At 39.6% G+C, this 57,671-nt stretch carries 52 protein-coding genes (2 of these 52 only partly in view); 22 read left to right on the top strand and 30 right to left on the bottom strand.

Going from position 1 to position 57,671, the window contains the following annotated elements:
- A protein-coding gene (locus R2S10_RS13650) for a DNA recombination protein RmuC (RefSeq protein WP_316840977.1) crosses the window boundary here: on the top strand, positions 1-1,162 show its 3' portion. Its footprint begins 161 nt before the window's first position; the window shows 1,162 of its 1,323 coding nt (coding positions 162-1,323); its start codon lies off the left edge, out of view; its stop codon occupies positions 1,160-1,162.
- Here R2S10_RS13650 and thiL read toward each other — a convergent pair.
- The gene (gene thiL, locus R2S10_RS13645; protein WP_316840976.1) at positions 1,157-2,197 is read right to left on the bottom strand and encodes a thiamine-phosphate kinase; all 1,041 of its coding nucleotides are present in this window, start codon (positions 2,195-2,197) and stop codon (positions 1,157-1,159) included. The two genes, R2S10_RS13650 and thiL, sit on opposite strands and share 6 nt — an antisense overlap.
- Before the next feature lie 93 nt (positions 2,198-2,290).
- A complete protein-coding gene (nadA, locus tag R2S10_RS13640) occupies positions 2,291-3,283 on the bottom strand; it encodes a quinolinate synthase NadA (protein ID WP_316840975.1) in 993 nt (330 codons plus the stop codon).
- A gap of 400 nt (positions 3,284-3,683) precedes the next feature.
- On the opposite strand from nadA, the gene nadB reads away from it, so the two are divergent.
- A complete protein-coding gene (nadB, locus tag R2S10_RS13635) occupies positions 3,684-5,270 on the top strand; it encodes an L-aspartate oxidase (protein WP_316840974.1) in 1,587 nt (528 codons plus the stop codon).
- 3 nt (positions 5,271-5,273) lie between these two features.
- A complete protein-coding gene (locus R2S10_RS13630; protein ID WP_316840973.1) occupies positions 5,274-5,783 on the top strand; it encodes a gamma carbonic anhydrase family protein in 510 nt (169 codons plus the stop codon).
- Positions 5,784-5,827: 44 nt separating this feature from the next.
- Here the strand turns inward: R2S10_RS13630 and R2S10_RS13625 are convergent, their stop codons facing one another.
- The 5 genes from R2S10_RS13625 to R2S10_RS13605 form a co-directional block, all read right to left on the bottom strand.
- Entirely contained in the window at positions 5,828-7,456 is a 1,629-nt protein-coding gene (locus R2S10_RS13625) for an Ig-like domain-containing protein (RefSeq protein ID WP_316840972.1), read from the bottom strand.
- 143 nt (positions 7,457-7,599) lie between these two features.
- Positions 7,600-9,462, bottom strand: coding sequence for a tRNA uridine-5-carboxymethylaminomethyl(34) synthesis enzyme MnmG (mnmG, locus tag R2S10_RS13620; protein WP_316840971.1), 1,863 nt, complete (start codon positions 9,460-9,462; stop codon positions 7,600-7,602).
- 1,546 nt (positions 9,463-11,008) lie between these two features.
- The gene (locus R2S10_RS13615; RefSeq protein WP_316840970.1) at positions 11,009-12,871 is read right to left on the bottom strand and encodes an ABC-F family ATP-binding cassette domain-containing protein; all 1,863 of its coding nucleotides are present in this window, start codon (positions 12,869-12,871) and stop codon (positions 11,009-11,011) included.
- 596 nt (positions 12,872-13,467) lie between these two features.
- Positions 13,468-13,914, bottom strand: a complete 447-nt coding sequence (gene ybeY, locus R2S10_RS13610) for an rRNA maturation RNase YbeY (protein ID WP_316840969.1) — start codon at positions 13,912-13,914, stop codon at positions 13,468-13,470.
- Positions 13,915-13,926: 12 nt separating this feature from the next.
- Complete coding sequence (locus R2S10_RS13605; RefSeq protein WP_316840968.1) at positions 13,927-17,244, bottom strand: DUF4175 family protein; 3,318 nt, start codon at positions 17,242-17,244, stop codon at positions 13,927-13,929.
- A gap of 193 nt (positions 17,245-17,437) precedes the next feature.
- Here R2S10_RS13605 and R2S10_RS13600 point away from each other — a divergent pair, with 193 nt between their 5' ends.
- Positions 17,438-18,166 (top strand): glycerophosphodiester phosphodiesterase, encoded by a 729-nt coding sequence (locus R2S10_RS13600; RefSeq protein ID WP_316840967.1) that lies wholly within the window; start codon positions 17,438-17,440, stop codon positions 18,164-18,166.
- 65 nt (positions 18,167-18,231) lie between these two features.
- On the opposite strand, the gene R2S10_RS13595 is transcribed toward R2S10_RS13600, so the two are convergent.
- The 3 genes from R2S10_RS13595 to R2S10_RS13585 form a co-directional block, all read right to left on the bottom strand.
- Positions 18,232-18,423: a cold-shock protein gene (locus R2S10_RS13595; RefSeq protein ID WP_037441187.1), complete on the bottom strand. Its 192-nt coding sequence runs from the start codon at positions 18,421-18,423 to the stop codon at positions 18,232-18,234.
- Positions 18,424-18,519: 96 nt separating this feature from the next.
- Positions 18,520-19,458 carry a hypothetical protein gene (locus R2S10_RS13590; RefSeq protein ID WP_316840966.1) on the bottom strand — a complete coding sequence of 313 codons (939 nt, stop codon included), beginning with the start codon at positions 19,456-19,458 and terminating at the stop codon, positions 18,520-18,522.
- Positions 19,459-19,517: 59 nt separating this feature from the next.
- Entirely contained in the window at positions 19,518-20,768 is a 1,251-nt protein-coding gene (locus R2S10_RS13585; protein WP_316840965.1) for an aspartyl protease family protein, read from the bottom strand.
- A 248-nt stretch (positions 20,769-21,016) separates the two neighbouring features.
- Here R2S10_RS13585 and R2S10_RS13580 point away from each other — a divergent pair, with 248 nt between their 5' ends.
- Complete coding sequence (locus tag R2S10_RS13580) at positions 21,017-21,529, top strand: histidine phosphatase family protein (protein WP_316840964.1); 513 nt, start codon at positions 21,017-21,019, stop codon at positions 21,527-21,529.
- On the opposite strand, the gene R2S10_RS13575 is transcribed toward R2S10_RS13580, so the two are convergent.
- From R2S10_RS13575 to R2S10_RS13560, 4 genes are all read right to left on the bottom strand, one after another.
- Positions 21,524-22,210, bottom strand: coding sequence for a M15 family metallopeptidase (locus R2S10_RS13575; RefSeq protein ID WP_316840963.1), 687 nt, complete (start codon positions 22,208-22,210; stop codon positions 21,524-21,526). The genes R2S10_RS13580 and R2S10_RS13575 overlap by 6 nt on opposite strands.
- Before the next feature lie 3 nt (positions 22,211-22,213).
- Positions 22,214-23,440 (bottom strand): alanine dehydrogenase, encoded by a 1,227-nt coding sequence (locus R2S10_RS13570; protein ID WP_316840962.1) that lies wholly within the window; start codon positions 23,438-23,440, stop codon positions 22,214-22,216.
- 62 nt (positions 23,441-23,502) lie between these two features.
- Positions 23,503-23,919 (bottom strand): tRNA (adenosine(37)-N6)-threonylcarbamoyltransferase complex ATPase subunit type 1 TsaE, encoded by a 417-nt coding sequence (gene tsaE, locus R2S10_RS13565; RefSeq protein WP_316840961.1) that lies wholly within the window; start codon positions 23,917-23,919, stop codon positions 23,503-23,505.
- A 366-nt stretch (positions 23,920-24,285) separates the two neighbouring features.
- Positions 24,286-25,842, bottom strand: a complete 1,557-nt coding sequence (locus R2S10_RS13560) for a bifunctional response regulator/alkaline phosphatase family protein (protein WP_316840960.1) — start codon at positions 25,840-25,842, stop codon at positions 24,286-24,288.
- Between the two features lie 106 nt (positions 25,843-25,948).
- Between R2S10_RS13560 and R2S10_RS13555 the strand changes: the two genes are divergently transcribed.
- The 6 genes from R2S10_RS13555 (at position 25,949) to R2S10_RS13530 (ending at position 32,090) form a co-directional block, all read left to right on the top strand.
- Positions 25,949-27,172: an HD domain-containing protein gene (locus tag R2S10_RS13555; protein ID WP_316840959.1), complete on the top strand. Its 1,224-nt coding sequence runs from the start codon at positions 25,949-25,951 to the stop codon at positions 27,170-27,172.
- A 105-nt stretch (positions 27,173-27,277) separates the two neighbouring features.
- Positions 27,278-28,351, top strand: a complete 1,074-nt coding sequence (lpxD, locus tag R2S10_RS13550; RefSeq protein WP_316840958.1) for a UDP-3-O-(3-hydroxymyristoyl)glucosamine N-acyltransferase — start codon at positions 27,278-27,280, stop codon at positions 28,349-28,351.
- A complete protein-coding gene (locus R2S10_RS13545; RefSeq protein ID WP_316840957.1) occupies positions 28,351-29,763 on the top strand; it encodes a bifunctional UDP-3-O-[3-hydroxymyristoyl] N-acetylglucosamine deacetylase/3-hydroxyacyl-ACP dehydratase in 1,413 nt (470 codons plus the stop codon). Before lpxD ends, R2S10_RS13545 begins: the two co-directional genes overlap by 1 nt.
- The gene (gene lpxA / locus R2S10_RS13540; protein ID WP_062546374.1) at positions 29,760-30,545 is read left to right on the top strand and encodes an acyl-ACP--UDP-N-acetylglucosamine O-acyltransferase; all 786 of its coding nucleotides are present in this window, start codon (positions 29,760-29,762) and stop codon (positions 30,543-30,545) included. Before R2S10_RS13545 ends, lpxA begins: the two co-directional genes overlap by 4 nt.
- Positions 30,546-30,554: 9 nt before the next feature.
- Entirely contained in the window at positions 30,555-31,169 is a 615-nt protein-coding gene (locus R2S10_RS13535) for an ABC transporter ATP-binding protein (RefSeq protein ID WP_316840956.1), read from the top strand.
- A gap of 348 nt (positions 31,170-31,517) precedes the next feature.
- A complete protein-coding gene (locus R2S10_RS13530; protein ID WP_316840955.1) occupies positions 31,518-32,090 on the top strand; it encodes a 5-formyltetrahydrofolate cyclo-ligase in 573 nt (190 codons plus the stop codon).
- On the opposite strand, the gene R2S10_RS13525 is transcribed toward R2S10_RS13530, so the two are convergent.
- The 4 genes from R2S10_RS13525 to R2S10_RS13510 are packed head-to-tail and all read right to left on the bottom strand — an operon-like array spanning position 32,082 to position 35,836.
- On the bottom strand, positions 32,082-33,059 hold the full coding sequence (locus R2S10_RS13525) for a formimidoylglutamase (RefSeq protein WP_316840954.1): 978 nt from the start codon (positions 33,057-33,059) through the stop codon (positions 32,082-32,084). The genes R2S10_RS13530 and R2S10_RS13525 overlap by 9 nt on opposite strands.
- Positions 33,059-34,303, bottom strand: coding sequence for an imidazolonepropionase (gene hutI, locus R2S10_RS13520; RefSeq protein ID WP_316840953.1), 1,245 nt, complete (start codon positions 34,301-34,303; stop codon positions 33,059-33,061). The genes R2S10_RS13525 and hutI overlap by 1 nt, the downstream gene beginning before the upstream one ends.
- Before the next feature lie 3 nt (positions 34,304-34,306).
- Positions 34,307-35,077, bottom strand: coding sequence for an exodeoxyribonuclease III (locus R2S10_RS13515; protein ID WP_316840952.1), 771 nt, complete (start codon positions 35,075-35,077; stop codon positions 34,307-34,309).
- Between the two features lie 39 nt (positions 35,078-35,116).
- Complete coding sequence (locus R2S10_RS13510) at positions 35,117-35,836, bottom strand: peptidylprolyl isomerase (RefSeq protein WP_316840951.1); 720 nt, start codon at positions 35,834-35,836, stop codon at positions 35,117-35,119.
- 94 nt (positions 35,837-35,930) lie between these two features.
- Here R2S10_RS13510 and R2S10_RS13505 point away from each other — a divergent pair, with 94 nt between their 5' ends.
- The 5 genes from R2S10_RS13505 (at position 35,931) to ygiD (ending at position 39,427) form a co-directional block, all read left to right on the top strand.
- Positions 35,931-36,329 carry an HYC_CC_PP family protein gene (locus tag R2S10_RS13505; protein WP_316840950.1) on the top strand — a complete coding sequence of 133 codons (399 nt, stop codon included), beginning with the start codon at positions 35,931-35,933 and terminating at the stop codon, positions 36,327-36,329.
- 105 nt (positions 36,330-36,434) lie between these two features.
- Positions 36,435-36,971 carry a heavy-metal-associated domain-containing protein gene (locus R2S10_RS13500; RefSeq protein WP_316840949.1) on the top strand — a complete coding sequence of 179 codons (537 nt, stop codon included), beginning with the start codon at positions 36,435-36,437 and terminating at the stop codon, positions 36,969-36,971.
- A gap of 9 nt (positions 36,972-36,980) precedes the next feature.
- A complete protein-coding gene (locus R2S10_RS13495) occupies positions 36,981-37,793 on the top strand; it encodes a hypothetical protein (protein ID WP_316840948.1) in 813 nt (270 codons plus the stop codon).
- Between the two features lie 83 nt (positions 37,794-37,876).
- Complete coding sequence (locus R2S10_RS13490) at positions 37,877-38,449, top strand: YceI family protein (RefSeq protein ID WP_316840947.1); 573 nt, start codon at positions 37,877-37,879, stop codon at positions 38,447-38,449.
- Between the two features lie 150 nt (positions 38,450-38,599).
- Entirely contained in the window at positions 38,600-39,427 is an 828-nt protein-coding gene (gene ygiD, locus R2S10_RS13485; RefSeq protein ID WP_410478975.1) for a 4,5-DOPA dioxygenase extradiol, read from the top strand.
- Between the two features lie 35 nt (positions 39,428-39,462).
- Here ygiD and R2S10_RS13480 read toward each other — a convergent pair whose 3' ends face one another.
- Positions 39,463-40,863, bottom strand: coding sequence for an aldehyde dehydrogenase family protein (locus R2S10_RS13480; protein ID WP_316840945.1), 1,401 nt, complete (start codon positions 40,861-40,863; stop codon positions 39,463-39,465).
- A gap of 186 nt (positions 40,864-41,049) precedes the next feature.
- On the opposite strand from R2S10_RS13480, the gene R2S10_RS13475 reads away from it, so the two are divergent.
- The 4 genes from R2S10_RS13475 (at position 41,050) to R2S10_RS13460 (ending at position 46,012) form a co-directional block, all read left to right on the top strand.
- Entirely contained in the window at positions 41,050-42,264 is a 1,215-nt protein-coding gene (locus R2S10_RS13475) for a hypothetical protein (RefSeq protein WP_316840944.1), read from the top strand.
- Between the two features lie 29 nt (positions 42,265-42,293).
- The gene (locus R2S10_RS13470; RefSeq protein WP_316840943.1) at positions 42,294-44,660 is read left to right on the top strand and encodes a S9 family peptidase; all 2,367 of its coding nucleotides are present in this window, start codon (positions 42,294-42,296) and stop codon (positions 44,658-44,660) included.
- Between the two features lie 145 nt (positions 44,661-44,805).
- Positions 44,806-45,351, top strand: a complete 546-nt coding sequence (locus R2S10_RS13465) for a peroxiredoxin (RefSeq protein WP_062546387.1) — start codon at positions 44,806-44,808, stop codon at positions 45,349-45,351.
- A 76-nt stretch (positions 45,352-45,427) separates the two neighbouring features.
- Complete coding sequence (locus R2S10_RS13460) at positions 45,428-46,012, top strand: carboxymuconolactone decarboxylase family protein (RefSeq protein ID WP_316840942.1); 585 nt, start codon at positions 45,428-45,430, stop codon at positions 46,010-46,012.
- 312 nt (positions 46,013-46,324) lie between these two features.
- On the opposite strand, the gene R2S10_RS13455 is transcribed toward R2S10_RS13460, so the two are convergent.
- The 5 genes from R2S10_RS13455 to R2S10_RS13435 form a co-directional block, all read right to left on the bottom strand.
- Positions 46,325-48,916, bottom strand: coding sequence for a phosphoenolpyruvate carboxylase (locus tag R2S10_RS13455; RefSeq protein ID WP_316840941.1), 2,592 nt, complete (start codon positions 48,914-48,916; stop codon positions 46,325-46,327).
- Positions 48,917-49,154: 238 nt separating this feature from the next.
- Positions 49,155-50,702, bottom strand: coding sequence for a DHA2 family efflux MFS transporter permease subunit (locus R2S10_RS13450; protein ID WP_316840940.1), 1,548 nt, complete (start codon positions 50,700-50,702; stop codon positions 49,155-49,157).
- 4 nt (positions 50,703-50,706) lie between these two features.
- Positions 50,707-51,750, bottom strand: coding sequence for an HlyD family secretion protein (locus R2S10_RS13445; protein ID WP_316840939.1), 1,044 nt, complete (start codon positions 51,748-51,750; stop codon positions 50,707-50,709).
- Positions 51,751-51,771: 21 nt separating this feature from the next.
- Complete coding sequence (locus R2S10_RS13440; protein ID WP_316840938.1) at positions 51,772-53,085, bottom strand: TolC family protein; 1,314 nt, start codon at positions 53,083-53,085, stop codon at positions 51,772-51,774.
- Complete coding sequence (locus R2S10_RS13435; protein ID WP_316840937.1) at positions 53,075-53,749, bottom strand: TetR/AcrR family transcriptional regulator; 675 nt, start codon at positions 53,747-53,749, stop codon at positions 53,075-53,077. Before R2S10_RS13435 ends, R2S10_RS13440 begins: the two co-directional genes overlap by 11 nt.
- Positions 53,750-53,882: 133 nt before the next feature.
- Here R2S10_RS13435 and R2S10_RS13430 point away from each other — a divergent pair, with 133 nt between their 5' ends.
- Entirely contained in the window at positions 53,883-54,065 is a 183-nt protein-coding gene (locus R2S10_RS13430; RefSeq protein ID WP_316840936.1) for a hypothetical protein, read from the top strand.
- Between the two features lie 24 nt (positions 54,066-54,089).
- On the top strand, positions 54,090-54,644 hold the full coding sequence (locus R2S10_RS13425; RefSeq protein ID WP_316840935.1) for a DUF2911 domain-containing protein: 555 nt from the start codon (positions 54,090-54,092) through the stop codon (positions 54,642-54,644).
- Between the two features lie 133 nt (positions 54,645-54,777).
- Here R2S10_RS13425 and R2S10_RS13420 read toward each other — a convergent pair whose 3' ends face one another.
- The 6 genes from R2S10_RS13420 to R2S10_RS13395 all read right to left on the bottom strand — a co-directional run.
- Positions 54,778-55,263: a hypothetical protein gene (locus R2S10_RS13420; protein WP_316840934.1), complete on the bottom strand. Its 486-nt coding sequence runs from the start codon at positions 55,261-55,263 to the stop codon at positions 54,778-54,780.
- Entirely contained in the window at positions 55,260-55,841 is a 582-nt protein-coding gene (locus tag R2S10_RS13415) for a sigma-70 family RNA polymerase sigma factor (RefSeq protein WP_316840933.1), read from the bottom strand. Before R2S10_RS13415 ends, R2S10_RS13420 begins: the two co-directional genes overlap by 4 nt.
- 64 nt (positions 55,842-55,905) lie before the next feature.
- Complete coding sequence (locus R2S10_RS13410) at positions 55,906-56,262, bottom strand: DUF6249 domain-containing protein (RefSeq protein WP_316840932.1); 357 nt, start codon at positions 56,260-56,262, stop codon at positions 55,906-55,908.
- A 194-nt stretch (positions 56,263-56,456) separates the two neighbouring features.
- On the bottom strand, positions 56,457-56,882 hold the full coding sequence (locus tag R2S10_RS13405; RefSeq protein ID WP_316840931.1) for a hotdog fold thioesterase: 426 nt from the start codon (positions 56,880-56,882) through the stop codon (positions 56,457-56,459).
- Positions 56,882-57,388 (bottom strand): DinB family protein, encoded by a 507-nt coding sequence (locus tag R2S10_RS13400; RefSeq protein WP_316840930.1) that lies wholly within the window; start codon positions 57,386-57,388, stop codon positions 56,882-56,884. Before R2S10_RS13400 ends, R2S10_RS13405 begins: the two co-directional genes overlap by 1 nt.
- Positions 57,366-57,671, bottom strand: partial view of a HAMP domain-containing sensor histidine kinase gene (locus tag R2S10_RS13395; RefSeq protein ID WP_316840929.1) — the end only. The gene runs 912 nt beyond the window's last position; the window shows 306 of its 1,218 coding nt (coding positions 913-1,218); its start codon lies beyond the right edge, outside the window; the stop codon is at positions 57,366-57,368. Before R2S10_RS13395 ends, R2S10_RS13400 begins: the two co-directional genes overlap by 23 nt.

Raw genomic sequence — 57,671 nt, 5'->3', positions numbered from 1 at the left:
ACTTGAAGATGAATTGAATGACCTACGTAATAATTTCCTAATAGAACGGGGTAAAGTCATCAAATTCGAAGAAACGTTAGTGGCACAAAGGGAAAAGCAAGCTGAGCAGGAATTATATATTGCTGATCTTCAACAACGCTTTAAATTAGAATTTGAAAATATTGCTAATAAGGTTCTCGAAGAAAAAACAGCTAAATTTACAGAACAAAATAGAACCAACCTGGACCTCATACTAAAACCATTCAAAGAAAACATAAAATCCTTTGAAGAAAAAGTAGAGAAAGTATATAAGTCGGAATCCGATGAACGCAACATTCTTAAAGGTGTCATTTCCCAGTTAATGGATCAAAGCAAGCAAATCCAGGAAGATGCAAATAACCTGACTAAAGCACTTAAAGGAGACTCAAAAAAACAAGGAAACTGGGGTGAAGTAATTCTGGAAAGAGTGCTGGAACGTTCTGGACTTATCAAAGATAGGGAGTACAGGATCCAGGCTAATTTAAGCGCTGCTGAAGGCAATAGGATGCAGCCAGACGTCATCATTGACCTTCCTGATGATAAACATGTAGTTGTCGATTCTAAGGTCTCCCTGGTCGCTTACGATCGACTGGTTAATGCAGAGAATGATATAGAAAGAGAAAACTACCTAAAACAACATATTTTATCCATCAAAAACCATATTCAGGGATTATCGGGCAAGAATTACCACGACTTGTACCAGATTAATTCACCTGATTTTGTCTTGCTTTTTGTTCCCATAGAATCTTCCTTTGGCATTGCAGTTCAGCAAGATGCAGAGTTATTCAACTATGCCTGGGATAGAAAGGTCGTTCTGGTAAGTCCCTCAACTTTATTAGCAACTTTACGTACTATTGCAAGTATTTGGAAACAAGAAAGACAAAACAGAAATGTCTTGGAAATTGCTAGGTTAAGTGGCAGTATGTACGATAAATTTGTTGGTTTCTTAACAGATATGGAAAGTATAGGGAGAAATATAAGACAAAGTCAGGATGCTTATGATAAAGCCCTGAATAAGCTTTCAACAGGAACAGGAAATCTAGCCAGTACTTCAGAGAAAATCAAAAAATTAGGTGCCAAAGCTACAAAGCAAATTGACACCAAATTTTTAGATCCATTAGTCGTAGAAGAGGACGCCTTATAATTTGAAAGCATTCCACCCCTGTGCTTTCAATTCATGAACCACATTAGATTTAGAAATCATTTTACAACCAGAATTTTTATCAGTGATATGGCCTATAACACTGATGTCTACATCATTTTTTAACTTAGTATAATCTGCTTGTTTGATGGTAAACAGCAATTCATAATCCTCACCACCATTTAACGCACATACGGTTGGATCCAAGCCCAATTCCCGTGCAGTTTCATAAGTCATCGGGTCAATAGGAATCTTTTCTTCGTATAAAGTACAACCTTTTTCAGACTGCTCACAAATGTGCATAATTTCCGAAGCAAGTCCATCAGAAACATCGATCATTGAGGTAGGAGTAATTTCCATTTGTGCCAGTAAATCGATAATGTCTCTTCTTCCTTCCGGCTTCAACTGACGCTCAATAATATAGTGCTTTCCTTCCAGATCAGGTTGAATATTAGGGTTTTCCAAAAATATTTGTTTTTCTCTTTCTAGAATTTGCAAACCGACATAAGCACCCCCCAAATCTCCGGACACACATAACAGATCACCTTCCTGTGCACCATTTCTGTACACTACATCTTTTTTATCTGCATAACCAATACTGGTAATACTGATTACCAAACCTTGTTTGCTGGAAGAAGTATCACCTCCAATCAGGTCAATATTGAATTTATTACAGGCTAATTCAATGCCTTTGTATATTTCTTCTACTGCTTCTAAGGGAAATTTACTCGAAATACCAATAGAAACTGTAATTTGAGTAGCAATACCATTCATGGCATAAATATCACTCAAATTTACTTGAACAGCTTTAAAACCTAAGTGCATTAAGGGTACATATGCCAAGTCAAAATGAATACCTTCTAACAATAAATCTGTAGAAATTAACACTTCTTTATCTGGAAAATTCAACACTGCAGCATCATCTCCAACTCCCTTAATACTACTTTCATGCCTTATCTTAAAGTTATCAGTAAGGTGTTTTATCAGACCGAATTCTCCAAGTTCTCCGATGTCGGTACGCTCTTTATTCTCAAACATATATCCTATTTATATAGATTTTTAATTTTTAAATACTCATTATTTTCCTCATACAATCTTTTCAAATCATAAGAAAAACCACTTTTTTAATATTTATAAACCCAATGCTGCGGAAATTTCCAGCATTCTTTCAATTGGTTTACGAGCTTGCATAATAATATCCGCAGGAACAGTCACTTCAGGGCTTCCATTCTTTAAGCATAAATAGAGTTTTTCCAAAGTATTTCTTTTCATATAAGGACAATCATTACAGGCACAGTTATTATTTGGTGGTGCAGGAATAAAGGTTTTTTTCGGATTTGCTTTCTCCATCTGGTGGATAATTCCGCTTTCCGTAGCTACAATAAACTCCTGAGCATCACTATTGGTACTATATTTTAATAATCCAGTGGTCGATCCAATGTAATCTGCCATTTCCAGCACTGCCTCTTCACATTCTGGATGCGCAATAAATTTCGCATTCGGGTGACGAGCTTTCAATTTTGTAATTTTTTCTCTCGAAAAAATTTCATGAACCATACAGGCTCCGTTCCAAAGCACTAGATCCCTACCCGTTTTTTTAGCTACCCAGGCACCTAAATTTTTGTCGGGACCAAAAATGATCTTTGTATCCTTAGGAAGACTTTCTACTATTTGTACCGCATTCGTAGAAGTGCAAACAATATCACTCAAAGCCTTCAATTCTGCTGTACAATTCACATAAGTAATTACTACATGTTCCGGGTACTTCTCTTTAAATTTTTTAAACAGGTGTGGCGGACAACTGTCGGCCAACGAGCAACCTGCTTTCAAATCCGGTAACAAAACTTTTTTCTCAGGAGAAAGAATCTTGGCCGTTTCTGCCATAAAATGCACTCCAGCAAACACAATCACCTCAGCATCAGTCCTTGCCGCTTCTTGTGATAGCCCTAAACTATCTCCAATATAGTCAGCAATATCCTGAATATCAGGCTCTTGATAGTAGTGCGCCAGCACTATTGCATTTTTCTCTTTTTTTAGTTTTTCGATTTCCACGAAAAGATCAAGTGTAGGATCAATCTTTTCTTCGACAAAACCTTTTCTATTTAATTCCTCAAATGTATCCATTTTCAACAGTTCAATAAATTATAATTATTTAATATAGATAGACTTCTATTGTTTATTAGTGTGTTAATAACGTTTGTAAATTATTTTTTTTTAGGAGATTATTTGACTTATTCATAAGTTATCCACAAAAAAGTTGAATTTTTAAACCAAATATCTGCTGATTTACAGTATTTTATTTTTCTCCTTCAAAACTTATCCATAGTAATATGTGTATTGTTAGTTTGTGTGTAAAAAGTGGATAACCTCCGCAAAGTTGCTCAAAAATAACTGAAAATATTGTGGCAAATTCCCTTTTTAGCTTAGCTTTAAACATTCAAAAATATTTGTTCTATTTGTTTAGACAAGAAATTAACAATTATATCAACGTTGTTAACAAAGTAAGGGAAGTAGCTTAATTTCAATGAGAAAAGTAGATTTTTTAGTAATAGGGTCGGGTATAGCGGGTTTAAGCTTTGCATTAAAAGCAGCTCAGCATGGTAAGGTTTTAATCGTTACAAAATCAAACGAAGATGAGTCAAATACAAAATATGCGCAGGGTGGAGTAGCAGTTGTTGTGGATAAAGATGATTCGTTTGAAAAACATATTGAAGATACAATAATTGCAGGAGATGGTCTGTGTGACAGAGAGATAGTAGAAATTGTAGTGAAAGAAGGGCCTCAGCGAATTCAGGAGATTATAGATTATGGGATCAATTTTGATAAAAATCACACCGGTGTTTATGATTTAGCAAAAGAAGGTGGACACTCAGAAAACCGTGTTTTACACTATAAAGATGTCACCGGATATGAAATTGAAAGCGTCTTATTAAAGCAGATTCATCAGAATAAAAACATAGAGATATTAACACATTACTTCTGTTTGGAGTTAATTACTCAGCATCATTTGGGTGAACATGTGGATAAGAGTTCTGAAGATATCCACTGTTACGGCATATATGCCTTTAACACAGAGCGTAACGATGTGGAAAAGATACTAGCTAATGTGACTATCCTTGCTTCGGGTGGAGCTGGCCATGTTTATAGTAGCACAACAAATCCTGTAATCGCTACAGGTGACGGAATGGCAATGGTTTACAGAGCAAAAGGGAAAGTCAGGAATATGGAATTTATTCAGTTCCATCCAACAGCTTTGTATCATCCTGGAGAATATCCTGCTTTTTTGATCTCTGAAGCAGTTCGTGGTTACGGTGGTGTACTTAGAAGGAAAAATGGAGAAGAGTTCATGTATGAGTATGATCCAAGAGGATCTCTTGCTTCCAGAGATATTGTAGCTCGTGCGATTGATTCTGAAATGAAAAAATCTGGAGAAGACTTTGTCTATCTTGATATCACCAATCGTAAAAAAAGTGATATTTTAGCTCATTTCCCGAACATTTACGCGAAGTGTCTATCTATAGGTATAGACATGACGAAGGATTTAATACCGGTTACGCCTGCAGCTCATTATATGTGCGGCGGAATTTTGGTTGATGAATATGGTCGTTCTTCTATAAAAAACTTATATGCTTGTGGAGAATGTTCGTCAACTGGTTTACATGGCGCCAATCGTTTGGCCTCAAATTCCTTATTGGAAGCACCTGTATTTGCACATCGTATATATGAAGATGCTATAGCTACTTTCAAAAATGTTGTGATTCCTGATCACATCCCTGAATGGGATGACCATGGTGTAAAACAATCTGATGAAGATATATTAGTCACACATAATCTACGAGAAACTCAGAAATTAATGAGCGATTATGTAGGTATTGTACGTTCAGATTTCAGATTAGATAGGGCAATGAGGCGTTTGTTTTTGCTCCATGAAGAAACGGAAGCCTTTTATAAAGCCAATAAAGTATCCGTGAAACTTTGTGAATTGCGCAATGTGATCCAAGTTGCCTTTATGATTATTAAGTCTGCAAAAGCCAGAAAAGAGAGTAGGGGTTTACACTATACTACCGATTATCCAGTACACTCAGAACAATTAACCGATACAATTTTTTAGATTATGCCAGTTATATTACCAGTTAAAGATAAGCACCCTCAATGGGCAGAAAATTGTTTTATTGCGCCAAATGCGACGATTGTTGGCGACGTAATGATGGGTAGTAATTGTTCTGTCTGGTTTAATGCTGTGATCCGTGGTGATGTTAATAGCATCACAATTGGCAATGATAGTAACATCCAAGATGGGGCAGTTATACATGCTACCTATTTAAAAGCAGCCACTGTGATTGGAAACAGGGTTTCTGTTGGGCACAATGCAATTGTTCATGGCTGTATCTTAAAAGATCATATTCTCATCGGTATGGGTGCTATTGTGATGGATAACGCAGTAGTCGAAGATTATTGTATTATTGCAGCAGGAGCCGTTGTATTGGAAAATACACATTGTGAAACAGGCTATATCTATGCGGGGACACCTGCTAAAAAAGTAAAGCCCATTACAGAAGTGCAACGGGCTTTACTAAATAAATTACCAGACAATTACATTATGTATGCCGACTGGTTTAAATAATAGCAACAATCTGTTGTTAACAGGCCGATACTGTTTTTAATTACTTATTCTTTTGGAATCGTAATGGTTTCATTTCTTTCCCAAAGGGCTCGGATTGAGAGTTCTTTGGGTTCATTCCAAATTTTTTCCGGCTGTGTGCCTTCTGCCACATTTCCCGTATCCCATTTCTGATTTTTATTGGTGTCGTAAGTAATCCTGGTGAAGTATTTACCTGACTTATAATTGTTAAATCTTACTATCGTATCTTTAGTAATTACCATGGTATTCACTGGGTTTTTGTTCGCGTCAATTACTTCTACGATATAACTTTTGTCTTTTTCCGGAACAATTAGTTTTAGAATTAACGTACCATAATCATCCTTACTTCCTAATTTGAAATCTTTTGTAAATTCTTTATTTTTTGTATTAAATATTCCGGTAAATGCCCCGGCCTCAAATTTCATTTCATAAGATTTTTTAACACGCCATGGATACTTTATATAATAGGATAAAAAGTCAGCGCTATCTTTTTCAATGGTAAAGTTTGTCCTTTTTACAGAGTCTTCTAACAATTGAATTTTACTGATATCAGTACTTAAAATTGGGAAATTGAAAGCTAGCTTAAATGGTTTATTAGGATTTAGACTACGATCCTCCAAATTGTCCGTAGCGGTTAAAGCTCTGGTATAGGTTTCTTTTTTTCCTCTGTTCAGCGTAGTTGTTTGCAATAATTTTCCGTTTTCTTTGATGCTGATTTTTGTAGAATCAAAACTTAAATCTGTCAACCACATTTTTAAGGAGTCATTGTTTTTGCTCAACTTCAAATATTTCGTAGCATCAAGAGCCGCCGGATTTACAACGTTGACTTCTGGTTTTTGTAGCTTTTGGTTAAATGCAAAACTGATGCTTCCATCTGCATTGATACGTTTATCTACCACTCGGAATACTGATGCATTCTCCTTGAATATTTGAATATTTACAGAATCCAGGTTTTTCTTTAATACGATAGGTTCTTTTATATAACCGATTTCATCTGTGCTTTGTTGGTAGATTTTATCTCCGCCTTTTTCTTTTAGAGCGTAAACTTTGTAAGTACCTTCTCTTAAATTGTTCAGGCTATAATGACCACTGCTGTCTGTTAAAGCATAAATTGCTGGCCTGCTTTTTCCAAATAAAGTATCTCTTTCCAAAGGAAGGATAAATGCGACCGCTTCAATTTCTGGTTCGCCGGTGATGGAATTGCTGACCTTACCTTTTATGCTCAGGGAATCCAACTTTGGACCTGTCGAAAATACATAAGAGAAATTCTTTAGGACGTTATTTTCGTTAATATCTGCAATCAGCTTCCCGAAGTTCAATGTATAGGTCGTGTTTTTTTCAAGGCTGTCTGGAAACGTTATTTCCAATAGCTTCTTCTTCACTTTTAGTATTGGGGCAGTTTTTAATTCCGGAGAAATGGAGAATTCTTTACCCTCATTCTGAAGTTTGAAATATTCATCAAATTCCAAGATGATCTTTTTTTCTTTAAAGTTTGTCGTGAAGTTTTTAGGCTCCATACTCAATACCTTCGGGGCTTCAGTATCTCTAGGTCCACCTTGAGGTTGCTGAATGCTTGCACAGCTATAAATCACTGAAGAGAGGAGTAGGAGGGATGCAAAAAGCCTGAAGTTCGATATAATGCTATTTTTGGCCATTTATATGCGCTGTGTTAAGTTTATTACTCTTTTTAATAGTTACCATTAAAAAAATTTAAAAGACGCTTAAAACTCATTTAAATTAGTCAGTTAAAATAATGAAAAACATAATCCTAACTGACTTAATATCAATGTATTGTGTTTTACTTGCTCATGTGGACCATTAAAACTGAGATGTCAGAGGGCGAAACGCCAGAAATCCTAGAAGCCTGACCCAAGGTACGGGGTTTGATCTTCAATAACTTTTCTCTGGCCTCTTTAGATAAAGATCCCAATTGCGCATAATCAAAATCTGGGTTGATATCTTTATCTTCCATCTTCTGCATTTTGTTTACAATTTCCTGTTCTTTCTCAAAATAGCTTTCATACTTTATTTTGATCTCTGCTTGTTCTATGGTCTCTTTATCGAACGCAGTTAAGTAATCTCTAAATGGTGTACTGATCTCTCGAATGTCTTCTATGCCCACTTGTGGTCTGCCAAGTAGACTTACTATTTTTACATTTTGAGTCAGGATACTGGTTCCCAATTCTTCCAGCTTTTCGTTCGCTTCTGCCATGTCGATACTTTGCTTTTTAGCGTAGGCAACTATAGCATCAGAGTTGGCTACCTTCTGTTTAACCAGGTCTAATCGTTCGTCGCTAATCAAGCCCAACTGATGACCAATAGGAGAGAGACGGATGTCTGCATTATCCTGGCGAAGCAACAAGCGATGTTCTGCTCTGGAAGTAAACATACGGTAAGGTTCGTCAGTTCCTTTAGTAACTAGATCATCAATTAATACACCGATATAAGACTCAGAACGTTTCATAATTAACTCATGCAAATCGTTTACTTTTTGATGTGCATTGATTCCTGCAATGAAGCCCTGGCTAGCGGCTTCTTCATATCCTGTTGTACCGTTGATTTGACCTGCAAAAAATAAATTGCTGATCATTTTAGTTTCTAAGGTTAACGAAAGCTGGGTAGGTGGAAAATAATCATATTCTATCGCGTAACCAGGACGGAACATTTTGGCATTTTCAAATCCTGGGATTTTAATAAGCGCTCTATATTGTACATCTTCTGGTAGAGACGTAGAGAAACCATTTACATAAATCTCACAAGTATGGGTTCCTTCTGGTTCTACAAAAATTTGATGTCTTTCTCTTTCTGCAAAGCGATTAATTTTGTCTTCAATAGACGGACAATACCTTGGACCTAGACCTTTAATTCTGCCGGTAAACATCGGAGATTTTTCGAATCCTTCTTTCAAGGTTTCATGAACTTCTGCATTAGTATAGGTAATCCAGCAGCAGCGTTGTTCTGTTGGGCGTTCTACATTGGTATATGAAAAACGACCAGGATTTTCGTCTCCCCATTGCTCCTCCATTAAGGAATAGTTTAGAGATCTTCCGTCTATGCGGGGTGGGGTGCCGGTTTTCATTCGACCTGCTTCAAAGCCCAGTTCTGTCAATTGTTCGGTAAGTCCGGTAGCAGCTCTTTCTGCAGTTCTGCCTCCGCCAAATTTCTTCTCTCCAATATGAATCAATCCATTTAAGAAAGTTCCATTAGTCAATACAACTGACTTTCCTTTGATCTCAATTCCTAAAGAAGTTTTAACGCCAACAACGGTATTGTTTTTAATAACCAGGCTAGCCACCATGTCTTGCCAGAAGTCAACATTTGGCGTACGCTCTAAAGCTAGTCTCCATTCTTCTGCAAATCTCTTTCTATCATTTTGCGCTCTTGGACTCCACATTGCCGGACCTTTTGAAAGGTTGAGCATTCTAAATTGTAGTGTAGTCTTATCACTGATGATTCCAGAGTATCCACCCATTGCATCAATTTCTCTTACGATCTGACCTTTTGCTACACCACCCATCGCTGGGTTACAACTCATCTGTGCAATGGTTTCCATATTCATGGTGATCAGCAAGACTGAAGATCCCAGATTGGCAGCGGCGGCGGCGGCTTCACAACCGGCGTGTCCGGCACCAACTACTATAACATCGTATTCTTTAAACATTACCTGTGTTTTTATATCGCTTAAAATTTGTTTCACGTGGAACGCAATATATGCCCGCTGTTAAGCGCGAATGTTTCACGTGAAACAATAGGTTAAAATTAATCATTTAATAGTGGAGACTTGCTAATTCGTTCTCCTTTTATTCTTACTTTTTTTGCTCAACCTCTTTTATCCATTGGAAGGGAGCTAGTCTTCTATATTGTTTGGACGGTGGTTTTACTTTTTTAATTACTAGAAAACACTTGGTTTTCAAACTACAACAGGGTTTACCTTAATTGGATAATCTATTTAAAGCATCACTTTAAATAGTGACTGCTTTAATATTTTCTTTTAGCCATGGATTCTTATGTTCCACAGTGTGTTTTTTGTGCCCATATCTAGAAATCCATTAAAGATCTTGCTTGATTCAATGAGATCTAATACATGAAACGGAGGCTAAAGCCATTGGGTTTTCTATTAAACTAGGCAATGCTCTTTTTATTTTTACATAGAGTTAGCTCATTTCCTTAAGGACATAAATTCCATGGAGACTAATCTTATGAGGACTCCTCAGCACTGATTCCTTTTAGCAATGTGGTATAGGTCTCAGGCGAAACAATGGAGTTAATTGAAAATGAAATGCTGACAGTTTTATGTAGTAATTGCATTTTTGGTTCATCAACCTTAAGCATGAAAAAGTTCGCAGAGGCTGATAAGATGGAAAGAACCAGTCCTGCTTATTCCAATAAAACCCAACAGTAATTCTAAAATATCTGATTTCAAAGATTACTAGTTCAGCTAATGTCTTTTCTATACTTCGTCTTAAATTTATCTGGCTACATTTACTGGTAGGATAAATTTGGTTCCGATATGCCGAAGAATAGGAGCTAGATTATTCAATAATTAAGCTGGTATTAAATAGCAATATTCAATTCATTATTGGAATAGAATCACTGTGTTTTAGTTTAAATTAGTGCGCTTTTTTGTCTGTTCTTAAAATATCGACGTAATTAAATATAACATTCAATACTCAAATGATCAAGCCTCAGCTTTTCTGTAGCGGACAAAATCTGTTGTTTTTATAAGAAAATCACCAGACCCGAATTTCTGAATGATTGGCGTTTTTTATTCAAAATTCCAAATTTCCATAGACGGTCCTACCATTCAACTACACTTTATTTATAATAAGACTGCAAGCTTAAATACCGGTTTCCCTACTTGAATGGTAAAGGAAAAGATGCTTTGGTGTTTGTGTTTATATCCAAAATTTAAGGGTAAAACAACGCTATTGGTTCCAAAGGAAAACATGAAACTGTTTTATTCCTGGTCTTAAACAAACGGAAAAACCACTGCTGTTATTTAGCTATTAAAAATGAGAAAGAACATTTTGTCGTTTTTGAAAGCAACAGAAGGGAAGGGCCTCAACCAATCCAACCTGAATGATTTCTGTGTTATAATCCTAACTCGATTGAAATCGATTAGGAATTAAATCCTCATGAAGAGGGGGTATTTGATCCATCACCCCCACCTGTAAATCTAATGACCAGGTGGGGGTAATTGGGATAGCTTATAACTCAGATAATGTTAACCAGCGTTCAGTAATCTTTTCTAATTCCTGATTTAAGCCTTCAATAGTTTTGGAAACTTCCTGTATTTTGGTGTAATCAGCACTGTCGATAGTTAGTAGAGAATTGCTCAAGTCATGGATTTTCCCCTCCAGTTCAGAGATCTTCGCTTCTGAATCTTCCAGTTCTTTTTGCTCCTTAAAAGACAATTTTTTTGCAGGTGTTGCTACCGTATTTTGAACTGGTTGCTCCTTTGCTTTTGCAGGCGCTTTCTCTTTTGGTGTCTCTAAGCTGATTCTATATTCAGAGTAGTTACCGTTGTAAATTCCTACTTCTCCATTACCTTCCATGATGAACAATTGCTCACTCATCTTGTCCAATAAATACCTATCGTGAGAAACCAGGATTAGTACACCAGGAAAGTTTTCTAAGAACTCCTCCAGTACATTTAAAGTATCAATGTCCAGGTCGTTTGTAGGCTCATCCAGAATCAAGAAATTAGGATTTTGCATCAACACCTTCATCAAGTGTAATCGTTTCTTTTCACCACCACTTAGCTTTTCGACCATCCCATGTTGTTTCTTGGGAGGGAAGAGGAATAAGGTCAGCAGTTGAGAAGCAGAGATCGTTTGACCATCGGCCATCTTGATATATTCTGCATCAGATTTTACGATATCAATTACCCTTTCTTTTTCATTGAATGCCAAACCACCTTGCTTATAGTAGCCATAAACTGTCGTTTCACCAGTACTCACTTTTCCTTTTTCAGGCGTTAAGAAACCGGTGATGATATTCAATAAAGTTGATTTTCCGGTACCATTCTTACCTGCAAGGCCAATGCGGTCTGCACGTTTAAAAGTATAGCTGAAATCATTAATGATTGGTTTGCCATCAAATGACTGACCGATATGGTCCAGTTCCAGGATTTTATTCCCTTGACGTGCCATTTTAACATTCAAAGTAACACTTTGATTATCAGACCTTTGCTTGGTCTTGCTTTCCAGATCATAAAAAGCATCAATACGAGACTGAGACTTCGTAGTACGGGCAGCAGGCATTCTTCTCATCCATTCCAGTTCCTTTTTTAAAAGGTTCTTGTTTTTCTGAAAAGTACTCTCATCAGCCATTTCACGCTCAGATTTCTTTTCTAGGAAGTAAGCGTAATTACCATTATAATTGTAAATTTTCCCTCTGTCTAGCTCTACAATAGTATTACAAACGTTGTCCAAAAAGTACCTATCGTGTGTAACTAATAATATAGTTTTGTTTCCGGAAGTCAATAGTTTCTCCAGCCATTCAATAGTATCAATATCCAAATGATTGGTTGGCTCATCTAGCACATAGATTTCTGGATCCTCTATCAGAAGCTTTGCAAGGGCAAGACGCTTTTTCTGCCCACCAGATAGGGTAGAGATCTGTTGTTGCAAATGAGTGATGCCCATGCGGCTTAAAATCGTTTTAATCTCATGCTCGTATTCCCAGGCATTGTGTTCGCTTAATTCTTCATATAAGCGATTCAATGTTTTTTCGTCCGGGTTTGGATCTTCAATCAGTTCCTCATATTCTTTGATCAGTTGCTGCTGTTTGTTTTCTGTAGAGAAAATGAAATCACTAATGGAGTGACCATCTGGAAAAGAAGGCTCCTGATCAAGGAATCCTATTTTAACAGATTTATTCTTAACGATTTTACCTTCCAAAGGATTAAATCTTTCGGCAAGTAATTTCAGTAGGGTGCTTTTTCCTGCACCGTTTATACCAACCAACGCAACGCGTTGTCCAGGTTGAATCCCCAGGGTCAAATTTTTAAATAGCCATTCATCATGGTAAGCATGGCCTAAGTTTTCGGCTGCAATTAGTGTACTCAAAGTCTGTGTTTAACGATATTTTATATATGAAATTATTGCAAAAGTAAGCAATAATTCTTAGGTATATAGTTGAGCCTTTTGAAGATGTATGTATTTGCCCCTTTAAAAATTAGCCAATTGAAGCTAAAAGAATCCGGATCCTAAGCAGATTAGGGCAAGCGCTTTCCTCGGCTAACAATTAAAAACAGTAAAAAAAAGAGGCTTTCTTGCGCTTAGATCTTGGAAAGTTGGAGGATTCTAGACAAAAGGGTACCAGTCATTGAACAGCGGCATACTTGTGGAAATGTAGACCTAAATAAGAATAAAAACGGAAAATCTGTGCGAACTATTTTCTGGTATGGGTTAAAGACACCCCTCGTTCTGCAGGTTTTAATCCGAATTTTGTTCCGGTGAGGATCACGATGGCGATACTGCCAATCAGTAATTTTTTTAGTGTATTTTTCATGGTTTCCTGGTTTTAGGCTTGCGTAAATCTTTCAGAGATAAGACGCATTTGCCAGACAAACGTTTCAATAAATTGACGTTCATTAGACCATCTGTCTTTAAATTCCGACCAACGGACGGATACTACCTATGAACACCAAATCATAAAACGACTATAAAGCAGATTCCATCGTTTTGAATAACTCAAGAGACTCATCTTCTTTTTCCGTCATCAATGTTTTTGCCGCTTTTCCCTTGTCTTTATATCCTAAAAGGTGCAATGTGCCGTGGGCCATCACACGGTACAATTCCTCGGCTACGGTATGCTTAAATGTTTTCGCATTTTCTTGAATACGCTCCAGACTGATAAAGATATCCCCAACAATCATTTTAAGCTCTTCTGAGTTATCAAAAGTAATAACGTCGGTATAGGTGTCATGATTAAGGTATTCTTGGTTTATACGCAGTAAATATTCGTCTGAACACAAAATAAAGTTCAACTCCTGTAATAAATAACCTTCTTTTTCAATTATAGCCTTGATCCAGGCCTTAAGTATGGTTTTCTTTTTAAGGGTATAACTAAGGTCTTCGGTGAAAAAATGAACTGCAGGTTTTGCCATTTGGATATAGAATTATTGGGCCAAATTTAGCAATTTAAAATATTCCGCAATTTTATTTTTGTAATAGTAGTTTAGGCTAGGAGGTAATTTTTGAATCCATTCCGTCTCATTTGTTTGATTTTTTCGGAACTTATCCAGCATCTGCTGATAAGAAGGAGGCAAGTCTTTTCCGGTTTTACTTTCTCTTTTTGAATCCTGATCCTGTTCTCTTTGTGCATCATTGGCATCCAGAAGCTTCGTAAGCAGGTCTTTTTGTCGGTTGAGTGTTTCCTGTTCCAGACGCTTATTCACCAGATCGTTTTCTGTGGCCTTCATGTCTTTGATCATTTGATTCAGATTCCCTAACCCAGATTTACCATCTTTATTCTCCTCTCTATTGATCTTTTGCAAAGCTTCTCGAATCATTTGCTGTTGTTGCGCCATTTTAGCAAACTCTTCAGACATCTGGCCTTTTGGAACATTGCCTTTATTCCCCGTTTTTTGTAGCTGATCTTTCGTTTTCTGCATGCTGTTGTTGAGCTGCTGTTGCATTTGTTGCAACTGTTTCATGCTTTGTTTCTGTTTCCCTTTTCCGCCACCACTGGAATTTTTCATCATCTTTTGGAGCTGTTCTAAAGCTTCATTAAGCATTAATGATAAATTATTGATGGAAGTCATGGTGTACTGCTGGTTTTTATTTGCGGCAGCAGTATTCCTTTCGCCAAGATTATCCAGACTCTTATCCATATTGAAATTGATCTTTTGCAGCTCTTCATTCACGGTACTCTCAATTTGAGGAACCCTTTTGCTCAATGAAAACAGGCTATCCGCGATGGTCTTCATGTTGTCCTTGATCAGCCTCTGTTGCTGCACATTGTAGGTGTAAAGTGGATCATTGCTACTCAATTTCTTCAAATTAAGCATCACTTTTTCCTGATCAAAAGATGTTTTCAAGAGATTTTCCAATAGCTGACGCAGTTCCTGAACATTTAGGTTGTTCTCCATTTCCGATGATTGCTGTTGCATATCATCCATCTTTTTTGCCATCTGTTCTAGCTGTTCCGCAGCTTTTTTCTGGTTTTCAGCAGCCTTCTTACGGTCATTTTTATCCAGGTTCTCCTTACTCTCTTTTTGCTGTTGCTGAATGTCTTTAGCCTCTTTTTCCGGGTTTTCGAAAGGATTTGGCCGTTCCAGCTGGTCATTTTTTTCCTGTAGACTCTTTAATTCCTTACGAATGTCATCAAAGGTCGAACGTTGTTCTTCCTGTAGCTGTTTCAAATCTCCTGCTGATTTTTTTTGATCCTTACTTTGCTCAGAAAGGGCTTTTTGATCTTTGGAGAGCTGTTTGATCCGGTCAATATTGCTTTGTAGGTTTTGTTCAAATTCGAGCTGTTTATAAAGCTCCAGAATACGATCCAGCTCATTCTTTAAAGATTTATTGTCCAGTTGCATTTTAGAGAGTTCCTGTTGCGTTTGGTCTTTATTATTTTGATCCATTAAGCTTTGCAACTTCTCCAATAAGGCTTTGGTTTTATCGTCAAGCACATTTTTAAACAACTCATCGATTTTCTTTTGTTTTTCCAAGAGTTCTTCTTTTACCGCAGCATTCTCTTCTTTATCAAAATTGTTCTTTTCATTCAGCTGTTTGAGTGATTTAACCGTTTCTTCCAACTGTTTCTGCTTGTCTAGCAGCTGTTGAATCTGTTTCTTATCATCGAAGTTCAAGGTTTTTTTGTCTAATAATGCGGCCCCCAGCTTTTTACTTTCTTTTTCTACTGCGCTAGCCAGTTTAATGGCCTCATCCATTTTCTGTTTGACCGCCAGACTACCCTGATTAATTTTTTTTGTTACTTGTTGAATCGAAGGAAGTTCATACGTTTTTATCTGGGATTTAGTCGTTTTTGGACCATTTACGCCATCATTATCTGATACTTCAAAGTAATATTCTAGCTGTTGTCCGGGTTTAATCCCTGCCCGATTCAGGTCCCAGAAAAAGAAGAAAGCATTTTCCAACTGGGTCTTTTTAACTGGGATTGACTGGCTGACTTTATTTTTCATCTGGCCATTTTCTCTGACTATATAGTTGAATTTCACTGAGCTGAACCCATGGTCGTCTGTAATTTTACCGTTGAAATAGAGCGCCTTACTACTTAAAGAATCGGGCGATTCGGCTATAGAAATATTTGGATATTCATCTGCAATAATGCCAATTTGATGCACTAAAGAGTCGGTACTTCCTGCAAAAGCACTGTTTTTTGGACTCAGACGGTATTCGCCGCTCTTGCGTAACGTGCTTTTAAAAGTGAAAATGTTGTTTTTAGACCGAAGCAACTGCTCCTTTTTGTCCAATGTAAAAACCAGCTGATCGCTATTTGCGGCAGTTAACTTCCAGGTGACCGTGGTTCCATCAGGTAATAATAAATCGCCGGCATTAGTGATGGTTTCGTCCTTTTTACCCAAATAGCCTGGATAATGAAGATCGGCAGTCATGGCTACAATTGCTGGTCGCGCTTTCACTTCAATCACATAAGGCAGGGAGTTAAATCCCCCTGCAGCAAAACGAATCTCTTTATTCTTCTGAAGATTTTTGAAAGTGTATTGAAAATGAGTAGGGTCTTTTTTTTCAAGCTTATAGGTATTCAGTCCATCATAAATATAAACCTCCTGAGGAATTTCATTTCCACTGAGTTTAAGCTTTAAAGTCAGGTCATCTCCCTGAGCGCAAATTAATTTTTCATTGAGCAATTCAAAATTAAAGGGGGCTTGTGGCAGAATTTCCCGGTTGTATTGAACAAAACTGCTGGTTCCTTCTTTTAGTATGGAGGGGGCAATAATGGCGATCAAAATGATAATACTTAAGGGGAACAGGGAATAACGCAGGTATTTTCTATTGTCATTCAGACGGATTGCACTGCTAAAAGGAATTGGCTTCAGGTCATTTATCTTTTGATCAATTCCGGCCATAATGAGCTCATTATGTGCTGGATTTTTATCTGCCAGCGCCTTTAATTGCAGCGTATTTAGCAACTTGTCTTTTACATTGAAAAAATGATCACCAATTAGTGATGCTGCCTCCTCAATACTTAGGTTCTTACTCAGTTTGAAATAAGAAAGGGCAGGTTTGACAATCCATATGCCAATGGCAATGATGGAAAATGTGATAGAACTAAAAAACAACAGCGTTTTAATGGAAACTCCAGGCTGCGTATAATACACCAGTAGGAAAACGACCAGGTACAAGGCTAGCAGGAAAGTTGCGGCATAAATGCTGCCTCGCAACAGTTTATTCAGGTAAAACTTTTGCGTAAATTCATTAACTTTTGAAATTAAAAGTTCGTAATTGCTGTTCATGAATTAGCTTGATGAAGCTTAAAGGTAGAGAATGAATCTTGGTTTTGATAGAATTAAAGATATAATAGTATTAAATTAACCTTGTGATCCCGTCTTTTGTAGCATTATATAAACCAATAGCATCATGACCAGTTCAATTTATGCCATAGCGATGGTAGCCCTATGTACAACAATCGGAATAAAAGCCCCTCTGATGGAAAATAAGATAACATGGAATAAAAACCCAGTGATTGCGCATCGTGGCGCCTGGAAGAAAAAGGGCTTGCCTGAAAACTCCATTGCTTCCTTAAAAGAAGCGATAAAGTTGGGCTGTTATGGTGCTGAATTTGATGTCCATATGACTATGGACAGCATTTTGGTGGTCAATCATGACCCTGACTTCCTGGGGATACCAATTGCGACATCAACTTATACGCAGTTGTTGGAAAAAAAGCTGAGTAATGGAGAAAGTATTCCTACTCTGGAGGCTTATTTAAAAGTCGGAAAGACGCAAAAAGGGACAAAGCTGATCCTGGAATTGAAACCGACAAAAAACCGCGCAGAATGGGACCTTCAAATGACCAGGAAAGCGGTGGCTATGGTACAACAAACTGGTGCAACCGCCTGGGTAGATTACATTAGTTTCAGTTACGCGATTGGGGAAGAAGTACTGGCTTTGCAACCAAATGCAAGAGTGGCTTACCTCAATGGGGATGCGACTTTAGAAAAGCTAAAAGCATCGGGTTTTGATGGGGCAGATTATCATTTCTCCGTCTATAAAAATGGCGACTGGTTTACAAAATCCAAAGCCCTTGGTTTGACCTTGAATGCATGGACGGTGAACACCCTGGAAGACATGAACTGGCTACTGGATCAGGACATCGAATTCATCACCACTAATGAACCTGAACGCTTATTTGAACTCCTTAAAACGAGAAAATAAAGACCCTTTATAACAAAAAAGCATCGCGATTGCTCGCGATGCTGTACAATTATGTTTTTAATAATCTAGATTACTTTAACATTAATCGCATTCAACCCTTTTTTACCGCTTTCAACATCGTATTCAACTTTGTCGTTTTCACGAATTTCATCGATAAGGCCTGTTGAATGTACAAAAATTTCGCTATCTCCGTTAGCCGGAACGATGAATCCGAAACCTTTAGTTACATTAAAAAATTTTACTGTTCCTTCTTGCATTGTATTATTTATTAATAAATTAAGTGTGCAATATACGGAATATATTTAATAATACACAGACCCTTCATTTTTTGATAAATGCAAATTTTAAGCGCTTTAACCCGTGTTTTTTTTACCTGAGATCCTCAGGTTTACCTCGCTGGAGTGTGGGATGCCCAGGGTCGTTCCTGGCTTGATCTTAAGTAGGTTTTGAAGGTAAACATTGATAATGGCCTCCAGTGTTTTTTTCCTTGGTTCATAATTTTCCGGGTCAGAAACACGGAACTTGCCTAGATACATTTTGCCCTTGGCATCAACGATTGCACTAAAATCATAGCCGAAGTCTTCATAAGCCTTGAAAATGTCTATTCTGTATTCTGGAAAGAGGTAATCATAAGCCTCCGTTTTGCCATTGATTCGATCTACGACACTCAACTTTTCAACCTTAATCATATCGCTCAAAGATTGAAAAACGACAGGTTGACGTCCTGCAAAAGCCAGCTTAACATCCGCAGGTTTTTGATTGGAGGCTGCAGTCAATTTCTGGATATACAAAGTATCCGCTTTCGTTGGTTTTTGTAAGGCTTCCGGTGTTGTTTTAAGGACATTTTGAATGTAATCTTCCGAATAATAGGTGATGTTCACATCCGACCGAATATCTTTTGCAATTTCCCTTTTTGTCACTTGTAAACGTTGCATCAGGACGCTATCCTTACTGATCTTTTTAATTCTAAACCATTCTTTTGCGAAGTTATAGACATCACCATGGTCATATTGAAGGAAAAACGTCTGCATTCTTTTTTTTTGCGGACTATAAGCCATGATAGAATCATTGGACTTAAACTGAATGATCCAGCTAGGTTCTTGTTGGAAACCCATTTCATTAAAAGATAAACCGGTACTGAAACGGCGCTTTACCTCATGGTACTTAATGCCTTTTATCGTGTCAAAAGACAATTCCCTCGCACGATTTCTTCTTTCTTGATTGGATTCGGCGTTACAGCTCAGAAAAATACTAATGGCAACTAATACGGTATAAACGAGCTTTTTGGACATGCTTGAAAATAATGGTCTTGGATTAAATCTGGAGACAAAGTTATAAGAATCAACAGATTTTATATTCTTTGTTTAAGTTTAATGACCCGAATGCGAAGGTCGCCTTTCCTCAGAATGGTTACAATGACAGTTTTATCGTCTCCGTCTCGGAAAACCTTGTTCATCTCTGTTAAGGAATAATTGCTGGCTGGGACGAAATTCAAGTACACAATTTCATCATCTGCTTCTAATCCGCCTTCTTCTGCTGGTGAATTGGGCTCTATTCTACCAATAAAAAAACGCTTGTGCTGGTTGTCTTCCATGAAAATCTCCATTCCAGCCATATCATGTTGAAATGGGCGTTTAAAATTCCCGTTTTTTCTCAAATACATCGCCCCATCTTCGTAATCCATAGTAATGTCAAAACGGCTGAGAATATCCGCACCCAGGTTTCCATTTCGATCATTGACCAATACTTTTGCTGCAACTTCCTCGTATTTTGGATAAGAACTGAGTACGTTTTTCAGTTCAAAAGAGCCAACCTTTATCGAGGGAAGTCTGCCGATATGACCACTGATTGGGCCACCTAATCCAACGCCCAGATTGGCTAAAATGGAAACAGGGGGTAGAGGAAAGGGATTTTTATTTAGAATTTCCAGTGAGATCGCATGACTGGCACCATTGTCTACCAGCACTTTTAAGATTAAAGTGCCAAGCTCCGGTGATTCAATTTGTATTTTTGTATAGGGTTTGTCGTTGATCATTTCTAAAGGAATCCGTTCTCCTTTGATTTTTTTACCATGAGAGGGCAGGTAGAAAATGATTCTTTTAGCAGAGTATTTCAGTTCTACAATGAAACTTTTGAAGAAATGATAGCCCAATAGCCCATGAACAGGCATTCCTACAAAACTTGACAGTCGAAATAAATCCTCTTTTAATAAGGCTGTAGGGACGTGATCCATGCTGGCTTTACCAACGCGGGCATGAATCGAACTGGAAACATACGCTTCAATTTCGTTTCCTTTACCTAAACCTGCGATTTTTATCGTACGTAAATCCTTAATCTTTAAACTGTCGGTAATACTTGGATCAGAAATGATCATCGGACCAACACCAGTGTCTAAAATGAAGTTAAATGGTCCTTTTTCATTAATTAAAACCGGAATAATGATCAGATTTTTCACCAGAATCATATTGATGGCATCTTTCTTTCTGTTATTTGAAAACTCAAAATTCTGGGCATAGCCCACGTTTATGGTCAGCGCGACAATAGAGAGTAGCAGCAGGGATTTTACCCGTATGAATTTTATCGTGTATGCAACGCATTTCATAAAACTAATTTAATAAATTAGTACATAGGATGAATTGAATTAAGGATAAATACAAAGTTTATTTTTTTAATAAAGTCAACGGGTTAAAGTAAGCTCCATAAATGGGCAAAAAACCAGGACATCTGTTTGATTAATAGCTGTATTTTTATCCGTTTTAAAAAAGAAATAACTGTTGCAGCCAGATGGAAGCCTGATTAATGATTTGGTTGCATCATTACTTAAATATCGGAAGATTTATAACCACTTATATGATCAAAATGAAACGCTTGTTATTTTTATTCCTGCTATTGGTCGCTAGTTATGGTCTGCAGGCTCAAACTACAAAGATCTGGATAGTCAGACACGGGGAAAAGAACCTGGAAAACCCAGAAGATAAAGATCCGCCTTTAAGCTCGGCAGGTGAAACGCGGGCAATTGAATTGGCCAAATACCTGAAGGGAAATAAAATGGCGGCCTTATTCAGTACCGATTACAAAAGAACCAGAGGAACATTAGCTCCTTTGGCTGCTGCACAGCATTTACCTTTGCAATTGTATAAATCTACGGCCTACAAAGCGCTCGCAGATACTATTTTAAATAACTATAAAGGGAAAAATATCGTCATTTGTGGGCATTCCAACCGGCTTTTAGGAATTATTTCGGCCTTTAATGGCTCCAGTACTTTAAAAGAGATTACGGAGGATGAATACAGCCATATCTTTCTGATAGAGATCAAGGGCGATCGTGTCAAGCTAAAAGAAGGACATTACGGCAAATTATAATTTTTCAAAGGGGATATCCAATAAATCATAGTTTCTATAGTCTTGAAAATCAAAATGCCACCACTCATTTGATAATACCCGAAAACCATGGTCCTGCATAACCTGAATCAATAGGTTCCGGTTTTTTAGAATGGCGACTGGGAGCAGCTTATAATTGGCTGCTGCCAGTGGCGAAAAGCTATCATACGGAGTGGGCATTTCCAGCTCTTTCCCGCTTTTGGTTTCTATGAGGGTAAGGTCTATTGCGCAGCCCCTGTTGTGTCTGGAACCTACATTTGGATGGGCCACAAAGCTCTTGTTGCTGGCTTTGTGGTACAGCATTTTTGTGGCCGTATATGGTCGGTAAGCGTCGTATATTTTTAGAGCATAGCCCTTTTTGTTCAGGACTGCCTGTACCTTTTTCAGTTGCGTTACTACCGGTCTTCTTGCAAAAGCGCGGGCTTGTTTATAAACTGCAAGCTTCATAAAGTTGTTCCTGGTCGCATATCGAATATCTAGCAAGATACCAGGGATTTCTTTTTTAAGCTCCAGTAACTCCTGATTTGGATGACGCTGATAAGCTTGCTGGTAGGCTGCAAAACTGCTGACTACCTTTATTGGTTTTCGAATTGTTTTCTTTTCAGGAAGCTGCTCTTGAAAAAAGAACGAAATCCACAAAAACATAGCAATGGATTGGATCATCTATTATTGATTGGAAACCACTAGCAGTTCAATATCCTTATAGGGGAGGTTAAACATGCTGGCCAGGTCTTTATTAGTGAGGTGTCCCTGATATATATATAATGCTTCTCTAATTCCGGGTTTACTCCAAATCACACCGGTAAGGCCACCGAGGTCGCCGAGGTCGAGCAAGATTGGTGCAAAAATATTGGTGAGTGCATATGAGGCAGTTCTTGGAACACGTGATGCAATATTTGGAACACAGTAGTGAATGACCTCATGTTTTCTAAATACCGGATTGCTATGGTTCGTCACTTCTGAAGTTTCGAAGCAACCGCCCTGGTCAATGCTCACATCAATCACCACTGAGTTCGGTTTCATTCGCATTACCATCTCCTCCATGACAATACAAGGGCTTCTGCCGTGATTTGCCCGAATGGCGCCGATTACGACATCACAGGTTGTAATTGCCTTGCTCAGAACGATAGGTTGCATCACAGAAGTGAAGACCCTGCTCCCTAAGTTATTTTGAAGCCTTCTAAGGCGATAGAGTGAGCTATCGAACACTTTTACTTCCGCGCCTAGAGATAGTGCCGTACGCGCGGCGTATTCTCCGACCGTTCCAGCCCCTAAAATGACAATTTCGGTTGGAGGGACTCCGGTAAAGCCGCCAAGCATCAAACCTTTGCCTCCGGTTGCGGAACTCAAATATTCTGCAGCGATAAATATGGACGTTGCACCAACGATTTCGCTCATTGCCCTCACCACACTTAAAATCCCACCTTCATCTCGAAGATTTTCAAAACAGAGGGCGTTGATCTTTTTATTCAATAATGCTTTCAGGTAATTTTCTTTTAGTCCACCCATTTGAAGTGCAGAGATTAGCGTTTGCCCTTTGTGCATCATCGCGATCTCTTCCAATGTTGGGGGTGCTATCTTGACCAGAATATCGGCCTCAAACACACTTTTCTTATGAAATGAAATGGTAGCACCCTGTTCACTATAGTCGTTGTCGGAGAAATTAGCTCCAATTCCTGCACCACTTTCAATAATCACCCGATGGCCGTTATTGATTAATAATGCAACAGATAATGGTGTCAGTGCGATCCTGTTCTCTTGAAATGAAATTTCTTTTGGAATGCCAATATAAAGACTGTTGGTTTTTTTGTTGGTTTCCGACATAGTCTCTTTGGGCTGTATCAGTCCTTTTTGAGCAATAGATGCCATTCCTTCCCGTAATCCTGTAGCCATTTTATTTATAGATATTTGATCTGAAATTAAGCAAAATACCTGAAAATAAGTGTACTTGGAATTTAAATTCTGGAAATTGACAGTAATCTTTCCGTTTCTCCGGGGGCAGTAATTTCAATTTTAACATAATGCTCTGGCAAGAGTTCTTCCACTTTCTCCGGCCATTCAATCAAGCAGATATGGTCTGAATAAAAATATTCTTCGTAACCAATATCGTAGGCTTCCTGAAGATTTTTGATCCTGTAAAAATCAAAATGATAAATGATGCGTCCGTTGCCATCATATTCATTGACAATTGAAAAAGTAGGACTAGAAACCACTTCCGTAACGCCTAATGCTTTGGCTAAGGCTTTGATAAAAGTCGTTTTTCCAGCACCCATTTCTCCCTCAATGATAAAAATGCGCTCATTTTGAGCAAATTCAAGTACTTTTTGAGCCGCCTGATCCAGGCCAGCTAAATTTTTAACCTCAATTTTCATTGGCTTATTATTGTTTTTTATCTATGCTGAAGCTTCATTAAACCATGCTGTTGCTTTAAAAAAAAGGTTGCAATTAAAAGGTTCAATCAAATGAAATTGTCTTGCTCCAGGCAGCCAAAAATAAGCAATAATTATAGTGATCTACAAAAATGCGAATAGAATGGAAGTAGATCGGCCAGGGAATTGTGTCTAAGAGGAGGGCTGTTCCCGGTTTTTCTGCCTGGTATTAGGGAGCAGAGCCTAGCAAACCCCTAGCAGTCCTCTAACAAGTCCCGAGGAGTACCCTCATGGCTTAGCCCACTGTTGGTAGTCTACCTGATTTCTTTTCAGGTAGACTGCCAATGTAAGTGCAAGATGTAATATGGACTATTTAGAGCTATAAGTAGCTACTGGAATGATCATTTCTTCCAATGAGATTCCTCCATGCTGGAAGCTTTCATTATAGTAGTTTACAAACTGATTGTAATTGTTTTGATAAACAAAATAACGGTCTTCTTTTGCAAAGATATAATTGGAGCTAATGTTGATTTTTGGCAACTGTGCTTCATGTGGATTCTTAATCAAGAACACCTCTTTGGCGTTATAATTCAAGTTTCTGCCTTGTTTATAGCGTAAGTTCGTATTTGTATTTCGATCTCCGATCACTTTACTCGCATGTTTTACACGGATCGTTCCATGATCTGTTGTAATCACTAATTTCACCTTTTTCTGAGCCAGTTTTTTCAGCAATTCCATCAAAGGAGAGTGTTCAAACCAGGAAAGGGTAAGAGAACGGTAGGCCGCATCATCATTCGCCAGCTCACGGATCATTTGCATGTCTGTGCGGGCATGGGATAGCATGTCTACAAAGTTATAGACGATCGCATTAAAATCGTTCTGCAACAGGTTATTCACCTGCTCATTCAAAGCCTTCCCTTCGTCGTAAGTAAGGATCTTATGGTAACTATGTTTGCAATCTTTTCTGAGGGTTCTTTTGATGTTTTCCGTTAGGAAAGCACCTTCATGTAAGTTTTTACCACCTTCATCATCGTCATTTTGCCAGAGCTTAGGGAAGCGTTTCTCCATTTCTAAAGGCATTAAGCCTGAGAAAATCGAATTTCTCGCGTATTGTGTCGCTGTAGGCAGAATACTCGAATAGGTATCTTCTTCCTCCAGGCGGAAATGTTCTGTAATTAAAGGATTGATGATTTTCCACTGATCATAACGTAAATTGTCAATCAGGATGAAAAATACTGGAACATTATTGTCATTAATAAGTGGAAAAGCTTTTCTTTTCAATAGCTCATTAGAAAGTAAAGGCGCTTTCTCTTTGCCATTTACCCAACCCAGATAATGGTCTTCAATGAATTTAGAAAACTGTGCATTGGCCTCTGACTTTTGCATGGTCAGGATCTCGTGCATCTGTGGATCATCCAGTTTTTCCAGCTCCAGTTCCCAGAATACAAGCTTCTTATAGACTTCTACCCACTCTTCATAACTTAACTTGTCATTCAGGGTCATGCCAAGTCTGCGGAAATCTTGCTGATAAGCCATAGATGTCTTTTCGCTGACTAACCGCTTATTGTCAATGATCTTTTTAATGGTCAATAATACCTGTTTTGGGTTCACTGGCTTGATCAGATAGTCATCGATTTTTGAACCAATCGCATCCTCCATTAAGTTTTCTTCTTCACTTTTGGTGATCAATACTACTGGTACATCATTTCTGATGTTCTTGATAGCAGTAAGGGTTTCCAATCCGGTAAGGCCCGGCATATTTTCATCTAAAAACACCAGGTCAAAGTGTTCTTTACCAAAGGCTTCCAGCGCGTCATTGCCATTGGTAAAGGTGGTCACATGGTATCCTTTTTCGTTTAGTAATAGTATATGTGGTTTTAATAAGTTGATCTCATCGTCGGCCCATAAAATTTTGGTTTCCTGCATTGCTGTACTTATATAAAATAAAATTAAATCTTTCAAAAAAGAATTTCTCTTTCTTAGTATGGATAAAAATAGCAATTTTTGTACCGTATAATTTTATTTGTAAGGATTGAACAAAAAGAAAATCATAAATGACCCGGTCTATGGCTTCATAAATATCCCCTCTGAAATTGTGTTTGACTTGATCTCACACCCATATTTTCAGCGGTTAAGGTATATTAAGCAATTGGGGATGACCCATTTGGTGTACCCAGGAGCCCTGCACACCAGGTTTCATCATGCGCTAGGCGCAATGCATTTAATGAGCCTCGCTTTGGAAATCCTTAAAAGTAAACGCCAGACCATCAGTCAGGAAGAAGAAGAAGCGGCTACAATTGCCATTCTTTTACATGACATTGGGCATGGGCCTTTTTCTCATGCACTGGAGCATACGCTCGTGAACGGCGTTCATCATGAAACCATTTCTATGTTGATCATGGAAAAGTTGAATGAGGAATTTGGAGGCCGTTTAACCATGGCAATTAACATTTTTAAAGGCGATTACCCTAAAAAATTCCTGCCGCAGCTGGTTTCCGGCCAATTGGACCTGGACCGGATGGACTACCTGAACCGTGATAGCTTTTTTACCGGAGTAAGCGAAGGGGTGATCAGTTTCGATCGCATCATCAAAATGTTCAACGTATTGGATGGGGAATTGGTGATCGAAGAAAAGGGAATGTATTCCATTGAAAACTTTTTGATTGCCCGTAGACTGATGTATTGGCAGGTATACCTTCATAAAACAGTAGTTGCCGGAGAATACCTTTTGGTTAAAATACTGGAACGTGCGAAGGAGCTTTCTGCCAATGGCGAAACCCTTTTTGCGACTCCAGCCTTACAGCATTTCCTGAAAAATGATGTCAATAAAGCCGATTTCTTAAATGATGAGGTTCATTTACAAGCATTTTTCAAGCTGGATGACCAGGATATTGTGGCTTCGGTAAAGGTTTGGACAGAATATACTGATCCGATTTTAGCGCAATTATGCCTCATGTTTATCCGCCGTAACTTATATAAAGTGGAGATCAGCACGGAGGCGCCAGATCCAATACGCGTCCAAAAGCTTAAAGATGAAATCGCCGAAAGGTTACAGCTCAACGCCGCGGAAGTCGGTTATTTTGTCTTCACAGATCAGATAGAAAACCGCGCCTATAACGCAGGAAGCGGGAATATCAATATTCTGATGAAGAATAATACCATTATTGACATTGCAAAAGCATCGGATTTATCTAATTTAGAATCTTTGGATAAGACGGTAACCAAACACATACTATGCTATCCCAGAATGATTTAGCATTTTTTAACAAAATAATTAATTTTTAATCCCGTTTTTAGATTTTACAAAAATAACCTAAATAGGTTTATTTGTTCATATCAATTTAACACTTAACTTTGTACGATGCAATTTACTGCCAAGCAGATAAGCGAATTTATAGATGGCACCATTGAAGGCGATGAAAATGCTAAGGTATCAGAACTTTCTAAGATAGAAAATGGAACTGCTGGGTCTTTGTGTTTTTTATCTAATCCCAAATATGAAAACTATTTATACTCCACGAAGGCCTCTGTAGTCATCGTAGGGAATGATTTTTTTCCATCTCAGCCCATAGAAAGCACTTTAATTAAAGTAGCTGATCCTTATAGTGCATTCTCAATTTTACTAGAGAAATACAATGAGGTGATCAACCAAATGAACACACAGTCTGGTATAGAGCAACCTTCTTTCATCCATCCTTCCGCTAAAATTGGTAAGAATGTATTTATTGCAGCTTTCAGTTATATCGCTGAAAATGTGGTGATTGGTGATGATACCAAGATCCAGGCACAGGTATATGTGGGGGCGGATACCCAAATTGGAAACAACTGCCAGATTTTTCCTGGCGTAAAAATATACAACCGTTCCGTACTCGGAAACAATATTGTCATTCATAGCAATACCGTAATTGGTAGTGACGGTTTTGGCTTTGCGCCACAACCGGATGGGACGTATTCGAAGATTGCACAGATTGGGAATGTGGTGATTGAAGACGACGTCGAAATTGGTGCAAATACGGCGATAGACCGTGCTACAATGGGCTCTACTTTCATTAGAAAAGGAGTGAAACTGGACAATCTGATTCAAATCGCACACAATGTAGACATGGGTGCGCACACCGTAGTTGCAGCACAAACAGGTGTTTCTGGAAGCACGAAAGTTGGGGAAAACTCTGTTATTGGCGGTCAAGTGGGGATAGCCGGTCACCTGACCCTTGCAAAAGGAACTCAGATCGGTGCCCAGGCAGGAATAAACTTCAATACCACCACCGAATTTAAACAATGGCACGGTAGTCCTGCACAGCCTTTAAGAGATTGGATGAGGGCTTCAGTAATCTTTAAACAACTGCCAACCGTTGAAAAACGAATCATGGCATTAGAAAATACAATTTCAGAACTAAAAGCATTAATTGAACAAAACAGCACAATAGCAAAATAATGAATGTGAAGCAAAAAACCATAAAAGGCGAAGTTTCTGTATCAGGCGTAGGTCTGCATACCGGGGCAAATGTGACGCTTACTTTTTGTCCGGCACCAGAAAATCACGGATTTAAATTTCAAAGAACCGATTTACCGGGTAGCCCGATTGTTGATGCTGATTGTGACAACGTTACAGACACTGCAAGAGGAACAACGATTACTCAAAACGGCGCAAGTATCAGTACTGTAGAGCATGTAATGGCTTCTTTAGTAGGTATGGACCTGGATAACGTGTTGATTAAACTGGATGGCCCTGAAACGCCAATCATGGATGGTAGCGCAATTATGTTCCTGGAAGCACTGGAAAGTGTAGGTGCCCAGTTGCAAAGCGTTGATCGCGAATATTTCTCGATTCCTCATAACATTACTTATACCGAGCCGGATAGAAAAGTTGAAATTGTGGCCATGCCATTAGATGATTACAGGTTTACTTGTATGATCGACTATAATTCTCCTGTATTGGGTAGTCAGCATGCCGGTATATCGAGCATCGCAGAATTTAAAAAGGAAATTGCTTCCTGCAGAACCTTCTGTTTTCTTCACGAATTGGAATACCAACTTCAAAACAACCTGATTAAAGGGGGAGATTTGAACAATGCCATCGTGATCGTGGATAAAGAAGTGACTAAAGAAGAGTTAGACCACCTGGCAACGATCTTCAACAGAAGCGCTATAGAAGTGGCTCCTCAGGGCATTTTAAATAATATGGAATTGCGGTACCAAAATGAGCCTGCAAGACATAAATTATTGGATATGATCGGCGACCTTGCCTTGGTAGGGGTGCATTTAAAAGGTCATATCATGGCTGCACGTCCCGGACATGCTGCCAACGTGGCTTTTGCTAAGAAAATCAAAGCAGCCATTAAAAAAGAGAAAAATAAAAAAGTGCAGCATATCTATGATCCATCTGTAAAACCATTATATGATGTGGTTCAGATTATGGAAATTCTGCCACATAGACAACCATTCCTATTTATCGATAAAATTCTGGAATTGTCTAAAACACACGTGGTTGGTGTTAAAAATGTAACGATGAACGAAGAGTTCTTTAAAGGACACTTCCCTGGGGCACCGGTATTTCCGGGCGTAATCCAGATCGAAGCAATGGCGCAAACCGGTGGAATTTTAGTATTAAGTACCGTTGAAGATCCAAGAAATTACCTGACTTTGTTTTTGAAAATTGACAATGTACGTTTTAGAGCCCAGGTATCTCCTGGTGATACAATCGTGTTCAGATGTGACTTAATGGAGCCCATCAGAAGGGGCATCGCTCAAATGAAAGGTGTCGGCATGGTAGGTGGTAAAGTTGTTGTGGAAGCAGAGATGATGGCCCAAATTGTTAAAGTAAAAGAAAGCGAAACCGTATCATGATACAACCCTTAGCGTATATTCATCCGCAGGCAAAAATTGCCGATAATGTAGTAATTGAGCCTTTTGCAGTGATACACAAGGATGTAGAAATTGGGGAAGGAACCTGGATCGGTTCTAATGTGGTCATCATGGATGGCGCAAGAATTGGTAAAAATTGTAGAGTTTTTCCAGGGTCAGTGATCTCTGGAGTACCTCAGGATCTGAAATTTGCAGGGGAAGTAACCACTGCAGAAATTGGCGACAATACCACGATCAGAGAGTGTGTAACCATCAATAGAGGAACAAAAGACAAATGGAAAACTGTAATTGGCAGCAACTGTTTGATTCAGGCGTATTCTCACATCGCTCACGATTGTGAGGTTGGTGACCACTGTATCTTTTCCAACAGCACTACCCTTGCGGGACACATCACCATTGGTGATTATGTAGTTCTTGCAGGTTTAGTAGCGATTCATCAGTTTGTAAAAGTTGGTTCTCATGCCTTTGTAACCGGTGGTTCATTGGTGAGAAAAGATGTACCTCCATATGTGAAAGCTGCGCGTGAGCCACTTTCTTATGCAGGTATCAACTCTGTTGGTTTAAGAAGAAGAGGATTTTCTTCAGAACAAATCAATGAAATTCAAGAGATCTACCGTGTGCTATTTGTGAAACATAACAATGTAAGTAAAGCATTAGATATGATCGAAGCAGAATTTGCACCAACAGAAATCAGAGACGAAATCTTGGAATTCATCAGAAACTCGAACAGAGGAGTGATGAAAGGATTTGGCTCTGGTAGCTAATAATTATTGATGAAAATCAGCTTAGATAAGGCCGGTAGGCGGTTTAACCAGGAGTGGATCTTTCGTAATGTCAATTATGAATTTGAAGCCCCGGGCAGTTATGCGATCCTTGGACCCAATGGTTCAGGAAAGTCCACCTTATTGAGCATGATTCTCGGCAATTTATCTCCTTCTGAAGGCAAAATCAGCTATCAGAAGGAGAAAATCGTTCCGGTAGAAAACATCTACCAACACCTCAGCTTTGCAGCGCCATACCTCGATTTAATCGAAGAATTTACGCTGGAAGAAACAATAGACTTTCATTTCAAATTTAAAGGGCTGTACAAGGACATGACCCGGGAAGGGGTGTTATCGCTGCTGGGACTGGAGAAGTCGCAGGATAAGGCTTTAAAATACTTCTCTTCGGGAATGAAACAGCGTACTAAACTGGCCCTGGCCTTCTGTACGGATACCCCAATCTTACTTTTAGATGAGCCAACGTCTAATCTGGATCAGCAGGGCGTAGACTGGTATCTGAGCTTAATCGCCAACTTCACCGATCAAAGATTAGTCATAGTAGGGTCAAATCAGGAGGTCGAGTATTCATTTTGCCAGCATTTCATTCAGGTAACTGACTATAAATAATGTAACATTTTCATTTTTTTTCGCCCTTGAATGGCGTTTAAACGATGAAAAGCGCATAAATAAATATTTTTTTAAAATACTATTGTGAGATTCAAAAATAGTATCTACCTTTGCAGAACGAAATAAGGGCCGGGCAGCCGATCAGTATTTCAGATAAAAATGCAAAATATAAAGATCCTTAACGGAGAATATATATAAAGAGTAAAATAAGAATTTTCATAGTTTAGTTTTAGGTTTAGGTTGATTGTGGCTTCGGAGTGGTTCCCGAAGCCATCTTTTTTTACAAGGTTTTTTCGTAGCTTAAGCTTTTATAGCCGCTGAAAAATACTGGAATCAGCAATAGCAATCATGGATAAAGCTCAGATCAGAAAACGTATTTTGCCCATCAGAAAGGGATTAACTCCCGAAATTGTACAACAACTCAGCGAAAAGCTTCTTGAACAGTTTAAACTGTTAGACCTGTCTCAGGTAAAGACTCTCCATATTTTTTTGCCCATTAAATCCCAGAATGAACCGGATACTTTTTTGATCATTGATTGGTTGAAGAAACACCATCCGGTGATTAAAATCGTCGTTCCAAGAGCTGATTTTGAAACTTCTCTAATGACACACCATTATTTTGAGGGTCTGGACGATTTGGAACTCAATGCGTACCAAATTCTGGAGCCTGCAAAGGCGAAGATTCATACAGGAGAAATAGAAATGGTGATTGTGCCCTTAATTGCATTTGATAAGAAGGGATACCGTGTGGGTTATGGAAAAGGTTTTTACGACCGGTTCCTGCAAGGGATAGTAACAGAGAAGATAGGTTTGTCTTTGTTGGATGAATTGGTCGAGATCGACAATGTAAACGAGCATGATGTGCAACTCGATAAATGTATTACACCCGATAAAACCTATATTTTTCCGGTTTTAGATTAGCGCTTGTGCTTTCAGGAAATCACTGATGAGGTAAGCTATGGTTTTTGCCGTCGAGGTACTTGTCCTGCCATCGGCCATTTGGGTAGCGCCTTCACAAACGTGCATATAAGCGAACTTCTTTTTTGATTGAAGGATTATCTTCCTGAGATCGTTGATCTGGAACCCTGAGGGCGTAAATGCACTGGAAAGGACGTTTTCTATGCAGTCGAGATCTATTTCTAGTCCCGTTGAGTTATTTAACTGCGTCATTAAGGGCTGTAGGGCATCTTGATAAGTCCCGCCGTTGCTTAAAAGCTCATCGAAGAATACCGCATTTATCTTCGGATTTCCTGCGATTTCAGCTAAAATAGCACTGTTATTATAGTTTTGATGTAGGCCAAAAATCGCGTATTGATCCAGAAATCCATCTTTGAGGGCATAGCTGAAGCCATTGCCACTGTGTCTGCCTTGGCTCGGACGCAGGTCGGCATGCGCGTCTATGTTCAATACATTCATTGGTTTTTTGAAGCCCAATGCACAGCCTTTAAGGATTGGGTAGGCATTGTTGTGTCCTCCACCAATAATGATTGGTGTTTTTCCGGCTTCAATAATCTTTTGAATGACCGGATATACCGCTTCGTCAATTTGCTCAACGGCATTTTCCAAGTCTTTAACCTGGGTAGATACGGGATCTATGAAGTTAAAATGGCCCAAGACCATTAATTCGCTACCCTTTAGAAAATCGGTGCTTTGGATGTTGAGCAAGGCTTTTAGGGCAGGTAGCCAGGCTGTAGCTGCACCTGCAATACCATGATTGGCGCGAACTCCGATATCTTCCGGGATGCCCAGCAATACAAAAGTAGCGGGACTGTTTTTTAACTGCTCCCAGCTGCTGAAAATCTGAACTTGTTCCCCAAGCTTTACTTCTCCAGGTCTTTGGGTAACCAAGGCGGAGATCGCTGCTTTTTCATAAATATGTAGGACTTCCATTATTGGATTTTACCGTTTAGAATGATGGTTTTTATCTGTGATTGTCCGAAGCTATAAGGCAAAAAGGCCAGGGAAGATATTTTTCTGGTGAGGATCAGATTCGCTTTTTTTCCTTTTGTAATGCTGCCGGTTGTAGCACTCAGTTCCATTGCCGCGGCTCCGTTTAAGCTGCAGGCATTAATGGCTTCTTCAGGGAGCATTTTCAATTTGATACAGCCTAATGACAACACAAAATTCATATTTCCGGAAGGGGTTGAGCCCGGGTTATAATCACTGGCGAGTGCCACAGGAGCATTTGCCTGAATTAAAGCACGTGCATTTGCAAATGGGATGCCTAGGTAGAAGGAGCAGGAAGGCAATAGGGTGGCGATCGTAATGCCGGTAGTTAATGCCGCAATTGCAGCCTCGTCTGTGGCTTCTAAATGGTCTACAGAAATGGCCTGATGCTTTACACCAATCTGTACGCCTCCGGAAACGGAAAGCTGATTGGCATGAATCTTTGGCTTCAGTCCATATTTAGCGGCTGCATTGAGCAGTTGGTCAGTCTCTGCGACAGAGAAAAATCCTTTTTCACAAAATACGTCCATATAATCTGCCAGGCCTTCTGCTGCAATTTGGGGCAGCATTTGGTCGATGATTAGGGAAATATAACCTTGATGATCGTTTTTATAAGCAAGAGGGAAGGCATGTGCAGCTAAAAAACTGGCCTTTACCGGGATCGGGAAACTTTCTTTTAGCCTGCGAATGACCCTCAGCATTTTCAATTCGCTGGCCACAGATAATCCGTAACCGCTTTTGACCTCAATAGCACCGGTGCCTTGTCTGATCATGTCGTTTAAGCGAATGGCAGCGGCCTGGAAAAGTGCTTCTTCTGAGGCCAATTGCATTTTTGCTGCGGAATTTAAGATGCCACCTCCCGCAGCAGCAATTTCTTCGTAGGTTTTTCCTGCAATTTTCATGACGAATTCCTCCTCCCTGGGGGCGGCGAAAACGATATGAGAATGAGAATCACACCAGGAAGGCAACACATAGCCATCTTCCGCAGATATTGTCTCCAGGTCGTTAGGCAGTTGTACCGGTAGCGTATCCATGGTTCCAAAATCACTAATCAGTCCGTTTTCGCAAAGGAGCCAGGCGTTTTCCAGTAAGGGAAGTTTCGCCATTTCTGCACCTCTGAGCATCAACAATCCTTCCGGATGTAAGCCAACAAGGGTCCCAATATGGGTGATGAGTAATGAAGCCATGATTTAAGGGTTTAATTCTAACATCACCGGACAATGGTCAGAATGAACAGCATCGGCTAAAATAGTCACGTTTTTTAGTCTTTCCAACATCGGTTTGCTGGCCAGGTGATAATCGATACGCCAACCCAGGTTCTTTCCTCTGGAACCCGCTCTGAAACTCCACCAGGTATAATGGTGTGGGTCTTTGTTGAAATGTCTGAAAGTATCTATAAAGCCATTGGTCAGAAACATTTCCATCCACTCTCTTTCTTCAGGTAAAAATCCGGAAGAGTTTGCATTGGACTTCGGATTATGAATGTCAATAGCGGTATGGCAAATGTTATAATCTCCTGAAATGATCAGATTTGGGTATTCTTTGCGCAGCTCTCCAATGTATTGGTCAAAGAAACGCATGAATTCGTACTTTTTAACCTGTCTCTCGTCTCCACTGGAGCCGGATGGCAAGTAGACACTCATTAAAGAGAAAGTGTCAAAATCAGCCCTGATAATGCGTCCTTCTTTGTCGATCCATTCTTCTCCACAACCATATTCTATATGATTAGGCTTGATTTTGGTTAAAATAGCCACACCACTGTATCCTTTTTTCTCTGCCGGAAACCAGTAATGGTGGTACCCTAGCTGTTCAATTAAAGTAAGGATTTCTGGGATCTGGATAGGCAAAGCTTTCACTTCTTGTAAGCAAACCATGTCGGCATCGGTAGATTGTAGCCAGCCAATGAAGTTTTTAGTAGTGGCAGAACGTATGCCGTTGACGTTATATGAAATGATTTTCATCAGAGTTGTTTTGTTTTTAATACTTAACGCTTTGTTTTTTTATGCTGCCGGAACGCTATTTTGTTGTTGTTCCTTTATTTTCATTTCTTTCTCCAGTTTCTTGGCTTCAGAACGCTTTAATACCGTGATGGTCATTTTCAGATCTACAGTCGGACGGTCGTTATTGTCGGTTGTAACAGCCGCAACCTGATCAATCAGGTCGATTCCTTTAACGACTTCTCCATAAACGGTATAACTGCGGTCCAGGTGTGGCACACCTCCGATGGTTTTATAAACTTCGCGTTGGTACGTCGGAATTTTGGCTTTTAACCGGTTGGTTTCGGTCTTGTCTAATTCCTGATCATTAAACTTTCTTCCTTGTACCAGGTAAAACTGACTGCCACTGGATGCTTTCTCCGGATTGTTATCACGGGCCGCTGCGAGTACTCCTTTTTTATGAAATAAGCTATCCCGGAACTCCGCAGGGACGGTATAGCCTACACTTCCTTCTCCTAATTGTTCGCCTGGTTTTGCCTTTTTCGAATCCGGATCTCCGCCTTGAATCATGAAATCTTTGATCACCCTGTGGAACAACGTACCGTTATAAACGCCTTTCTTTGTTAGTTTTATAAAGTTATCGCGGTGTAAAGGTGTTTCATTATAGAGCATGATGATACATTCTCCGAGGTCAGTTTTTAATCTTACATATTTGTGTTTTGGTTTGGCTGCAAAGGCCGTGCTGAAACATAAGCACAGGATAAGTACGCAGAATTTCTTCATTATTTAGTCAAATTTAGGGCTAAGTTAAGGTAAATCTGCTTTATTAAAAGGGGCAGTCGTTTTCTCTCACAATTATGACTAATTTTGGGAAAAGATGAAATTGCGACAAAAACTTACATTGGGCCTATGTGCATTTTACCTGATCACTATGATTGGGTTTGCATTGAATATGCACTTTTGTGGGGGCAAGCTTTCTGAGGTTCGCTGGATAGAAACTGCAAGTTGCGGCGCCTGTAAAGCATCAGAAAAGAAACAGCAAGCTGGTGATTGTTGCAAGGACAAATCTATTGAGGCGAAAATCAAAGACAGCCATCAGGGAGGTACTAAAGTAAATCTTCCAACGGATTTCAGTTTGGAGATGTTATTTAGTCCGCTGATTTCAGAAGTTTTCCGCCAGTTGATGCCTACGCTATTCAGCAGAATAGAAAATAAGGCACCACCATTGTCCGCAATCCTATCCTTACACGCCTACAACTGCGTATTCAGAAATTAGACCAGGAATAATTTATTTTCCTTAGGACAAGCTTGTCCTGAGGGCTTTGACGCGTTTATATTTCGCCGTCAACGAGTTTATTTTTAGCACATAAATTATATCCATATGAATACCATTAAAAATCTAATCATACTATCTATTGTTTTAATCGCAGGAAAAGCATCTGCACAACAAATCACTACTGCTGAATTACAAGTTACCGGTTTAACCTGCTCAATGTGTTCTCAGGCAACTGAAAAATCTTTGAGAACCCTTGATTTTGTAGATGCAATTGAGCCGGATTTGAATAAAAACCTGTTTGCTATCACTTTCAAAAAGGACAAATCAGTGAATATTGATCAGATCAGAAAGAAAGTTGAAGATGCGGGTTTCTCTGTGGGAAATCTGACTGCCGTTTTCAATTTTAACAATACCAAAGTAGACGATAAAGGTCTGGCTACCGCTGGAACCAATGTTTACCAGTTTGTAAATCAAAAGAGTCAGACATTGAATGGTCCGGTAACGGCAACAGTAGTCGATAAAAACTTTATCTCTGGCGCTGCATTTAAGAAAAAATCTGCACAATTGAAGTCTGAGGCTTATACTAGCGGCTCTGGCTTGGTAAACGGTAAGCAAACACGTATTTATCACTTGAGCATTTAGTAGTAACGCATGAGGTTTCTTAAATTTTTAGTGGTTCCCATCGCTGTTGCGATAGGAACCACTGCTCAGGCACAGGAATTATACGTTTTTTCTGAACCTGCTAGTAATATGCCGGCAAAATCTGTAGGCTTTAGACTAACCAATGAAGGCAGGGTAAGTCCTGATTTCTCTATTAGAACTACCCCGGAACTGATGTTGGGTTTCAATAAAAATCTGATGGTGCATGCACAAGGCTTTTTGTCGAACATGGATGGCAGTTATAAGGCTGAAGGAGCAAGTTTGTACGCGAAATACAGGTTTCTTTCCATTGATGAAATGAAACGTCATTTCCGCGCAGCGGCATTTGGAAGGATCAGTACCAGCAGCAGGCCGACGTATTCGGAAGATATCAATCTGGAAGGAGATAATTCTGGTATTCAAGGGGGTGTTATTTTAACCCAATTGCTGCATAAACTGGCTTTATCGGCCACATTGAGCTATACAAAATCTTTTGAACGCGACAGTAAACAGGTGTTGGGTATGCCTCAGCCAAATCAAATGTTGGGATACAGCCTTTCTTCAGGATATCTGATGCTCCCTTTTGTTTATAAAAACTACAATCAGCCAAATTTCAACCTTTATTTTGAGGTGCTAGGGAAGACGAATCCTGAAAACGGAAGATCTTATGTGGATTTTGCACCTGCAGTTCAAATGATCATCAATAGTAGAACGCGTATAGATCTGGGATATCGGTTTGAAGTTGCAGGAAATGTAGCCAATCGTTACAACAAAAATATGTACATGGTTCGGGCGGAGTTTAACTTTTACAATGTGTTAAAATAATCCGCGAGCTGTATTTCTTATCATAGATCAACAATCTGCCTTTTTAATCGTTATACATTTGTAAATCATTAATATATAAAATTATGAAAAAGGTATTTTTACTGCTGGTTGTACTTTCTATCAGCGTTGCGTCTTTCGCACAAACTAAATGGACGGTTGATCCAATGCACTCTTTTGTGAACTTCTCTGTAGGTCATATGGGGATTTCATTTGTAGACGGCTCATTCAATAAATTTGATGGTACTATAGAAGCGGATAAGGTCGATTTTGTAAATGCTAAAGTGAAGTTTACAGTAGATGTAAATAGCATAGATAGTCGTGTGGAGCCTCGTGATAAGCATTTGAAATCTGATGATTTCTTTAATGCAGAGCAGTATCCTACCATGACTTTTGAAAGTACTTCTTTCAAAAAGCTAGCCGGAAAAAACTATGAATTGGCAGGTAAACTGACCATTCGAGATGTTACTAAAGACATAAAATTTAATGTGATTTTCGGTGGAACCCATACGGATGATAAAGGAACAACGAAAGCGGGGTTTGCTGCAAATACGACCGTTAACCGCCTGGATTATAACATCAAGTTTGATCCAACCGGAATGGGCGTAGCTAAAGACGTTAAAATCGCTTTAAACCTCGAGTTTGTTCAGGGAAAATAAGAACTTCCTATTATAATGGAACGATATTATTTCCTTAAATATTAGCGGATTATATTTTTAACAAGGGTAGCACATCAGGGAATAAATTCCCATCTGGGGGGCGCTACCCTTGTTTCTTACCGCTATCTCTGTTTTTCTCATTTCATCATCATGACAAACTTAAATCAATTCCGAATTTTTAGTCAACATTTACCTCTTCAGGATTACTTAATGCCCGTTTTATTCATGGGACACGGTTCTCCGATGAATGGTATTGAAGACAATGAGTTCAGTGCAAAATGGGCGGCGATGGCTCAGGATATCCCTGTTCCAACGGCAGTGATTGTGGTTTCCGCCCATTGGTTTACCAAAGGGACACACTTGACGGCTATGGATTTTCCAAGCACAATACATGATTTTGGCGGCTTTCCGCAGGATTTATTCGATGTGAAGTATCCCGCCCTGGGAAGTCCTGATCTGGCTATGGTAGCGAAAAAACTAATCCATAGTGTGGAGGTCGGATTGGACCACGATTGGGGGTTAGATCATGGTGCATGGACAGTATTAAGGCATATGTACCCATTGGCCAATATCCCGGTGGTTCAGCTCAGTATTGATTATACGAAAGATGCAAGGTTTCATTATGAACTTGCAAAAGAGCTTTATGAGCTTCGTAAAAAGGGAGTGCTAATCCTTGGAAGTGGGAATATGGTGCATAACCTAAGGATGATGAGTTGGGAAATGATCAACGGAGGAGGTTACGACTGGGCTTTAGAGATCAATGAGCAATTTAAACAGCTCATTTTAAATAACGATCATCAGCCTTTACAGGCCTATCAGACCTTAGGGAAGGCAGCAATGCTGGCCATTCCTACACCAGAACATTATTTGCCATTGATGTATACATTGGGGTTAAAGAATGAACAGGAAGGAGTGTCCCTTTTCAATGATAAGGCGGTTGGTGGCTCTTTAACCATGACTTCTGTAAGGATAGGTTAGACAATCCGGCTCAATTGCCTCTTTGTTTTCTGTGCTTACATTAGTTTTTTCAGCCATTTTAATACCCATCCTTTCTTTTCATAAGGAGGGTAAATGAGGCTGCTCATATCTAAACTGGATTGAAAAACTACAGCCCTTTCATGAGAGAAGGTTTTGAATCCAAACTGCCCGTGGCAACTGCCAAGACCGCTACCGTTTACTCCTCCAAAAGGTAGCTTAGGGTTGCTGATGTGGATCAATACATCGTTCACACAAGTTCCTCCGGCACTAGTGCTTTTGATAACCTGCTGGATCTGTTTTTTATGCTGACTAAAGATGTAGAGCGCCAAAGGTTTGTTCATTTTGTTGATCAGTGAAATGGCTTCCTCCAGTGTTTTATAAGGAATAATCGGCAGTATAGGGCCAAAAATCTCTTCTTTCATGATGCTTGCATTTTCCGGAAGCGATGTGAGTAGGGTAGGCATTATGGTTTGTGTAGCTTCGTCTCCCTTGCCTCCGTAAGGCATTTTGGCACCCTGATCTACTGCATCAGTGATTAAGGCTTCAATGCGCTTATAATGGCGTTTATTGATGATTTTAGCGTAACTGCCCAGGTTGATTTCCCCAGATTCAGTAAAGAACATTTTCTCAACTGCCGCTTTGTATTTTTCGATAAAGGCCTGTTGTAGGGACTCTGGAATCAGGATATAGTCTGGCGCAATACAAGTTTGACCAGCATTGGTGAGCTTTCCCCAGGCAATTTTTGAAGCTGCAATATCAAGGTTGGCAGTCTCATCTATGAGAGTAGGAGATTTGCCCCCTAGCTCCAGTGTAACAGAGGTCAGGTTTTTTGCCGCAGCTTCCATTACGATTTTTCCAACGGCAGTACTTCCTGTAAAAAAGATGTGATCAAAGGGGAGGCTCAATAGGTGCGTAGAGAGTGCTGCATCTCCCTCAAAACAACAAACTTCTGAATCGTCAAAGCACTCTTCGATCACCCGACAGATGATGGAGCTGGTTTCAGAACTTAGCTCTGAAGGTTTTAATATGGCACAATTCCCTGCTGCAATCGCAGAAATTAAGGGAGCCATCATCAGCTGAAAAGGGTAGTTCCAGGGCGAAATAATCAAACAAACGCCCTTTGGCTCATAATAAATCCTGTTTTTTGCCGTCAGTGCGGTAATGGTTTTTCCCACTTTTACAGGACGCATCCAACTGCTCAGGTTTTTAATCGCATAATCTATTTCACTGTAAATGAAAACGATTTCTGTAATGGCGGATTCAAACTCACTCTTCCTTAAATCGCTTTGTAAAGCTGCATAAATTTCTTTTTCATACTGCTCTATGCTGCTTTTTAAAGCATTTAATTTATTAATTCGTTGCGTCGCATTGCTGTTTCTAAGCGTATATTTATGCGCTTGCTGTGCTTTAAAAACGGAGTTAATAGTTTGTATCATAAATGCCGGCTAGATTTTGCTAATAAAAAAGGACCTTATTAAGGTTACTAAATATACAAAATGAAACGATCTTATACTCATATTGCTTTCTTCGCAGTTAAAAATTACCATCGGATTAAGAATATGATCTTGACGGGCTAAGGGGCGTAGAAACGCACTGTAAATAAACACGATAGAAGGATAAGGATGAAAAAAGGATTACTGGTTATTTTTGCAATCATTTTAGGCTATGTTGCGGGCTACAGTCAGACGCTCAAAACAGGCGTACTGGTGATCGGTAATGGGAGCAATGCACTTGGTGCTGGATTCCAGTCGGCCAATTCTGGTGTAAAAACGACCTTGATCATGGAAACTGAAGATTTTGATCTCCGTTTACCTGAAGGGAAGCAGCAGCGCATGGCTTCTGGGTTGGAATTACGCATTTTGAACCGCATAAGGGTAAACAGAGGGATTAAAGATAGCAGTAATGTGGAACTGGATCAGAAGAGTGTAAATGCGCTGATAAAAGTCTGGGCAGATAGCAACAAAAATTTAACGATCATTAGAAAGTCGGTATGGTCAAAATTGAAAAGATCCGGACGGGGCTGGACGCTTCAGTTAAATAACGGACAAAGCCTAAAAGCTGAAATGCTGGTCTATGCTGCTGCTCCGGAAAAGCTCAATGAGCCCTTGTTATCGAATAAAATGGAGGTAACCCAATGGAAAACGTTGGATTACAATAACCTCATTTATAGAACCAGCGTAGCTTCGAGTCTTGGAATGAATCAATCTAGTGCTAATTTTATCTCTTTATATGACCTATTGATTCCTGCTGAGTCTTCTCTGGTTTGGCTGAATCCGAAGCAGGAAAGTATTGCCGCTGGGCAGGCAGCAGGAGCAACCGCAGCATATCCTGTGTTCTTTAAACTGAAAGGCGGTAGTCCAAATTTAAAAGTGATTCAGGGTGAACTGATCAACCACCGCCTTTCCGTAATGCCATTCAACGATATTATGGTTACCGACAGCAGTTGGAAGGCTGTTCAATTTATTGGACTATCTGGTTTTCTCAAAGGGAGGCTTAGTAAGGGGGAACTGAGCTTTGATCCTGAACAAAAGGTGAGTACATCTGAAATTAAAGCGCCCATAAAAGAATTTTATTATAAAGCGCAGATCTGGTTTGACGATTATACAGCTCCTGAAATGACCATTGGGGCTACGTTGGATCTGGTTTGTAAGGTCGGAAATAAGGCTCCAGTGACCACCTTAGCAGAAGTAAAGAAAAGGTGGAAAACCCAATACCGGTTAAATACAGAGTTTGATTCTGAACGGAGCATCTCCCGAAGGGAATTCGCGATTTTGTTGCAGGAATATCTAAACCCTTTTAATGTAAATATTGACCCAACAGGGCGGGTGATTAGGTAATACCCCTCTGAACTACGAAAACAAACAAAATGAAAATATTATTTACCCTATTGTTACTTGCAGGTACTGTTGCTCAGGCACAACAAATTCCGACACTCAGTGTTGAAAAGATCATGCGCGATCAGAAATGGATCGGTGTGGCACCCACAAATTTTCGCTGGGCATCGGATAGTAAAACCTTGTTTTTTGACTGGAATCCTGAAAATAAAGAGAAATCCGAAGGTTATAAGGTGCATACAGCTTCTTTGAAAAGAGAAAGAGCTGAGGAGAAAATGAAAACTGCAGCTATAGGTGTAGATTATGTTTATTCAAATGATGGTTCATTAGGTGTCGTTGAAAAAGCAGGAGATATTTACTTATATCATCCAAAAACAAAGCTAGAGCAACGATTGACGCATACAATGGAAAGGGAAAGCAATCCTCGCTTTCTAAAAGACGGAGGACTAGTTTTTCAGCGTGGGGACAACCTGTACGTACTCAACCTGAAAAGTAATGAAACCCGCCAGCTGACGAATTTTATAAGAGGAAAAGCAAGTAATGGCCTGGATAAGAATAAGCCTTCTGTCCAGAATACCTGGTTAAAAGAGGACCAGACTGATCTTTTTGACATCATTAAGAAGAGAAATAAAGACTTAAAAACAACAAGCGGAAGATCTGGGAATGCCATTTCCGAAAAACCGGAGAAAGCACTAAGACCCATTTATCTGGAGGAAAAATTTCTGAGTAGTTTAACCTTAAGCCCAGATGCGAGGTATGTGAGTTATAAGCTGATCAGCCCAGCGGTTGGGGGGGTAAATACGATTGTTCCTAACTATATCACCGCTTCCGGATATACGGAAGATATCGCTGGGAGGACTAAGGTAGGAGAGCCCTTGCCAACGTATCGAAACTTTATTTATGATCAGCAACGCGATACAGTCTATCAGGTACATACAGCGCAAATTCCAGGGGTAAAGGACCTCCCGGACTATTTGAAGGACTACCCGAAGCAATTGGCCGAGCGTAAAAAGAAAAACGAAGACCGTCAGTTAAACCTGGACGGACCCTATTGGAATGAAGCTGGAACAGCCGCGGTCATGATCGCCGATGCGCTGGATAATAAGGACCTTTGGATCCTTAAACTGGACGCATCCACAGGAGACTTGAGCATTATCGACCGCCAAAGAGATGAAGCCTGGATTGGTGGTCCTGGAATTGGGAGGGGAAATATCGGATGGCTGGATCAAAACCGTTTCTATTTTCAAAGTGAAGCCAGCGGATACAGTCATTTGTACCTGGCAAACATCAGTACCGGTGCGAAGAAACAACTCACTTCTGGCAATTGGGAGGTACAAAAATTGCAGCTTTCTAAGGATAAGAAAACATTCTATATCAGTGCAAATAAAGACCATCCAGGAATCACTCATTTTTATAAATTGGACGTAAATGGCGGCCCATTGCTGCAATTAACTAGTATGAAAGGTGGAAATGAGGTAACGCTGTCTCCAGATGAAAAATGGCTTGCCATCAATCATTCTTATATGAATAAACCATGGGAGCTGTACATTCAGGCCAATAAACCGGGCGCTAAGGCTATTCAGGTGACCAATTCCAGTTCTGAAGAATTTAAAGCTTATCCATGGAGGGAGCCAGATCTGGTTTCATTTAAAAATCGTTACGGCGATGCAGTTTATGCAAGGGTTTATCCAACTAAAAACCCCCACCCAAATCGCCCCGCAGTTGTTTTTGTTCATGGCGCAGGCTATTTACAAAATGTGCATTATTGGTGGAGTCAGTATTCCAGGGAGTATATGTTCAACAATATGCTGGCAGATAATGGCTATACAGTAATCGATATTGATTATACGGCAAGTTCAGGTTATGGAAGGAATCATCGTACTGGTATCTACAGACACATGGGCGGAAAGGATTTAACCGATCAAGTAGATGGTGTGAAAATGCTGGTGGAGAAATACAATGTAAATCCAAAACATGTGGGGCTATATGGAGGCTCTTACGGCGGTTTTATCACTTTAATGGGCTTATTTAATGAATCGGATGTTTTTAGTAGTGGCGCAGCGCTAAGGTCGGTTACCGATTGGGCACATTACAACCATGGCTATACTTCCAATATTTTAAATGAGCCTTTTAATGATGAATTGGCCTACAAACGTAGCTCTCCAATCTATTTTGCCAAGGGTTTGAAGGGTGATTTGCTGATGTGTCATGGAATGGTAGACGTAAATGTACAGTTTCAAGACATTGTTAGACTGTCTCAGCGCCTGATAGAACTGGGAAAAGACAACTGGGAGCTTGCCGTTTATCCCGTTGAAGATCACGGTTTTGTGGAGCCTTCCAGCTGGACAGATGAGTATAAAAGGATCTTCAAACTGTTTGAAACGACACTGAAAAAGTAAATAGAGAAAAACTAATGTTTAAGAATTGTGTATAGATTTTGTCTATATGTGTATCAGTATTAAGTATCTGTTATCTCTTCAATTTGGTTGCATTTCAGGGGATATAGCCTTACCTTTGTATCACGAAATTTAAAAACAAAAAATTATGATTAATATAGGTCAACAATTCCCATCATTCTCAAAAACTGCTGTAGTTAGTATCGAAAAAGGTAAAGAATTCGAAACAATTACTTCAGATTCTTTAATCAACGAAAACAACCAGTGGACTTGTATGTTCTGGTGGCCAAAAGATTTTACTTTTGTTTGCCCAACAGAAATTGCTGAATTTAACAATAACTTCAATGAATTCCGTGACCGTGATACTACCTTAATCGGCGCATCTACAGATTCAGAATTCGTTCACGCTGCATGGAGAACTCACCACGATGATTTACGTGATTTGAAATTCCCAATGTTAGCAGATACTTCTAAATCTTTAGCTGAGGCTTTAGATATTTTAGAGCCAAACGAAAAAATCGCTTACCGTGCTACTTTCATCATCGATCCTCAAGGTATCGTTCGTTGGGCAAGTGTAAATGATTTAAGTGTTGGTCGTAACGTTAAAGAAGTGATCAGAGTACTAGATGCTTTGCAAACTGACGAGCTTTGCCCATGTAACTGGGAAAAAGGTCAAGAGACTTTAACTGTATAATTTTACTGTTTAATCCTAAGAATCCCTGTAAAATGCATTTTTGCAGGGATTTCTTTTACCCAAAAATTTATTTATCATGACAGCAGCAACAGAAACTATTCAAGAATTATTAGTCCTAGTAGGTCTTGAGCCAGATTTTAGAAATGAAAGTCTGACGCTTTTAGAAAAAGGCAATTCAAGATACGTACGTGATTTAAAATTAAACTTAAGCAGCACCTTTACCTCGAGTCACCTGAGTGATAAAGAATGTGCATTGATCGCATTGAGCATCGCTGTAAATAATAACAATAAAGTATTGACTGATTTCTTTGAGAAATTAGCAATCACAAAAGAAGCAACGGCAGAAGAAATTGCTGAAGCAGTAGGTTGTGCATCTTTATTGGCCTTAAATAACGTGTTTTACCGTTTCCGTCACTTTACAGGAAAAGAAAAATATACTCAAATTCCTGCACGTGTACGCATGCAAATTATGAGCAGCCCGGTTACTGGTAAAGAGTTTTTTGAGTTGATGAGTATTGCCGTTTCTGCCGTTAATGGCTGTGAAATGTGTGTGAATGCACACGAGCACTCGATTCTTGCTTTAGGCGCTACAGAAGAAAGAGTATTTGATGCGGTACGTATCGCTTCAATTGTTACTTCTGCAGGCAAAGTAATTTACTAATCTTTTTGTGCTTTGCAGCGTAGAAATTACACTGTAAGAACTCTTAAAAAAGAAGCTTGACTATTCATCGGCTGAAAACTTTTCGCTTAACAGTACAACGTTTTTTAGGCCCTTTCATAGCAAAGCTTCTTTTTTTTTGAAATTAAGGATGGGAAAGATTTAGATAGGCGTTACACAGTAAGGCAATCAAATAAATACCGGAGTGTATAGCAGAATTTATAAAAGGAGAACTAATGCTTTGAAGGCATTCGAATCTTTGCTGAAATGCAAAGATTCGAGAATGAAAAGTATAGTGCCCCTTTTTAACAGGAATTAAGCGAGGTTTCTTCCAGCGTTTACGATACCATAAACGGTTCTGATGGCCAGCTTTTCTAGAGATTGCTGTTCTTCATCAGTAGAGTTGTCATTTTGAAGTTGTTCCAAAGCATAATGCTGGATCAATACCAAAGGCAATACAATCTTTTCTCTAACGGAAATAGAGTGCTTCTCTACCGGGTAATTCTCCATCAAGCTCTCATGTCCGGATAGTTTCAATAATAGCTCCTTAGATAGCTCAAACTCGTTGTAAAGCGTATTCCAGAATGCGCCATATTCTTTATCATTGGCAAAATGCGCCGTTATAGCAAAATCGGTCTTGCTCATAGACATCATGCAATTGTCTACAATGGTTTTAAAGTAACCGGATTCCTGATAGGTTTTAACTACTTTATCCCAGTTTCCAAGCTCCGATTGGCTCTTTAACGCGGTTCCAATGCCATAAAATCCTGGAATATTTTGCTTCAACTGGCTCCATGCCGTTACAAAACTAATTGCTCTGAGGTCTTCCAGTTTTAATGCACCTCCAGAATTTCTCTTTACGGGCCTGCTGCTGATGGTAATCTTAGACAACAAAGTTAGCGGAGAGAATTTCTCCAGGTAACTCAGGAATAATGGGTGTTTACGTAAGGCAACAAAGGCATCAAAGCTTTCTGTAGCCATTTCATCCAGGAGATTTTTATGTAGTGGATCCAACAGGATATTGTGTTTTTCCTTCATTCCGGCAGAGATACCTGCATTGATCAGTTGCTCCATATTAAACTCAGCACTGTCAATCGAACCGTACTGAGAGCTGATACTTTGCCCTTGAACGGTCAGTTGAATGTTTTTATTGGCAATTTCTTTCCCCATAGAGGCATAGAAGCGGTGTGTTTTACCACCACCTCTGGACGGAGGTCCGCCTCTGCCATCAAAAAAGGCCAGTTGTATGTTATGTTTATCTGCGGTTGCAGTAAGAGCTACTTTCGCATTGAAAATAGACCAATTGGCCATTAAATAACCACCGTCTTTTGTACTGTCGGAGAAGCCCAGCATGATGTGCTGTTTGCCACCTCTGTTTTGTAAATGCTTTTTATAGAAAGGATGGTTATACAACGTTTTCATAATTTCTGCTGCATCTGCAAGGTCGTGTACAGTTTCGAAAAGTGGAACGAAATCTATCGTCAGCTCATCTTCTGTCCAACCATTGTAAAGGAACAGCTCAATCAGTTGTAACACATCACTTGCCTGCTGACAATTACTGATAATGAATCTGTGACAAGCCAAGGCGCCATTGATTTGCTGGATTTGCTTAATTTCAGCGATGGTTTGCAGGGTGTCTTCTATTAAAGAATCCGATGTTTCGGTATAGTTGACTTTCGCACTTTTAAAGATCATTGCCTTGATCTTACCCTGTTCATTTAAATCTTCGTAACTTTTTGGGTATAAAGTGGTTAGTGGTTTGCTTTGACGGCAGTAACTATGCACATCACGCAATACCCTACTGTCTTGTCGAATGTCTAAAGAGGCAAAATGACTGCCATACAGTTCGATTTTACGGATCAGATCCGAAACCAAATCGGCAAAAAGACCGTCATGGTCTTCTAAAAGCGTAGTTTTAATCATATCAAGCCTTTCAATCAGGCTTGCCGAAATGTCTTCTGTTGCGATATTTGGATTAAATGCCTGTTCGTACAAGGTTTCTTGTACCAGGGCAATGTTCTCTTCCACACCTCTAAAGGTAATGCGGCGTTTTAAACTTCTAAAATCCCTATAATAGCATCTGTAAAGGATCTGGCGTAGCATTTTAGATACCTGAATGGTAGAGTCGGTATGTACATTTGGATTCCCGTCACGATCGCCACCAGGCCAGAAGCCTAGTTCAATGATCTTTTTGGATTCCAGGTTATAGTCATTTAAGCTTTTATCAATCTCTGATTGGATATTGGCAGCAGCGAAATAAAATACGTTTTCAAGGTACCAAGCCAGACTCAAAGCTTCGTCTACCGGAGTAGGGGACTGCTTATTGAAGAATGGCGTTTTACCCAACTGCTGTAGCAATTGATTAATGGTAGAAATGTCATTCGTTTTAATCGCGGTGGTAAGGTCGGTAATAATGGAAAGCACACTTCCAGGATAAAACTGGGTAGGGTGGGCGGTAAGGACTAATCTCAGGGAAAAATCTTCAATTAGTTTCTCAATTTTTTCGGTTAAGGCTGGGTTGTCGACGCCCTTCTTTAGATAAACGAGTAAAGCACTGTGTTCTTCATCTGCATTTAGTTTATTGAAGGAGGCATCTTCAACAGCATCAAACAATACAACCTGACGTTCGATGTATTGAATGAAGCGGAAAAGTAGGTCGATAATGTCTTTCTTAGAATTATTTTGGGTGTACTTTTCAAAAAATGCATTAATGATTCCTGCTGGCGTTTCGTGGTTCTTGACACCATCTTCGCAATACTTAATGAAGAGCGGAAGTAAAGTTCCGGTGTCTTTTACTCGGTAGAAGGGAAGGGTTAGGAAAAGGCTGTTGTAAAGTTCAAATCTGGAGACAACCTCATTGTTGAATACGGACTCTCTCTGGCCTTTCGCGCGTTGTTTCTGCATCATCTTTATGGTTCATTTTTTCGCGCTTAAGCTACCAAAAATGATTTGTAAAAATGAGGAATGCCAGGAAATTAATTTAATTGCGGTTTTCGTCAGATTTTATTAACTTAGATTCATAGAGGTTATTCAAATCCTTTTAAAGAATTGCTGATTTTGGGCGTATGCGCCTGATTGAAGCTGAATTAATTGTTAATTTTTTGGGGTTAAACAGCCGTTAAGATTATCTTAACGGCTGTTTTTTTTAATGTAAATCTGCCGGAATGGCAACATTCTTTTTGAATTTCTGGAGATATAGTAAAGGAATTGAACATAAAAGAACTAATCCTGCTACCCAGTAGGCATCGCTATAAGTCAGCAACAAACTTTGTTTCGTTACAGTACCTTCAATCGCTTTTAAAGCCAGTGATTTTGCATCCAGATAATTGTAGCCTTTCGACATAAAATTCTGAATGAAACCATTGAATCTGTCTACAAATGCAGGGTTATGCTCATTCACATTAACCAGCAAATTGCTGCGGTGGAAGCCCTGGCGCACGTGAATCAATGTGGTTAAAGCCGCAATCCCGAAAGATCCGCCCAATTGTCTCATCATATTGTTGAGCCCTGATCCTTGTCCGATTTCAGCCCCTTTAAGGTCCTGAATGGCCAATGTAGTAAGCGGCACAAATAATAAGGCCATGCCCACACCTCTGATCATCAGGGGAAGGAAGAAATCGCTCGTTCCTGATTGCAAGGTTGAATTGCTCAACATCGTACAGAAAACAAAGAAAAGAAACATTCCAATAGTCGCCATAAACTGGGCAGGTATGTTTTTCTTGAGCATGATCCCGATAAAAGGCATCATCACAATGGTACATAGTCCACCGGGGAATAGCAATTCACCAGTTTGTAGCGGGGAGAATCCCAATAAATTCTGACAAAATATCGGGAATACAAACACCGAGCCGTATAATCCGAAACCTAAAATAAAGGAGGTAAACATACCTACAGAGAAACTGCGGTGCCTCATGATTTTAAAGTTCACAATCGGATGATCTGTGCTTAATTCCCTCCAGATGAAGAGTAATAATCCTAAAACGGAAGCTACAGCTAATACGATAATGTATGGTGTTGCGAACCAATCTTCGCTTTCTCCTTTTTCCAGTAAAGTCTGTAAACTACCTACGGCAATCACCAGTAAGAGCATTCCCCACCAGTCTACGGGCATACCTTTTCCGTCTTTTGGCGTTTCCCTCACAAAGGTGTAGGTGCAATAGGCCGCCAGAATCCCGACGGGAATATTCACGTAAAAGATCAATGGCCAGGAACTGATTTCCAGTAAATAACCACCGATTGTTGGACCTACAGTGGGGCCTACTACAGCCCCCAGTCCAAATAGAGCCGTTGCAATACCGATATCTTCCCTGGGCCAGGTTTCGATTAGGATGGCTTGTGCAGTAGAAATCAAACCACCACCTGCAAGTCCCTGAAGGATACGGAAGGCGATGAGTTCTTCCAGATTAGTTGCATTTCCACAAAGGAAGGAAGCGAGGGTAAATAGTACTATAGAAAAAAGGAAATAATTTTTACGTCCGAAACGACTACCCAGCCATCCGGACATGGGCAATACGATGACATTTGCCACCGCATAACCGGTGGATAACCAAGCGACATCCTCTAAGGTTGCGCCCAGGTTACCCTGTATCTGAGGGATGGCCACATTCACAATGGTTGTATCAATCAGCTCCAATAAAGAGGCTGTGATTACCGTAAACGTGATCACCCACTTTTTTAAACCTTTCTCGGCCATCTTGTTAGTCTTTTATAGAAACGGAAACTTTTACACTCATTCCCGGACGAAGTTTTGCCAGAATTTCTTTAGGAGCGTTGGTAATCTTAATCTTTACCGGAATACGCTGTACTACTTTTACGAAATTTCCTGTCGCATTATCAGGAGGAAGAAGGGAGCCTTTAGCACCAGTAATTGGCGCGAAATTGTATACTTCACCTTCTACTTCTGCATTTGGATAAGCATCCACCATCACTTTCACTTTTAAGCCTGGTTTGATCTCTTCTAACTGAGTTTCTTTGAAGTTTGCTGTTACATAAATGCTATTGTCGTTCACGATAGAAAACAAAGATTGTCCCGCTTGAACCAATTGACCCTTCTGAACATTCTTTTTAGAAACGATTCCCGTTGCAGGTGCTTTGATCTCGGTATAAGACAGCTGTAGTTTCGCGAAATCTACATCCGATTGACGTTGTGTTACCCCATTATGACTGACTGCCAATTGGGATTGCGTAGTCCCTACTTGTTTTACCGCTGCGGCATATTGGTCATTGGCGGCAGCAAAAGCGGCTTCCGCTGATTCTTTCTGCGCTTTTGCCTGATCAAATTGTTGTTGCGTAATTGAACCATCTTTTACCAGATTAGCATAACGTGCATAATCTTTTTGTGCTAATGATAATTTCACCCTTGCGGCTTCAATATTTGCCTTTGCGGTGCTGGTATTTGCTGCAGTAGCGGCAATCTGAGATTCAGAAACGCCTACACCTGCACTAGCGCCCAACTGACCTGCCTGCGCTTGTTCCAACTTTACTTTATAGTCGCTATCATCAAGCTTCACCAAAACATCACCTTCTTTTACATGGGTGTTTTCCTCAAAATTGATGTCTTTCACGTAACCACCTACTCGTGCTACTACCGGACTGATATCGCCATCAATCTGCGCATCATCGGTATCTACGTGTTTACTGTAATAGATGAACTCTTTTACTCCGAATATCCCACCTAGGATGATCAATACTGCCAATATGATCGGGATTACTATATTCTTTTTTTTCTTTTCAGTTTCCATTGGTACTTGTATAAAAGGTTTTTATTGGGAGATTTTCCCTGTTGATTTTAGTAAGGTATAATAGGCTAGTCCGGCATCTGCCTTCGCCAATTCAAGATTGATCTTTGCCTGGTATAAAAGGGTTTCTGCATCAATTCTATCAATGGCAGAAGCGACATTGTTTTTATATTTTGAAGCCAGTAACTTATCGTTTTCAGTCGCTTGTGCAATGGATGTTTCCAATACTTTAATCTTGTTGACCGATAGCTGGTAGTTTTGATAGCTTCTATTGACCTCTGTTTTTATCTGATCAGAAAACACATCTTTTTGAAGCTCGATATCCTTCTGCTGAATTCTAGCATCGGTTACTTTGTGCTTATTTGTCCAAAGTGTGCCGATATTCCAGGAAACATTGGCGCCTAATGTCATCGGTACTAAAAACTGGTGACTTGGCGGGATAAAGGATCCACTTGGATTGATATAATACAAATCGGCGCCAATGCCTACTGTAGGGAGCGTATTGGCTTTTACAGATTTAATATTTACATCGGCCACTTTATTCCTGATGTCAAACTGTCTCAGCTCCTGTCGATTTGCAAAAGCAGCATTCATATAGTTGCCCAAAGAAGGAAGGACCTGTAAGCCGTCATTAGGGTCGACCGGCAATAGCTCGGTGTCTTCATTGACCCCTAGCAATACGTCTAGGTTGTAGTTTAAAATTTTTCGGTTGTTTTCAATTTCCATCTCCGTTAAAGAGACGTTGGCTTGTTGCAACTGGAACCTCAGTACATCATTTTTGGTAACGATACCTTGGCTAAAAAACCTTTCTGCTTGTTTCAGCTGGCCAGCAATGGACTCTAGATTTTGCGCAACCACCTTTTTGCTTTGGATGATTTTGTAAAGTGAAAAATAAGTGTTGATCACAGCATAGCTGATCTCCTCCTTATCCTTATCTGCATCTAATCTGGCCACTTCTGTCAAAAGACGAGTGGATTCTTCCGCATACCTTAGCTTACCACCGGCATAAATTAGCTCCTTCACACTAGCTGTTCCTACAAAAGCATCTGCACGTTTTGGGAGGTTGATGGGATCACCCCCGCCAATGATCAGCTGGTTTGTAGGGATTTCTGCATGGTTATACAGAAAAGAAGTCTGTGCAGTGGGCAGTTTTGCGTCTTTGGCAATGCTTAGTTGGTTGATGGCAGCATCAATCTTGTTTTGCGAACGTTTGAGATTTTTGCTGTTTTCAATGCCGAGCTGTATGGCCTCCGATAAGCTCAGGTTTTTGGTGTTTTGCGCGTAAAGCATTCCGGGCAGGAGCAATGCGATGACGCTGAACTTGATTCTATTTATCATTATTTGGAGTTAAATACACGGTGAGGACGTCTGTTAGATGAGCAATCAGACGGTCGGTAATCACGGCTTTATCTTCCTCGTTGTTGATGTCGAGGGTCGTACCATAGGTGATTTTTGCAGGGGAGATGGCTACATTACTGATTGTACCCATCACGGTTGCGATGAGCATTCGGACATCTACAGGGCGGAAACTACCTTCGCTGATGCCGTCAGCAATGATTTGCTCAATCACAACCAGATTGTTGGCCATTGAGTTCTTTACTTTTAAAAACATTTCCGGGCGTTGTGATAGCGTAAGCTCCCGGTGCATCATTTTATGCAACCCAGGATTACATAAAATCCTTTTGGCATAATTTTCAATTACTTTTAGTAATTTTTCCATGCCAGAGAGTTTATCTTGACTGATGCTGAGGAGTTGTTCATTGAACCCAAAAATCCTTTTGGACATGATTTCCATAAAAACGCCTTCTTTGGATCCAAAATAATAGTTGATCATGGACATATTAGCCCCTGATTCTTTTGCAATTTGGCGGGTAGAAGTACCCTCGTAACCCAACTCTGTAAACAATCGCTCCGCGGCTTCCAGAATGTTCGCCTTTTTATCTGCTTTTTCCATTTCTAAATTTGACGCATCAAAATTAATCAATCGATTGAATAGTTTCATTGCCAACGTATAACATCAATCTTAATTGACAAAGACCTGACAATGTTTAGCTGGATATGAGGTTGATACTTGTGCTAATAGGGCTTCCTATTTTGAAATAAATCAATATCTTTGAGGCCTAAGTATATTAAAAATGACTAACGAAGAAAATAACAACAGTTTTGATTGGGTATATTATGTATTAGGCCTGTTTTTTGGGACTTTAACTGCAGCAATAATTTCAGGTGGATTCTTATGGTCTGTTTTAGGTGGAATTATCGGTTTCATTTTAGCAGCAATGTTCCTAAACGGGTTGGTTAAAGGCCGCGAATATTAATACATCAAACACGCTTTATTTCCTATGAAAAGATTCAGCTTAATCGCAATGTTAGCGCTCTATGCTACATTTTCTCAAGCACAGGAATACAAACTTCCAGCATTGGATCCTAGTCCGGCGGATATTCTTTACTATCCATTAAATGTGGCTAAAGCTAAAGATGACGCTAGTCCGGTGGTAAAAGTGGTTTATTCCAGACCCGGCAAAAAGGGACGTGATATTTTTGGTGTTCTGGAACAGTTCGGTAAGGTTTGGCGATTGGGAGCCAATGAAGCTACAGAGATCAAGTTTTTTAAGAACGTGATGATTGGGGGTAAGAAAATAAAAGCAGGATCTTATAGTCTGTTTGCTATTCCTGAAAAGGACAAATGGCTGATGATCCTAAACAAGCAAACCGATAGATGGGGTGCATATACGTATAACGAAGCGCAAGATGTAGTTCGGGTAGTAGTGCCGGTTCAAATGATGGAAAAACCGGTTGAGACTTTATCTATGACATTTAATCCGCAACCGCAAGGTGCAAACCTGATCATTGCCTGGGATAAAACGGTTGTTGAATTGCCGATTACGTTCAAATAAAGCAAAAGATATATATAAGAATGCCAGATCATTATTTGATCGGGCATTTTTCATTTAAAGCCTTTTTTGCTGTAGTATTTGGCCTTTTAAATTGAAAATCTGCCGCGTTGCAATAAAGGCTAATTGTTTACCATTAAGTTCGTTTTCTTCTTAGAAGACTGTCTAAATAGGCAAAAGCCAATAGCATATCTACAAACAGGAAGACCTTGATAAAGGTTGGTGTAATGTATTTACTAAAATCTAATGAACTTGCTGCCGAAAAGTTAGCCAATTTAATAGACTGAAAAGTAACATCGCTGTTGGCTACAATATAACCCACAATAGCTAATATGGTACAGATAAAAAAGGCCGAAATGCTATAAATGATCCGTTTATCCACTTTTGTCTTTAGTGATACCGGAGCGATTTCCAACTTTACATGCTCCATCACATTTCTCGTAAATGACATCGAGGGTTCTTCCAGATCCATCCCCGCCATTTGGGCATTGATATCCAAGAATTCCTCATACAAGGAACGATAAATCGGATCTGACGCAATTTTGGCCTCCACAGTCAATCGCTGCGCAGCGCTGCTATTGCCATCAATATAATCCCAGATTTCTTCTTCTATAGTGATCATAATAACTCCTTTACTTCGTCTTTTAACAAATATTGTAATTTCTCTTTTAGTCTGATTCTTGCACGGTGTAATTTTACTTTCACCGTATTACTTTCCATATATAGCGCCTTACCAATCTCCTCCAGACTCTGTTCTCCCTGATAAAATAGTGTGATGATGCTGGCATCATCCGGAGATAATAACGCAATGGCTTGGTTTAGATAAACATAACCAGATCTTTTTTCTACCAGATCCGCATTGAAATCAGAGCTGTGATTTTCAAGTTGAAGGATACTACCTTCGTCATCGATGGATTGTATATCTAGTCGCTTTTTACGCAAATGGCTCATGGACGTGGTATAGGCGATAGAGTATAGCCAGGTAGAGAACTTTGCTGTCTGTTTATAGGTACCAAGGGCTTTGTACGCTTTAATGAAACAATCCTGAGCAATCTCTTCTGCATCTTCCCTGCTTTTGGAAAACCGCATGGCCAATGTAAATACAAAGCGCTGATGACGTTTTACCAGTTCGGAATAAACCGAGGTATTACCCGACAGGACTTCAGTAATTAAATCGATATCCGATTGCTTATGCTGCATATATTTTCGTAGACGCGCGTCTTTTTTAGTTCTAGTGGTTTAGGGGTTGATGAGGTGGTAAGGCTTAGTTTAAGCCTTTTTGCTTGTCCAACCAATTTTTCTCCATCGCATAAGAAGCAATCAGTCCAAATCCTCCAAAAATACTCAGGCAACCAAAATAAAGTGCAACAGCTTCTTCCTCGCTAACTCCTGTTACCCTAACCGTAAACAGTGCAATCAATAAGCCTAGGCCCAATCCAACTAATAATAAGCCGAATTTTAAACTTATGAATGGCCTCGGTGCAGTTGCTTTTGCAATTCCTGGATCTATACCGCGTTCAATCATTGCCATTTTTTCTTTGTTAGACATGTACCTCAAGCCAAACACCAAGGCTGTAGTGCAAATGAAGAGTGTGATAGGTACTAAAATTTCTGGTCCCATTTTATTCAAATTTAATTGTTAAGAATCTGTTTTGTTGAACTCATGTTCTGTAAGCTATGACCACATGAAAATGAAACAGGTTACAGCAGAAATGAAAAAAACAAATTATATTAAAAGGGTCTTTAAGAAGAAGAAGCCTTGAGGAGAGATGTTGGAAAGAATGAAGATAAAATAAAGCCGGAAAATTTCCGGCTTTATACTTGTGGTTTGGCGATAATGGCGACTGTTAAACGGCTAATGCAGTTCATCTTCCCCTTATCATTATACATTTTGATTTCCCATACATGGGTCTTAGCGCCGATGTGTAAGGGCTTACAAATTCCCGTTACCAGTCCGCTTTTAACAGGTCTTAAGTGGTTGGCATTGATTTCGAGGCCTACAGCCATATGTTTTTCTGGATCAATGCACATATAAGATGCAATGCTACCCAGAGTTTCGGCAAGCACCACAGAAGCACCGCCATGCAAAATACCTGCAGGTTGATGCGTCCGCTCATCTACGGGCATGGTTGCTGTTAAAAAGTCGGGGCCAATTTCCGTAAACTGAATGTCTAGTAAACCTCCCAAATGGTTTTTAGGGCGATCATTTAACGCCGATACGGTAAACGCTGTGAACCACATTATAAATACCTTTCTTCAATTACACTAATATGATGTACCAAATGACCTGCAATCACAAATAATAGAGCCCTAACGCTAATCTGACGTTCAGAAGCAGTGCCGCTACGGTCTAATTCATGTTCATTTAAAGACTTAAATAAGAATAGATTGGCCCTCCTCAATAATGCAAATTCTTCTGAAAAACTCAATAGACTGCGATCTGAGAAATGGGCATTGGCCACATAATCATCTTCTTCAAAGCCAGGTAAAGCATGCTGTTCTGCGCGGGCAAAACAAGTTAGGCGATACACAAGGATTCGTTCCGTATCTATGATATGTCCAGCCATTTCTTTGATCGTCCATTTCCCTGGGGCATAAGCATAATCCGCTTTTTCTATCAGGTTATTCAGATAATCTGGAAAATCAGTAGCCTGTTTTTCCAATATTTCCAGGATGTCATCACCCGAAACTTTGCTAATGTAAGTCTCCGCCCAGGCGGGATACTCATGTATTTGAGGTCGGTTCATAAGTTATACTGCTTTTTAAAATGATACGGAAAGTAGTCCCTTTTTCCAGTTCTGATTCTTTTACAAAAATTTGTCCGTTATGATAGTTCTCTATAATTCTTTTAGTGAGGGACAATCCAAGGCCCCAACCGCGTTTTCGGGTGGTATAACCAGGTTGGAAAACCGCGTCGAACTTCGATCTGGCAATGCCTCTTCCGGTATCCGTTACGTCGATAAATACCTCTTCTTTTGTTAGATTCTCAATGATGTCTATCGTGATGGTTCCCTCATTCTCAATGGCATT

The sequence above is a fragment of the Pedobacter gandavensis genome (assembly GCF_032678745.1).
GTDB lineage: Bacteria > Bacteroidota > Bacteroidia > Sphingobacteriales > Sphingobacteriaceae > Pedobacter > Pedobacter gandavensis_C.
This window is presented reverse-complemented; position numbering and strand designations above follow the sequence as displayed.

What these genes read in the sequence shown, in the direction of transcription:
- thiL (WP_316840976.1), bottom strand. Translation starts at nt 2,197, where the DNA reads ATGTTTGAGAATAAAGAGCGTACCGACATCGGAGAACTTGGAGAATTC.
- nadA (WP_316840975.1), bottom strand. Translation starts at nt 3,283, where the DNA reads ATGGATACATTTGAGGAATTAAATAGAAAAGGTTTTGTCGAAGAAAAG.
- nadB (WP_316840974.1), top strand. Translation starts at nt 3,684, where the DNA reads ATGAGAAAAGTAGATTTTTTAGTAATAGGGTCGGGTATAGCGGGTTTA.
- R2S10_RS13630 (WP_316840973.1), top strand. Translation starts at nt 5,274, where the DNA reads ATGCCAGTTATATTACCAGTTAAAGATAAGCACCCTCAATGGGCAGAA.
- R2S10_RS13625 (WP_316840972.1), bottom strand. Translation starts at nt 7,456, where the DNA reads ATGGCCAAAAATAGCATTATATCGAACTTCAGGCTTTTTGCATCCCTC.
- mnmG (WP_316840971.1), bottom strand. Translation starts at nt 9,462, where the DNA reads ATGTTTAAAGAATACGATGTTATAGTAGTTGGTGCCGGACACGCCGGT.
- ybeY (WP_316840969.1), bottom strand. Translation starts at nt 13,914, where the DNA reads ATGGCAAAACCTGCAGTTCATTTTTTCACCGAAGACCTTAGTTATACC.
- R2S10_RS13605 (WP_316840968.1), bottom strand. Translation starts at nt 17,244, where the DNA reads ATGAACAGCAATTACGAACTTTTAATTTCAAAAGTTAATGAATTTACG.
- R2S10_RS13600 (WP_316840967.1), top strand. Translation starts at nt 17,438, where the DNA reads ATGGAAAATAAGATAACATGGAATAAAAACCCAGTGATTGCGCATCGT.
- R2S10_RS13595 (WP_037441187.1), bottom strand. Translation starts at nt 18,423, where the DNA reads ATGCAAGAAGGAACAGTAAAATTTTTTAATGTAACTAAAGGTTTCGGA.
- R2S10_RS13590 (WP_316840966.1), bottom strand. Translation starts at nt 19,458, where the DNA reads ATGTCCAAAAAGCTCGTTTATACCGTATTAGTTGCCATTAGTATTTTT.
- R2S10_RS13585 (WP_316840965.1), bottom strand. Translation starts at nt 20,768, where the DNA reads ATGAAATGCGTTGCATACACGATAAAATTCATACGGGTAAAATCCCTG.
- R2S10_RS13580 (WP_316840964.1), top strand. Translation starts at nt 21,017, where the DNA reads ATGATCAAAATGAAACGCTTGTTATTTTTATTCCTGCTATTGGTCGCT.
- R2S10_RS13575 (WP_316840963.1), bottom strand. Translation starts at nt 22,210, where the DNA reads ATGATCCAATCCATTGCTATGTTTTTGTGGATTTCGTTCTTTTTTCAA.
- R2S10_RS13570 (WP_316840962.1), bottom strand. Translation starts at nt 23,440, where the DNA reads ATGGCTACAGGATTACGGGAAGGAATGGCATCTATTGCTCAAAAAGGA.
- tsaE (WP_316840961.1), bottom strand. Translation starts at nt 23,919, where the DNA reads ATGAAAATTGAGGTTAAAAATTTAGCTGGCCTGGATCAGGCGGCTCAA.
- R2S10_RS13560 (WP_316840960.1), bottom strand. Translation starts at nt 25,842, where the DNA reads ATGCAGGAAACCAAAATTTTATGGGCCGACGATGAGATCAACTTATTA.
- lpxD (WP_316840958.1), top strand. Translation starts at nt 27,278, where the DNA reads ATGCAATTTACTGCCAAGCAGATAAGCGAATTTATAGATGGCACCATT.
- R2S10_RS13545 (WP_316840957.1), top strand. Translation starts at nt 28,351, where the DNA reads ATGAATGTGAAGCAAAAAACCATAAAAGGCGAAGTTTCTGTATCAGGC.
- lpxA (WP_062546374.1), top strand. Translation starts at nt 29,760, where the DNA reads ATGATACAACCCTTAGCGTATATTCATCCGCAGGCAAAAATTGCCGAT.
- R2S10_RS13535 (WP_316840956.1), top strand. Translation starts at nt 30,555, where the DNA reads ATGAAAATCAGCTTAGATAAGGCCGGTAGGCGGTTTAACCAGGAGTGG.
- R2S10_RS13530 (WP_316840955.1), top strand. Translation starts at nt 31,518, where the DNA reads ATGGATAAAGCTCAGATCAGAAAACGTATTTTGCCCATCAGAAAGGGA.
- R2S10_RS13525 (WP_316840954.1), bottom strand. Translation starts at nt 33,059, where the DNA reads ATGGAAGTCCTACATATTTATGAAAAAGCAGCGATCTCCGCCTTGGTT.
- hutI (WP_316840953.1), bottom strand. Translation starts at nt 34,303, where the DNA reads ATGGCTTCATTACTCATCACCCATATTGGGACCCTTGTTGGCTTACAT.
- R2S10_RS13515 (WP_316840952.1), bottom strand. Translation starts at nt 35,077, where the DNA reads ATGAAAATCATTTCATATAACGTCAACGGCATACGTTCTGCCACTACT.
- R2S10_RS13510 (WP_316840951.1), bottom strand. Translation starts at nt 35,836, where the DNA reads ATGAAGAAATTCTGCGTACTTATCCTGTGCTTATGTTTCAGCACGGCC.
- R2S10_RS13505 (WP_316840950.1), top strand. Translation starts at nt 35,931, where the DNA reads ATGAAATTGCGACAAAAACTTACATTGGGCCTATGTGCATTTTACCTG.
- R2S10_RS13500 (WP_316840949.1), top strand. Translation starts at nt 36,435, where the DNA reads ATGAATACCATTAAAAATCTAATCATACTATCTATTGTTTTAATCGCA.
- R2S10_RS13495 (WP_316840948.1), top strand. Translation starts at nt 36,981, where the DNA reads ATGAGGTTTCTTAAATTTTTAGTGGTTCCCATCGCTGTTGCGATAGGA.
- R2S10_RS13490 (WP_316840947.1), top strand. Translation starts at nt 37,877, where the DNA reads ATGAAAAAGGTATTTTTACTGCTGGTTGTACTTTCTATCAGCGTTGCG.
- ygiD (WP_410478975.1), top strand. Translation starts at nt 38,600, where the DNA reads ATGACAAACTTAAATCAATTCCGAATTTTTAGTCAACATTTACCTCTT.
- R2S10_RS13480 (WP_316840945.1), bottom strand. Translation starts at nt 40,863, where the DNA reads ATGATACAAACTATTAACTCCGTTTTTAAAGCACAGCAAGCGCATAAA.
- R2S10_RS13475 (WP_316840944.1), top strand. Translation starts at nt 41,050, where the DNA reads ATGAAAAAAGGATTACTGGTTATTTTTGCAATCATTTTAGGCTATGTT.
- R2S10_RS13470 (WP_316840943.1), top strand. Translation starts at nt 42,294, where the DNA reads ATGAAAATATTATTTACCCTATTGTTACTTGCAGGTACTGTTGCTCAG.
- R2S10_RS13465 (WP_062546387.1), top strand. Translation starts at nt 44,806, where the DNA reads ATGATTAATATAGGTCAACAATTCCCATCATTCTCAAAAACTGCTGTA.
- R2S10_RS13460 (WP_316840942.1), top strand. Translation starts at nt 45,428, where the DNA reads ATGACAGCAGCAACAGAAACTATTCAAGAATTATTAGTCCTAGTAGGT.
- R2S10_RS13455 (WP_316840941.1), bottom strand. Translation starts at nt 48,916, where the DNA reads ATGATGCAGAAACAACGCGCGAAAGGCCAGAGAGAGTCCGTATTCAAC.
- R2S10_RS13450 (WP_316840940.1), bottom strand. Translation starts at nt 50,702, where the DNA reads ATGGCCGAGAAAGGTTTAAAAAAGTGGGTGATCACGTTTACGGTAATC.
- R2S10_RS13445 (WP_316840939.1), bottom strand. Translation starts at nt 51,750, where the DNA reads ATGGAAACTGAAAAGAAAAAAAAGAATATAGTAATCCCGATCATATTG.
- R2S10_RS13440 (WP_316840938.1), bottom strand. Translation starts at nt 53,085, where the DNA reads ATGATAAATAGAATCAAGTTCAGCGTCATCGCATTGCTCCTGCCCGGA.
- R2S10_RS13435 (WP_316840937.1), bottom strand. Translation starts at nt 53,749, where the DNA reads ATGAAACTATTCAATCGATTGATTAATTTTGATGCGTCAAATTTAGAA.
- R2S10_RS13430 (WP_316840936.1), top strand. Translation starts at nt 53,883, where the DNA reads ATGACTAACGAAGAAAATAACAACAGTTTTGATTGGGTATATTATGTA.
- R2S10_RS13425 (WP_316840935.1), top strand. Translation starts at nt 54,090, where the DNA reads ATGAAAAGATTCAGCTTAATCGCAATGTTAGCGCTCTATGCTACATTT.
- R2S10_RS13420 (WP_316840934.1), bottom strand. Translation starts at nt 55,263, where the DNA reads ATGATCACTATAGAAGAAGAAATCTGGGATTATATTGATGGCAATAGC.
- R2S10_RS13415 (WP_316840933.1), bottom strand. Translation starts at nt 55,841, where the DNA reads ATGCAGCATAAGCAATCGGATATCGATTTAATTACTGAAGTCCTGTCG.
- R2S10_RS13410 (WP_316840932.1), bottom strand. Translation starts at nt 56,262, where the DNA reads ATGGGACCAGAAATTTTAGTACCTATCACACTCTTCATTTGCACTACA.
- R2S10_RS13405 (WP_316840931.1), bottom strand. Translation starts at nt 56,882, where the DNA reads ATGTGGTTCACAGCGTTTACCGTATCGGCGTTAAATGATCGCCCTAAA.
- R2S10_RS13400 (WP_316840930.1), bottom strand. Translation starts at nt 57,388, where the DNA reads ATGAACCGACCTCAAATACATGAGTATCCCGCCTGGGCGGAGACTTAC.